49 protein-coding genes and 4 pseudogenes are annotated in these 52,688 nt (G+C 60.7%); 27 read left to right on the top strand and 26 right to left on the bottom strand.

Going from position 1 to position 52,688, the window contains the following annotated elements; translation table 11 throughout:
• Nucleotides 1-198 precede the first annotated feature (198 nt).
• Complete coding sequence (locus EOA13_RS28120; RefSeq protein ID WP_127296790.1) at nucleotides 199-513, bottom strand: YMGG-like glycine zipper-containing protein; 315 nt, start codon at nucleotides 511-513, stop codon at nucleotides 199-201.
• Between the two features lie 346 nt (nucleotides 514-859).
• Here EOA13_RS28120 and EOA13_RS38965 point away from each other — a divergent pair, with 346 nt between their 5' ends.
• From EOA13_RS38965 to EOA13_RS28105, 4 genes are all read left to right on the top strand, one after another.
• A complete protein-coding gene (locus EOA13_RS38965; protein WP_245486419.1) occupies nucleotides 860-1,018 on the top strand; it encodes a recombinase family protein in 159 nt (52 codons plus the stop codon).
• A gap of 386 nt (nucleotides 1,019-1,404) precedes the next feature.
• Entirely contained in the window at nucleotides 1,405-1,707 is a 303-nt protein-coding gene (locus EOA13_RS38960) for a recombinase family protein (RefSeq protein WP_348629767.1), read from the top strand.
• Nucleotides 1,708-2,619: 912 nt separating this feature from the next.
• Nucleotides 2,620-2,970 (top strand): antitoxin Xre/MbcA/ParS toxin-binding domain-containing protein, encoded by a 351-nt coding sequence (locus EOA13_RS28110; RefSeq protein WP_127296789.1) that lies wholly within the window; start codon nucleotides 2,620-2,622, stop codon nucleotides 2,968-2,970.
• Between the two features lie 8 nt (nucleotides 2,971-2,978).
• Nucleotides 2,979-3,476 (top strand): RES domain-containing protein, encoded by a 498-nt coding sequence (locus tag EOA13_RS28105; protein WP_127296788.1) that lies wholly within the window; start codon nucleotides 2,979-2,981, stop codon nucleotides 3,474-3,476.
• Nucleotides 3,477-3,778: 302 nt separating this feature from the next.
• On the opposite strand, the gene EOA13_RS28100 is transcribed toward EOA13_RS28105, so the two are convergent.
• Genes EOA13_RS28100 through EOA13_RS28090 form a run of 3 tightly spaced genes read right to left on the bottom strand, consistent with a single transcriptional unit; the run spans nucleotide 3,779 to nucleotide 8,076 of the window.
• Nucleotides 3,779-4,996, bottom strand: a complete 1,218-nt coding sequence (locus tag EOA13_RS28100; RefSeq protein ID WP_127296787.1) for an HlyD family efflux transporter periplasmic adaptor subunit — start codon at nucleotides 4,994-4,996, stop codon at nucleotides 3,779-3,781.
• Between the two features lie 3 nt (nucleotides 4,997-4,999).
• Nucleotides 5,000-7,363, bottom strand: a complete 2,364-nt coding sequence (locus tag EOA13_RS28095) for an ABC transporter permease (RefSeq protein WP_127296786.1) — start codon at nucleotides 7,361-7,363, stop codon at nucleotides 5,000-5,002.
• A 5-nt stretch (nucleotides 7,364-7,368) separates the two neighbouring features.
• Nucleotides 7,369-8,076, bottom strand: a complete 708-nt coding sequence (locus EOA13_RS28090; RefSeq protein ID WP_127296785.1) for an ABC transporter ATP-binding protein — start codon at nucleotides 8,074-8,076, stop codon at nucleotides 7,369-7,371.
• A 265-nt stretch (nucleotides 8,077-8,341) separates the two neighbouring features.
• Between EOA13_RS28090 and EOA13_RS28085 the strand changes: the two genes are divergently transcribed.
• The 3 genes from EOA13_RS28085 (at nucleotide 8,342) to EOA13_RS28075 (ending at nucleotide 10,860) form a co-directional block, all read left to right on the top strand.
• Complete coding sequence (locus EOA13_RS28085; protein WP_127296784.1) at nucleotides 8,342-8,986, top strand: CBS domain-containing protein; 645 nt, start codon at nucleotides 8,342-8,344, stop codon at nucleotides 8,984-8,986.
• A 57-nt stretch (nucleotides 8,987-9,043) separates the two neighbouring features.
• The gene (locus EOA13_RS28080; protein ID WP_164780374.1) at nucleotides 9,044-10,357 is read left to right on the top strand and encodes a glucoamylase family protein; all 1,314 of its coding nucleotides are present in this window, start codon (nucleotides 9,044-9,046) and stop codon (nucleotides 10,355-10,357) included.
• 158 nt (nucleotides 10,358-10,515) lie between these two features.
• Nucleotides 10,516-10,860 (top strand): SPW repeat protein, encoded by a 345-nt coding sequence (locus EOA13_RS28075; RefSeq protein ID WP_127296782.1) that lies wholly within the window; start codon nucleotides 10,516-10,518, stop codon nucleotides 10,858-10,860.
• A gap of 40 nt (nucleotides 10,861-10,900) precedes the next feature.
• Here the strand turns inward: EOA13_RS28075 and EOA13_RS28070 are convergent, their stop codons facing one another.
• From EOA13_RS28070 to EOA13_RS28020, 11 genes are all read right to left on the bottom strand, one after another.
• Nucleotides 10,901-11,812 carry a ribose-phosphate diphosphokinase gene (locus tag EOA13_RS28070; RefSeq protein WP_127296781.1) on the bottom strand — a complete coding sequence of 304 codons (912 nt, stop codon included), beginning with the start codon at nucleotides 11,810-11,812 and terminating at the stop codon, nucleotides 10,901-10,903.
• The gene (locus tag EOA13_RS28065) at nucleotides 11,809-13,320 is read right to left on the bottom strand and encodes a thymidine phosphorylase family protein (RefSeq protein ID WP_127296780.1); all 1,512 of its coding nucleotides are present in this window, start codon (nucleotides 13,318-13,320) and stop codon (nucleotides 11,809-11,811) included. Before EOA13_RS28065 ends, EOA13_RS28070 begins: the two co-directional genes overlap by 4 nt.
• On the bottom strand, nucleotides 13,317-14,543 hold the full coding sequence (locus EOA13_RS28060; RefSeq protein ID WP_281040877.1) for an MFS transporter: 1,227 nt from the start codon (nucleotides 14,541-14,543) through the stop codon (nucleotides 13,317-13,319). The genes EOA13_RS28065 and EOA13_RS28060 overlap by 4 nt, the downstream gene beginning before the upstream one ends.
• Before the next feature lie 8 nt (nucleotides 14,544-14,551).
• Nucleotides 14,552-16,984, bottom strand: coding sequence for a heavy metal translocating P-type ATPase (locus EOA13_RS28055; protein ID WP_127296778.1), 2,433 nt, complete (start codon nucleotides 16,982-16,984; stop codon nucleotides 14,552-14,554).
• Nucleotides 16,985-17,036: 52 nt separating this feature from the next.
• On the bottom strand, nucleotides 17,037-18,464 hold the full coding sequence (locus EOA13_RS28050) for a multicopper oxidase family protein (protein WP_127296777.1): 1,428 nt from the start codon (nucleotides 18,462-18,464) through the stop codon (nucleotides 17,037-17,039).
• A 49-nt stretch (nucleotides 18,465-18,513) separates the two neighbouring features.
• Nucleotides 18,514-19,182 (bottom strand): isoprenylcysteine carboxylmethyltransferase family protein, encoded by a 669-nt coding sequence (locus EOA13_RS28045; RefSeq protein ID WP_127296776.1) that lies wholly within the window; start codon nucleotides 19,180-19,182, stop codon nucleotides 18,514-18,516.
• 2 nt (nucleotides 19,183-19,184) lie between these two features.
• Nucleotides 19,185-19,508 (bottom strand): DUF2933 domain-containing protein, encoded by a 324-nt coding sequence (locus EOA13_RS28040; protein WP_127296775.1) that lies wholly within the window; start codon nucleotides 19,506-19,508, stop codon nucleotides 19,185-19,187.
• 29 nt (nucleotides 19,509-19,537) lie between these two features.
• Nucleotides 19,538-19,978: a hypothetical protein gene (locus EOA13_RS28035; protein WP_245490506.1), complete on the bottom strand. Its 441-nt coding sequence runs from the start codon at nucleotides 19,976-19,978 to the stop codon at nucleotides 19,538-19,540.
• 20 nt (nucleotides 19,979-19,998) lie between these two features.
• Entirely contained in the window at nucleotides 19,999-20,277 is a 279-nt protein-coding gene (locus EOA13_RS28030) for a DUF5676 family membrane protein (protein WP_127296774.1), read from the bottom strand.
• A gap of 12 nt (nucleotides 20,278-20,289) precedes the next feature.
• Nucleotides 20,290-20,910 carry a DUF305 domain-containing protein gene (locus EOA13_RS28025; protein WP_127296773.1) on the bottom strand — a complete coding sequence of 207 codons (621 nt, stop codon included), beginning with the start codon at nucleotides 20,908-20,910 and terminating at the stop codon, nucleotides 20,290-20,292.
• A 165-nt stretch (nucleotides 20,911-21,075) separates the two neighbouring features.
• Entirely contained in the window at nucleotides 21,076-21,519 is a 444-nt protein-coding gene (locus EOA13_RS28020; protein ID WP_127296772.1) for a hypothetical protein, read from the bottom strand.
• Nucleotides 21,520-21,643: 124 nt separating this feature from the next.
• Here EOA13_RS28020 and EOA13_RS28015 point away from each other — a divergent pair, with 124 nt between their 5' ends.
• Entirely contained in the window at nucleotides 21,644-22,909 is a 1,266-nt protein-coding gene (locus EOA13_RS28015) for a hypothetical protein (protein ID WP_127296771.1), read from the top strand.
• A 227-nt stretch (nucleotides 22,910-23,136) separates the two neighbouring features.
• On the opposite strand, the gene EOA13_RS28010 is transcribed toward EOA13_RS28015, so the two are convergent.
• On the bottom strand, nucleotides 23,137-23,757 hold the full coding sequence (locus EOA13_RS28010; protein ID WP_164780373.1) for a TetR/AcrR family transcriptional regulator: 621 nt from the start codon (nucleotides 23,755-23,757) through the stop codon (nucleotides 23,137-23,139).
• A gap of 145 nt (nucleotides 23,758-23,902) precedes the next feature.
• On the opposite strand from EOA13_RS28010, the gene EOA13_RS28005 reads away from it, so the two are divergent.
• Nucleotides 23,903-24,790: a class I SAM-dependent methyltransferase gene (locus tag EOA13_RS28005; protein ID WP_127296770.1), complete on the top strand. Its 888-nt coding sequence runs from the start codon at nucleotides 23,903-23,905 to the stop codon at nucleotides 24,788-24,790.
• Nucleotides 24,791-25,191: 401 nt separating this feature from the next.
• Here the strand turns inward: EOA13_RS28005 and EOA13_RS28000 are convergent.
• Both EOA13_RS28000 and EOA13_RS27995 read right to left on the bottom strand, forming a co-directional pair.
• Nucleotides 25,192-26,154, bottom strand: a pseudogene (locus EOA13_RS28000) (IS481 family transposase); the annotation flags it as partial.
• Between the two features lie 37 nt (nucleotides 26,155-26,191).
• Nucleotides 26,192-26,884: a GntR family transcriptional regulator gene (locus EOA13_RS27995; RefSeq protein ID WP_127296769.1), complete on the bottom strand. Its 693-nt coding sequence runs from the start codon at nucleotides 26,882-26,884 to the stop codon at nucleotides 26,192-26,194.
• A 145-nt stretch (nucleotides 26,885-27,029) separates the two neighbouring features.
• Between EOA13_RS27995 and EOA13_RS27990 the strand changes: the two genes are divergently transcribed.
• From EOA13_RS27990 to EOA13_RS27950, 8 genes and pseudogenes are all read left to right on the top strand, one after another.
• The gene (locus EOA13_RS27990; protein WP_127296768.1) at nucleotides 27,030-28,034 is read left to right on the top strand and encodes an ABC transporter substrate-binding protein; all 1,005 of its coding nucleotides are present in this window, start codon (nucleotides 27,030-27,032) and stop codon (nucleotides 28,032-28,034) included.
• 68 nt (nucleotides 28,035-28,102) lie between these two features.
• The gene (locus EOA13_RS27985; protein WP_127296767.1) at nucleotides 28,103-28,918 is read left to right on the top strand and encodes an ABC transporter ATP-binding protein; all 816 of its coding nucleotides are present in this window, start codon (nucleotides 28,103-28,105) and stop codon (nucleotides 28,916-28,918) included.
• A 3-nt stretch (nucleotides 28,919-28,921) separates the two neighbouring features.
• Nucleotides 28,922-29,782, top strand: coding sequence for an ABC transporter permease (locus EOA13_RS27980; RefSeq protein ID WP_127296766.1), 861 nt, complete (start codon nucleotides 28,922-28,924; stop codon nucleotides 29,780-29,782).
• A gap of 53 nt (nucleotides 29,783-29,835) precedes the next feature.
• Nucleotides 29,836-31,575, top strand: a complete 1,740-nt coding sequence (araD, locus tag EOA13_RS27975; RefSeq protein WP_127296765.1) for an L-arabinonate dehydratase — start codon at nucleotides 29,836-29,838, stop codon at nucleotides 31,573-31,575.
• Between the two features lie 17 nt (nucleotides 31,576-31,592).
• Nucleotides 31,593-32,318, top strand: a complete 726-nt coding sequence (locus EOA13_RS27970) for a ribonuclease activity regulator RraA (RefSeq protein WP_127296764.1) — start codon at nucleotides 31,593-31,595, stop codon at nucleotides 32,316-32,318.
• A gap of 54 nt (nucleotides 32,319-32,372) precedes the next feature.
• Nucleotides 32,373-32,819 carry an alpha/beta fold hydrolase gene (locus EOA13_RS27965; RefSeq protein ID WP_127296763.1) on the top strand — a complete coding sequence of 149 codons (447 nt, stop codon included), beginning with the start codon at nucleotides 32,373-32,375 and terminating at the stop codon, nucleotides 32,817-32,819.
• 256 nt (nucleotides 32,820-33,075) lie between these two features.
• Nucleotides 33,076-33,336 (top strand): YciI family protein, encoded by a 261-nt coding sequence (locus tag EOA13_RS27955; protein WP_127296762.1) that lies wholly within the window; start codon nucleotides 33,076-33,078, stop codon nucleotides 33,334-33,336.
• 137 nt (nucleotides 33,337-33,473) lie between these two features.
• Nucleotides 33,474-34,108, top strand: a pseudogene (locus tag EOA13_RS27950) (ABC transporter ATP-binding protein); the annotation flags it as partial.
• Nucleotides 34,109-34,299: 191 nt separating this feature from the next.
• On the opposite strand, the gene EOA13_RS27940 reads toward EOA13_RS27950, so the two are convergent.
• On the bottom strand, nucleotides 34,300-35,328 hold the full coding sequence (locus EOA13_RS27940; protein ID WP_127296761.1) for a LacI family DNA-binding transcriptional regulator: 1,029 nt from the start codon (nucleotides 35,326-35,328) through the stop codon (nucleotides 34,300-34,302).
• Nucleotides 35,329-35,663: 335 nt separating this feature from the next.
• Between EOA13_RS27940 and EOA13_RS27935 the strand changes: the two genes are divergently transcribed.
• The 10 genes and pseudogenes from EOA13_RS27935 to EOA13_RS27890 all read left to right on the top strand — a co-directional run bounded on the left by EOA13_RS27935 (nucleotide 35,664) and on the right by EOA13_RS27890 (nucleotide 45,566).
• Entirely contained in the window at nucleotides 35,664-36,629 is a 966-nt protein-coding gene (locus EOA13_RS27935; RefSeq protein WP_127296760.1) for a substrate-binding domain-containing protein, read from the top strand.
• Between the two features lie 98 nt (nucleotides 36,630-36,727).
• Nucleotides 36,728-37,783 (top strand): ABC transporter permease, encoded by a 1,056-nt coding sequence (locus EOA13_RS27930; protein ID WP_127296759.1) that lies wholly within the window; start codon nucleotides 36,728-36,730, stop codon nucleotides 37,781-37,783.
• Between the two features lie 11 nt (nucleotides 37,784-37,794).
• Entirely contained in the window at nucleotides 37,795-38,619 is an 825-nt protein-coding gene (locus EOA13_RS27925) for an ATP-binding cassette domain-containing protein (protein WP_127296758.1), read from the top strand.
• 89 nt (nucleotides 38,620-38,708) lie between these two features.
• Nucleotides 38,709-39,710: a Gfo/Idh/MocA family oxidoreductase gene (locus EOA13_RS27920; RefSeq protein ID WP_206535323.1), complete on the top strand. Its 1,002-nt coding sequence runs from the start codon at nucleotides 38,709-38,711 to the stop codon at nucleotides 39,708-39,710.
• On the top strand, nucleotides 39,707-40,666 hold the full coding sequence (locus EOA13_RS27915; RefSeq protein ID WP_127296756.1) for a sugar phosphate isomerase/epimerase: 960 nt from the start codon (nucleotides 39,707-39,709) through the stop codon (nucleotides 40,664-40,666). The genes EOA13_RS27920 and EOA13_RS27915 overlap by 4 nt, the downstream gene beginning before the upstream one ends.
• Nucleotide 40,667: 1 nt before the next feature.
• Complete coding sequence (locus EOA13_RS27910) at nucleotides 40,668-41,441, top strand: TIM barrel protein (RefSeq protein ID WP_127296755.1); 774 nt, start codon at nucleotides 40,668-40,670, stop codon at nucleotides 41,439-41,441.
• Between the two features lie 37 nt (nucleotides 41,442-41,478).
• A pseudogene (gene iolG, locus EOA13_RS27905) lies at nucleotides 41,479-42,479 on the top strand (inositol 2-dehydrogenase).
• A gap of 299 nt (nucleotides 42,480-42,778) precedes the next feature.
• Nucleotides 42,779-43,078: a MurR/RpiR family transcriptional regulator gene (locus EOA13_RS27900; RefSeq protein WP_127296754.1), complete on the top strand. Its 300-nt coding sequence runs from the start codon at nucleotides 42,779-42,781 to the stop codon at nucleotides 43,076-43,078.
• Nucleotides 43,079-43,463: 385 nt separating this feature from the next.
• Complete coding sequence (locus EOA13_RS27895; protein ID WP_031203396.1) at nucleotides 43,464-44,369, top strand: site-specific integrase; 906 nt, start codon at nucleotides 43,464-43,466, stop codon at nucleotides 44,367-44,369.
• 3 nt (nucleotides 44,370-44,372) lie between these two features.
• Nucleotides 44,373-45,566, top strand: coding sequence for an IS91 family transposase (locus EOA13_RS27890; RefSeq protein WP_127296753.1), 1,194 nt, complete (start codon nucleotides 44,373-44,375; stop codon nucleotides 45,564-45,566).
• A gap of 447 nt (nucleotides 45,567-46,013) precedes the next feature.
• Here EOA13_RS27890 and EOA13_RS27880 read toward each other — a convergent pair whose 3' ends face one another.
• From EOA13_RS27880 to EOA13_RS38060, 7 genes and pseudogenes are all read right to left on the bottom strand, one after another.
• On the bottom strand, nucleotides 46,014-47,897 hold the full coding sequence (locus tag EOA13_RS27880) for a sugar phosphate isomerase/epimerase and 4-hydroxyphenylpyruvate domain-containing protein (RefSeq protein WP_127296751.1): 1,884 nt from the start codon (nucleotides 47,895-47,897) through the stop codon (nucleotides 46,014-46,016).
• 82 nt (nucleotides 47,898-47,979) lie between these two features.
• The gene (locus tag EOA13_RS27875) at nucleotides 47,980-48,813 is read right to left on the bottom strand and encodes a cyclase family protein (protein ID WP_127296750.1); all 834 of its coding nucleotides are present in this window, start codon (nucleotides 48,811-48,813) and stop codon (nucleotides 47,980-47,982) included.
• A 71-nt stretch (nucleotides 48,814-48,884) separates the two neighbouring features.
• Nucleotides 48,885-49,319 (bottom strand): type II 3-dehydroquinate dehydratase, encoded by a 435-nt coding sequence (locus EOA13_RS27870; protein ID WP_127296749.1) that lies wholly within the window; start codon nucleotides 49,317-49,319, stop codon nucleotides 48,885-48,887.
• Nucleotides 49,320-49,339: 20 nt separating this feature from the next.
• A complete protein-coding gene (locus EOA13_RS27865) occupies nucleotides 49,340-50,641 on the bottom strand; it encodes a TRAP transporter large permease (protein ID WP_127296748.1) in 1,302 nt (433 codons plus the stop codon).
• Entirely contained in the window at nucleotides 50,638-51,156 is a 519-nt protein-coding gene (locus EOA13_RS27860) for a TRAP transporter small permease subunit (protein WP_245490505.1), read from the bottom strand. The genes EOA13_RS27865 and EOA13_RS27860 overlap by 4 nt, the downstream gene beginning before the upstream one ends.
• 76 nt (nucleotides 51,157-51,232) lie before the next feature.
• On the bottom strand, nucleotides 51,233-52,219 hold the full coding sequence (gene dctP, locus EOA13_RS27855) for a TRAP transporter substrate-binding protein DctP (RefSeq protein WP_127296746.1): 987 nt from the start codon (nucleotides 52,217-52,219) through the stop codon (nucleotides 51,233-51,235).
• A gap of 19 nt (nucleotides 52,220-52,238) precedes the next feature.
• A pseudogene (locus EOA13_RS38060) lies at nucleotides 52,239-52,688 on the bottom strand (shikimate dehydrogenase); the annotation flags it as partial.

Here is a 52,688-nt window from a genome sequence, read left to right as displayed (position 1 = left end):
AATCATAACCGATTAGCCGTTTTACGGCGCGTTTGCTTTGGCTTTTCAGGGCGGCAAGGCTTGTCGTCACATCGACCTCCTCCAAAACCCGCCGCGAGGAACAGTCTAGCCCAAAGAAGTGGGCAAAAAATGACATTCGATCTGCGCCGCTCCTCGAAGCGGCGCTGACTGAGTTAAGACGGGGCCGGCGATAACCGCTTAGTAATCGCCGTTGTAATAGCGGTCGTCGCAAGGGGCGGTGTAGATGCGGCCGCTGCGGTCCTGGTAGCGGCACATCTGTTCGCCGCGACGCTGTGGAGTGGTGGAGCTGCCGACAACCGCGCCCAGCAAGGCGCCTGCGCCCGCACCGATTAGCGTGCTTTCGGTGTTGCCGCCGATGGCCTGGCCGACGAGGGCACCGCCGGCGCCGCCGATCAGCGCCCCGGTTCCAGCCCGCTGCTGGCCTTCAGTCTGCGCGCAGCCTGCCAGTGCTGCGGTCATCAGCACGGCGGCGATGGCTTTATGAATGTTCATTTGAGGTCTCCCTTGAGGGCTGAAATCCCTATGGCTGGCCACGTGCGGTCGCATTGCGGCGGAACGGGGGCGGTAGGTCTCACGATGTAAGACATAGTTTCTCGCTCGTTGAACGATAAGGTTTTCAATCCGGAAATATGGCGGAGTCCCGGAGCAGCCATTCGACATAAACTGTCTGCAAATTGGTAACTAAACGGCAGGCAGTCGCAGTAAACTGTCGCAGAAACTTCGTGCCGGCGCGAAAACGATGGGCAAAGATCCAGGCGTTCCCAAGACTTCCTCGTTCAAGCCAAGAATCCGCGCGGCGCAGTATGTCCGGAGGTCGACAGACCTCCAGACTTATTCCATGGAGAACCAGAAGGACGCGATCAGCGACTACGCTGAACTTATGGGTTACGACATTGTCGCCACGTACGAAGACGCGGGCAAAAGCGGTCTAAAGATTGGTGGCCGCCCTGGGCTGCAACGCCTGCTGGCCGACATTGAAGCAAGAGGCGGGAATTGAAGCGAGACGCGGGAATTTTGAAACCGTCATTGTCTACGACGTGAGCCGATGGGGCCGGTTTCAGAACATCGATGAAAGTGCCTCCTACGAGTACCGATGCCAGATTGCAGGTGTACGAATCGAATATTGCGCCGAGCAATTCGTAAACGACGGCAGCATCGGGTCCGATGTGCTGAAGGCTATCAAGCGGAGCATGGCGGCAGATTATAGCAGGGTACTCTCACAGAAGGTTTTCGTTGGCCAATGCCGATTGGTGAGAATGGGTTTTTGGCAAGGGGCATTCCTGGCCTTGGCCTAAGGCGATTGCAGCTTGATAAGCGGGCCAACCAAAAGGCATTCTTGCTCGCTACGAATACAAAGACCTGCAGACGGATCGGATCGTCCTCGTGCCTGGACCGCCCGAGGAGATCGCCGTTGTAAGGTTGATATTCGATCAGTTCGTGAGAGCCCGCAAAACACAGCTCGAGATAGCAAGGCTCCTCAACAAGCGTGGAAATGTCACGGATCTCAACAGGGCCTGGACGCGGGAATCGGTGAATCACATCATCGGCTGCGAGAAATATATCGGCCACAATGTCTGGAACCGGCGGTCGGCAAAACTCAAGCTGAAATGGGTTTTCAATCCGCCGTCCCAATGGGTGCCGCAACGTATTTCCCGACCTCTTCTCAAGGGAAGAATGCCTTGCTAAGCGCCTGTTTTAACAGTGTAAGATGGCGCGCCGCGCCGGGTGATGATGAGAACTACGTCTACGCTATAGCGCTCCTTTAAGTCGGTTCAAATCCCGCTCCCTCCGCCATGCCATTTTTCGTCCCGCAATGATCAGCGATGTCAATGGCTTATAGCCGCTCCGCCAAAGCGCGGTCCCCCAGTCTGGTCCTCCAAGTTAGGCGCTAGGCGGAGCCATAGGACGCCACTGAGGGGCGGCCTGCACAGGCTGGGATTGGCTCCTCCATCATCCCCTTGTTACTGTATGGTCTTCCCAGAGTCACGCAGGCGGCATCGCGCCGCGTACCCTTTGGGCCGCCAGCCGGTGGCCAGCGCAGCGGACCCGCAACAAGCAACCGCCCGGAGGCGAACAGCTTGAGCTTGAATAACTGGTCGGGCTGGTCGCCCTCGATAGGCTCACAGGCTCGCCTTGACTCATAGCCGGCTGCTGAAGGCGCTAGGCTAGTGTACCTCTGCATCATGACGTAACCGGCGATCTTGGCCTGCTGGGTATCGGGGCTTTCACCGTTCGAAGCCTGCTCGATTGTCGACGCGAACGTATGCGAAACCCTCATTTGCCACCCCTTGGTAACATCGCTGTAGGACGGACGGCTACGGAGACGATCGCGCGCTGGCGCCGTCGTCTTGAGTGGGCCGTGCAAGTTGATCTAGCGCGTCGTTAACTCGTGAGCGCAGTAGTCGGCGCGCGTCACGTAGGTCCATCCGCACACGTGATACAGTTTCGTCCCAGAGGCAGGAGTGCGAGCTCGACGGCGGAATCGAGCATGCCAACAGGGTGACCACTATATCGTGCGGGGACGCCAGTTCTCCATTGAATGACGCCAGATTTGACGCTATATTGCGTCATAATGCGAGGCGGAAGAGGACATAGCTGATGGGTCTGGTTCAATATTCCGACAATGGGTTTTTCGCACCGCGCAAGATCGCGGAGGCCCTCCGCACGACCAGCGAGGAAGTTGCGAGGACCGCAGGCCTCGGCAAGGACGCCGTCCAGCGCAAGGACCGCGTTCGGTCGGACAAAACCCAGCGCCGGCTGCGCGAAATGGTGGAGATCGTCAATAAGGTCGAGCCGCGCCTCGGCTCAGCGCTAATGGCCTATGCATGGTATCGGTCCGAACCGTTGTCCGGCTTCTCCGGGCAGACGGCCATGCAACTGGTCCGTAGCGGTCGGGCTGACGATGTGCTCGACTATATCGACGCCGTCGATGCCGGCATCCACGCCTGACCTGGTAGATGCAGTATCGAGGCAAGCTCTATCGGGCGCTAAACCCCATTTACGCGCGCGCGCCGCTTTCGGGTCGCGGTGCTGAGCTTTACGGCGGACGATTCAACCCGAAGGGCACTCCCGCGCTCTATACCTCCCTTTCCGTGATCACTGCGCTGCGGGAAGCCAGCCAGATCGGCAATTTGCAGCCAACTACACTGGTCTCCTATGACGCTGAGATCGAGCAGACCTTCGACAGCCGGGACGAACAAGCGCTTCTGGCCGAAAGTGTTGATGCCGGCGTGCTTGCTGATAGCTCCTGGCGCGACCAGATGAAGACGACCGGTGAGGCAGTGACGCAGGCATTTGCCCGAAGACTGATCGGCCTCGGCTATCACGGATTGCTCGTCAGGAGTTTTGCGCTGGGCGCGACCGCGGACGATGTCAATCTCGTGCTCTGGACGTGGGGAGATGCCCCGCCCTCTCGCCTGACCCTTATCGACGATGAGGGTCGGCTGTCGCGGTGAGCTGGTACGGCGGCCCGGAAGATCGGTCTCCTCCGCGGCATTCTCAGCTATGCGGTCGAACTCGGCATTATCGAGCAGAACCCCGTGTATGGCGTTCGCAAGCCGAAGGACATGGTCAACCCCCGCCGTCTCTGAGAGCAGAAGTATCGCACGCTCGGCGATATTCTGCGGCAGACGGTCGAGGACGGACAAGGCTTGGCGGAAAGAACTCCTAACGTTGTCAGCAGAAGGATTAGTCTGAACGGCTTGCGAAATCTGGCCCAAGATGGGGCCTGAGAGTTACGCCAATGTTGGCGTTCAGCCTATTGTACACCGCGCTCCGCTACGGACACGCCGTCCATGACTCTGTCACTCGGGTGCAGCACCACGCGATCGCCTGCGGCAAGGCCTGATTGGACTTCCGCCGTCCGGTTGTTTCGCTGACCGATCTTGATGATAGTCGCCCGTGCACGGCCATCCCTGACCGCGAACACCGCCCAGTCGACCCCTTGTCGGAACAGAGCGCCCACCGGCACGGCCAGGATGTCATCGGCCTTCCAAATCGTGACATGCACGATCACCCGATAATCATGTCCTAGCGCCGACCATTTCGCGGGAGGATCGATGAAGTCGATGGTCGTGCGAACCCGTTGTTCCTCGATTCCAAGTGCGGAAACCTTGGTGAAACCGGCCGGATCGACTCGGGAGACGCGGCCCTGGAGGGGCGGTCCACCCCAGTTGTCAATCATGACGGGTGCGCCAGGCTTGATCCGGACAGCATCGGTCGACAGCAGATCCGCGACGATTTCGAGATCGAGTGGATCGCCGATTTCGATCAGCGGCGCACCAGCCTGGACGACTCCTTCGCTCTCCTGGATGATCTTCAGCACGCTGCCTGTCACGGGAGCGCGCAACTGGATGCAGCAGGCCGGATCTGACTCTGGCGCGGCACCCGACTGTTCACCAAGCCGGGCTGCAACGCTGTCACGCTCGTTTCGGCGGACCTCCAGCTGAGCCTTCGCACTGGCCAGCCCTGCTTCATTGGTTTCGACGTCGAACCTAGCTCCGTCGAGGGTTTTGAGAGAGATCGCCTCGGTGCGCGCGAGCGCTTCGGCCCGCCCAAGCTCCGTTCGCGAAAATGCAAGCGCAGCCTCGATCCGGCGTATTTCTGCTGCCGCAAGGTCTACCACCGCATCGGCCGCAGCCAGCGCCGCACGTAGCTCTTCGTGGGTGCGCGCATCGTGAAAGCTCGGTAACGTCGGTTGCATCACCGCCATGACCGCTTCGTCCTTGGTGACCTGATCCCCGATGTGGCGGGGAGGAGAGATCCGCAGGACCTTGCCGGCGATGGGGGCGGACACTGTGTAGACGTGACGCACGCGCGTCTTTGCCTCGTCGTCGATCGTGACTTCCATGGGACCTTTCGCCAGCGTTGCCAGATCCACTGCGATCGGCCGCAGCCATGCGAACCAGACGGCGCCGGCGCCCAAGATGGTCAAGGCTGCAATGCCCAACGTTCGCTTTATCCAGATCGTGCGCATGGTTCAATCCCGCGTCTTCAGAACAGTGACAAGGTCCAGCTCGCTGAGCCTTCGGCGAACGACGAGCGCGGAAAGAACGGCCGCGGCGATGACGATCGCGCTGGCGAAGACGTAGGTGGATTGCTCGACGATGAGGCGCACCCGCATCAATTCGCCGGCCAGGTTCTTCTGCATGATCCAGGCAAGGCCATAGCCAATGAGCCATCCAGGCGGCTGCGCGATCAATGTGAGCAGAGCGAGTTCGAGGAGGAGGATGCGCAACACTTCTCTCCGGGTGAAGCCGAGGACACGCAAGCTGGCCAGCTCCCGCGCGCGTTCGGAAAGCGAGATACGGGCGCTGTTGTAGACGACACCAAACGCGATGACGGCAGCCAGCCCGGTGTAGATGCTCGCCATCGTCGTGATCAGAAGGGCAACCAGCTTGCGGAAATTGGCAAGCGAGACGCGCTGCAGAGCCAGGCCGCTGACGATTGGCATGTCCTTGATGGTAGCATAGAACGAGTCCCGGCTGTTCTGATCTAGGCTGACGTTGATGCTGTTGACCGACGGCGCTTCGCGCATCAGGCGCGCTAGCGTCTCTGAATCCATCATCCCGCGGATGCCGAAATAATCTTCGACCAGCGCCGCCACAGGAACGACAACGGTCCGCCGCGCTCCTTCGAGCAAGTCGACCTCGACGGAATCGCCGACCCTCACTCCGAGAATCCGGGCAAGCATGCTCGAAATCGCCAGGCCCGCTTCCTGCAGGACGACCGGACGCAGGTCGACATCTATGATGCGGTTGAGATCGGCGTCTCGCGGCCTGCCGCTGATCATGATCCGGCGTTCGACGTTTCCGCTCCTTATGCGGACAGGCACCTCGCGGTAAGGCTCGGCGGCGAGAACGCCCGGAAGCCGTGCGATCTGTAGCACGACGTCCCGCGGGCGCTTTTCCACGAAACTCACGGTGGCGTCCTGTCGGTCGGCCAGGAAATAGGTCACGTCGATGAGCTGCTCCATCGCGTCGCCGGTGAAAAGTGAAACAATCAGGATGGCTGTCGCCAGTGCAATTCCAAGCGTCGTGAATAATGACCTGACTGGATGGCGAGTGATGTTGCGCAACATCATCGTGGTCGGTTGCGACATGAACCTGTCGACGCCGAAGCTCGCCGGCAGCAGTCGCCGATAGCGCGGAGGCGCCGGCGCCTGCATCGCGACGGCAGGCGCCAATCGCACGACCTCGCGAAGCGCGCGCACCGCCCCGATGATCGCCGCGACGAGGCTGAGCGCGGCGGCAATGACGTAGAGGTCCGGGCTCTTAGTGAAGACGAGGAACGGAAAATGGAAAAAGTCGCCGAACAGACTGGTGATGCGCATCCCCAGCCAAGTGCCCGCTGCACTGCCGATCACAATGCCGATCATCACGATAACGACGACGAATTTGAGGTAGTGCATGACGATGCTGGCATTGTTGTATCCCAGCGCCTTCATCAGCCCGATCTGCTCGCGCTCCAGCGCGACGAGCCGGCTAAGTGTGAGATTGACCAGAAATGCCGACACCAGAAGGAAAATCGGTGGCAGCGTCCGGCTCATGTTGTTGAGCATATCGAGTTCGTGGTTCAGCCAGGCGTGCGAAGTCTGGTCCTTCCGGCCATAGGCCGCTCGGCCGCCATAGCGCTCGAGCATCGTGTCGAGACGCATCATGACTTCACTCTCGGACGCGCCGCGCAGCAACTTCAACGAAACGGACGAGAACGCATCGTCGAGGTCGTAGGCGCTGGCGAGCGCTTTTTCCGACATCCAGATGAGGCCGAAGCGGCGGTCGTCCGGCATGATGTCGCCTGGTCCGACCGCGTAGATGAACTCAGGAGACAGCGCGATCCCAACAATCGTCAATTCCCGCTTTCGGCCGTTCAATATTGCCGAGAAGCGGGCCCCGGGCTGAAAGCCGTGGGACAAGGCAAAGCCTTCGTTCACGACGATCTCTTCGGCGCGACCAGGCTCCGGCATGCGGCCAACGCGCATGTAGAGCTGGTTGAGTGAAGCCTCCCCGATCTCGGGCAGGGAGATGATTTCGCCCGTGGCCGGCTCCAGATAGTCCGGTATGTCAAGCAGCACGAGTTTGGCTATTCGCGCGTCGACCGAAGCGACGCCAGGAACCTCGGCAATCTGGCCGACGAGCGTCCTCGGCGCACGGCTCACCGTCGCAAAGACGTCAGCAAACCGGTAGCGTTCGTAATATGCGGTGCGCGTCTCGTCGAGGGATCGGTAGGATCCGACCGCGAGGATGAGCGTCGCCACGCCTCCGGCAATGACGAGTGCAATCGCCAACGCCTGCGCCCAGAGCCGGCCGAAGTCGCGAAGAAGCTTGATATCCAGAGCGCGCATCCGGATCACCAGACAAGCTCGGCGGCAGTCCGGCGCACCTCGTTCCTGGCAGTTCTGGAGATTTGACCGTCGGCGAAAAACAGCACACGGTCGGCGACATCCTGGATGCTGGCGTTGTGCGTGATGATAAGCGTCGTGGTGCCAAGCTGCGCGTTGATGCCGAGCAACGCCTCGATCACCCTAATGCCTGTCTTGGAGTCGAGAGCGCCGGTTGGCTCGTCGCAGAGCAGCACATCCGGACGCTTGGCAATCGCGCGGGCAATGGCCACGCGCTGCTGCTCGCCACCGGAGAGCTGAGCCGGGAAATGGTGCATCCTCGGTTCAAGTCCAACCAGCGCCAAAGCCTCCTCCGGGCGCATCGGATGATCGGAAATCTCCGTAACCAGGGCAACGTTCTCATAAGCCGTCAGGCTGGGGATCAAGTTGTAGAACTGAAAGACAAATCCAACGTGCTGCCGTCGATAGGCGGTCAGCCCGCGATCGTCGAGATTGGTCAGTTCCTGATCCCTGAAGAACAACTGGCCGCTCGTGGCATGGTCAAGCCCGCCCATGATGTTGAGCAGGGTCGACTTCCCGCTGCCCGATGGGCCAAGCAGAACGACCATCTCTCCCGCCGAAATCTCAAGGTCCAGGTTGCGCAACGCAAGCACCTGCGTCTCACCCGAGGTGTAGGTTTTGGTCAGCGCTTTTGCAGTGAAGACCGTGTCAGCCATGGCCGTAAGGGATTTTGAGGCACCTGTCGCATCGCTTGCCACAGTGTCCCGTCGAGGCGAGCGCGACATTGATGCAAGTCAAAACAGGGATCCGAGGCCGTCCCCGCCATCAACGAGTGGTGGTAGTGACCTTCAAAGTTCCCGGACCGGCTGGTTCCGAGCCGGTATTGATTTGCCTCAAAGGAGGTCGGCGGCATCTACGCTACGATGCCGCCGATTGGTGCTCGGGCGCCCGTTCACTTGAACTGAGCTAGGGATGAGGTGGATGAAAGCAAAGGATGTAATGACGGCAAAGGTTGTTACCGTGTCGCCTGACCACAGCGTAAGACACGCAGCGCGGATCATGCTGGATCATCGCATCAGCGGCATGCCTGTCATCGCTGACAACGGCCGTCTGGCTGGAATTGTGAGCGAAGGTGATTTCCTGCGCAGGTCGGAACTCGGCGCCTCACCGTTTCCGGCAGGTGAGGCTCGTGGCTATGTGAGGGGCCACAGCTGGAAAGTGGCGGATCTGATGACTTCGGACGTTATCGTGGCGGACGAGGAAACCCCGATAACCCGAATTGTTGCGCTGATGCAGGAGCTCGGCATCAAGCGCATTCCGGTGATGAGAGGACAGCGTCTTGTCGGCGTCGTCAGCCGCGCCGATCTTTTGCGTGTTGTCGTTGCGACGAAGTTCGACGACGCGACGGCGGCAGGTGACGATGCGATCCGGCGCAGCATTCTTACCCGACTGCGAGACGACGCAGGGGTCGAAGGGGACGCGTTGACGCTTACGGTGAGCGATGGTCTGGTGCATTTTTCGGGTGCTGTCAGATCGCAGAGTGAACGGGATGCCGTCCGCGTGGTTGCCGAGGGCGTCAGGGGCGTCAAAGGTGTGTTCGACCACCTCTACCTGGCCCATCCGTGAACTGCAGCGATGCTGTCGCACCCTCGCGAGACAGATCATCCGGTGAACACCTCTGCCATGCAAGACGATCTGGCGATATTGCAGCGGGAGACATTTGACTACTTCATTCATGAAGCGAACCCCGACAACGGTCTCATTCTGGACAAGACTGAAGCGAATTCGCCCGCCAGCATAGCGGCCACCGGCCTGGCGCTGGCTTGCTATCCGGTGGGAGTCGAGCGCGGATTCATGACGCGAAGCGCGGCCGCAGAACGCACCTTGGCAACGCTGCACTTCTTCTGGAACAGTCCGCAGGGGTCGCAGCCGGACGCCACGGGATATCGCGGCTTCTACTATCACTTCCTGGACATGCAGACTGGCCGGCGAGCCTGGCAATGCGAGTTGTCTACGATCGACAGCACGTTCCTGCTGGCGGGCGCGCTGGCCGCAGGACTGTATTTCGATGCCGACACCGCGGCGGAAGCCGAAATCCGCACCTTGGCGGAGGCGCTCTATCATAGAGCCGATTGGTGCTGGGCGCAGGACGGAGGAGAGACCGTCACTCATGGCTGGACACCCGAGCATGGGTTTCTGAAGTATCGCTGGGAAGGCTATGACGAAGCGCTCTTGCTCTATGTTCTGGGACTCGGTTCACCGACCCACCCCCTGCCCAAGAGCAGCTACACGGCGTGGACCGCGACCTTCCGATGGGAGCACAGTTACGGCTATGACTACCTCTATGCGGGACCGCTGTTCATCCACCAGCTCTCGCACGTGTGGATCGATTTTCGCGGCGTGCAGGATGCCTTCATGCGCAGCAAGGCAAGCGACTATTTCGAGAACAGCCGACGCGCCACCTTCGTCCATCAACGTTACGCAGTCGAAAATCCGCGTGGATTCGAGGGTTATGGCGAACACTGCTGGGGCATCACCGCAAGCGAGGGTCCAGGCCCTTCCACGCTCAAGTTGAACGGCATCGAACGCCGGTTCGAGGGCTATGTGGCGCGCGGTGTGCCCTATGGTCCCGACGATGGCACGCTCGCTCCTTGGTCCGTCGCTGCCTCCTTGCCGTTTGCTCCCGAAATCGTCCGGCCAGCGATCAGCTTCTGCATCCACCAGGCCAAGCTCAAGGCCGCCAATGCCTATGGCTTCAAGGCGGCCTTTAATCCCACGCATCCGGGGACATCCGGCAACGCCTTTGGATGGTGGGTTTCGCCCTGGCACTTCGGCCTCAACGAAGGTCCCGTAGTGCTGATGATCGAGAACGACCGCAGCAGCCTTTTGTGGCGCTTGATGCGCTCCTGCAGCTATATCCGTAGCGGCTTGCAGCGGGCGGGATTTGAAGGCGGCTGGTTGAGAGAGTTCGATCAGGAACCGACGCCGGCTGCTTGATCGACTTGCCGAAGAAGAGCGTATTCGGCAAGCTCGCATCATCGCAATTGGGCGGCGCCAATTTGATTGGCGCATCAAATCAAATCCCGATTTGATTTCCATCAAAGAAGTAACTTGGTGAAGGAGCAAAGTCCCTGCCGAGGGCAAGGGAGACTGATGTGGACAAGCAGTTCTCTTGGAAAGGCTTTCTCCGGGCGATGATTGCGCTTTGGACCCTGATATCACCTTGGGTTCTTGTCCACATATCCATGGCGCCACCATCACAGGTTCAGATCAGCGCCGGAGCCGCGTGGAACTTCCTTGTCGTCGGCTTGGTGATGATGGTGATTTCTATTGTGCCGCAAGCAAGCTCGACAGTTTGGGAGGGGCGCATCAACGCCGCCATGGGCGTATGGCTTATTGCTTCCCCTTGGGTCCTCGGGTTTCGCAGCGACCTGGTTTTAACGTGGAACGCCGTCCTGATCGGCATTCTCACCCTGGCTGTCACGGGCTTGCGAGGCTGATTGTTCTTCCGGAGCCATGTGAAATAGCCAAAGTCGGGGTTTACCATCTTTCTCGGAGCGCAGAGTTCCCGAACAATTCGGCGCTAGCCGCAGCCAGCAAGCCGGCGAGGGAAATCGCATTCGACGGATGCGGAATGGAGTCCGTGCTCACGACCCTTTCAGCGCCGGCCGCCAACAGTTGTGCGTAGGCGTTTTGAGCGAACACGGGATGAATGACGATGCAGACTGCCGGAGGCAGACCAAGCTGCCTCAAATGATTCAGCGTTTCGATCATGGTCCTCCCCGACGAAGCGATGTCATCCACGATGATCGGGGTTCGGCTGCGAGCCGCATCGATCGACGGGAGACTCACGTCGACGTCACGGTCACTTCGTCGGATTTTCGTCAGGATCTGATAGGCAACGCCGGCGCGGTCGGCGATGTCGGATACCCATTGGCTGCTTTCACTATCTGGTCCTATCAGGAGGGCACTCGGGACGTTATTTCTGATCCAGTCAGCGATGAGAGGAGCCGTGGCCACCGCATGGGCTGGGATGCAAAATAGCTCGGAAAGCCTGGGAATCCTGTGCAGGTGAGGATCTGCCGTCACCAGCCAATCGAAACTGTCCGCCAGGAAACGTGCGAACATTGGCGCACTTACGGCTTCGCCGGGATTAAACCGCCTATCCTGGCGCATGTAGGCCAGATACGGCGCAATAAGTCCAATGGAGCGTGCTCCGAATTCGCGCGCTGTCGCGGCCGCGAACCGCAATGGCAGAGCGAGTTCATCAGGGTTGCGGAGGCTGGCGACAAGGGCGACGTCGACGCCGTCCAGATCCCGTTCGATCGTGACCAGGGATTCGCCATCGGGAAAGTGGCGCCAGTCCAGCCGGCCGGTTCGGGCGCCCAGCAAAGGGCCTATTACGTCAGCCATAGTTCGCTGCAACGGGAAAGGAAGCAGCACGCGGGTCATTGTCCGGTTCCGATTTGGAATATGTCCGGATGAGCCGAGGCATAGTCCAATGCGTAGTCCAGTTCTCCCGGTGACCGGGCATGGACGTAAAACAGCGGCTCACCGGCCTGGACACTGTCGCCGATCCGAACTCGGGAATCGGTTCCAGCCAGAGGGCTGCCTGGGGCACCGGCGAGCTTGGCGATTCTTGCAAGCCGACGATTGTCGACCGCCCGGATCTGGCCGTTGCGGATGGCAAGAACTGGACTGATGTGTGGGGCCACTCCCGGCTCGGTAAAGCCGCCCTGTGCCTGGCAGATCGCCATAAACTTGCGGAGAGCCGCGCCACTGTCGAGCAGCGTGGACGCCACGGCGCGGCCTTTTCCTAGCACCGCCCCGGGTGCGGAATCGAGCAAGACGCCAGCAATGTCGAGCGCACGGCTGCGGAGATCGCGGGGCCCTGCCGCGTCGTTGCGCAGGACGCTAAGCACGTCCCGCGCCTCAAGGGCCGGACCGATGCCGTAGCCAACGGGCTGGAGGCCATCGGTGCGGAGGACAGAGAGGTTAAGTCCAAGAGCTTGCGCTGCGGCAATGAGCCTTGCCTCGAGGAAAGCGGCGGCTGAGAAAGAACGCACCTTGGCGGTCGGTCCGATGGGAATGTCAATGACCACATGGGTAGCGCCGGCCGCGGCCTTCTTGGAAAGCACACTTGCGACCAGTTGGCCGTCGCTGTCGAAGTCGAGCGGGCGCTCGATGCGGATCAGAATGTCGTCGGCGGGGCTGAGACGGACATTTCCGCCCCAGACGATGCAGCCTCCTTCGCGCTCGACTACGCTTCGCATGGCCTCGAGATCCAGCGCCACCGGCGCCATGACCTCCATCGCGTCGGCCGTGCCGGCAGGAGAGGTTATGGCGCGCGAGGACGTCTTTGGGATTCGGTGACCGGCAGCAGCAACAATCGCAACGACAATGGGCGTGGTGCGGTTTCCGGGAAGGCCGCCGACGCAATGCTTGTCCAACACCGCGCCGCCGCCCCAATCTATGCGCTCTCCGACCGCCAACATTGCCTTGGTCAGAGCAATCGTCTCTTCATTGTCGAGCCGGTCGCCGGCGCAGGCCGTGACAAATGCCGCCAGTTCCATGTCTGAGAGGCGGTTGCTGACGGTGTCGTGCATTAGGGCAAGGAAATCCGACTCGCCGAGCCGCTGGCCGAAGACCTTCGCCCTTAACGCCGGTGCCGAGACGGGCGGCTCCGGATGGCTGAATACGGCGACTGCATCGGCGCCCGGTTGGAGGATCGCCCAAGCCGCCTCCGACAGCGCGGCGACATCCAGTTCGAGATGATCATCGACAACCACGTTAAGCGTGGCGACGACCTCGCGGTCGCCGCTACGAGCCAGAACCCGGGTCAAAGCGGTGAAACCTTCCGACCGGCAGACGTGACAATCGCGATGCATATAGACGACCGGTTGCTGATAGGTGTCGATACCCGCTCGGAGGAGGCGTAACGGTCTATGGGCGTCACTCATGCCGGCTGCTCCAGGGGCGGTGGTTGCGGCAGTCTCAGGCTTGCGATTGCGGCGAGAGCCATGGCCGCGGCTGCGACCAGGAAGGCGGCGCCCTCCAGACGGTGGGAACCGAACAGCAGGCCGGCGGCCGCGGAACCCACTGACAGCCCGAGACTGACCGCTGCCGACTGGATGCCGAGTTCCATGCCTTGGCTTCGTACGCTGATGCGCAACACCCAGTAAGCGAGCAGCGGGCTGATCACGCCGGCCGAAGCCGAAACAGCAGAAACCGCAAACAGCATTTCCCTGAACGCGGCAAGTTTCGGCATAGCCGCCAGACCGACCGCCATCACTAGGAAGGCAGGAGCCACCAGCAGTGTCGTCGCTGCCGGTTTGACGAGCGGCGAAAAGACGAGGCCCTGGACCGCAAACATCACGACACTGCATGTCGCGAACATGAGGCCGAGCGCGGCGGGACCCATTGTGAGTTCAACGTTTCGCAGGGTGAGCCCGACCTCGAATGCGCCAAGCCCTGCCGCGGCCACAGCGGCAAGAGCGAGCAGCCGTATCTCTCCAGATACGAACATTGAGGATCCGGGTTTGCTCGACTCAACACGGGGGCCGGGCAGCATGTGTCCAGGCAGCACAGACCACACGCCAAGAGCTGCCGCCACAGCGAGGCCGGACGCAAGGAGGAAGGGAATGGTCTGTGGCGGGACAGCCGCCACGCCCAAGTCAAGTTTCAGTTCTGCCACGAGCCCGCCGAGCGTCGGCCCGACCAGAAAGCCCGCGATCGATGCCATGCTCATCCAGCCGAATATTCTTGTGCGGCGATCATCCTCACCTTCGGTGTCGGCAATGAACGCAAGAGCCGTTGGCCCCACGGCTGCCGCGAAGCCACCATTCAGGATCCGCCCGATATAAAGAACGGGCAAGCTCGGTGCCAGCGCCGATGCCGCCAAGGTCACGGCAAAGCCGATCAGGTCGATGACAAGGACAGGTCTGCGACCGATCAAATCCGACCACTTCCCCCATAGGAAAGCGGCGACCACCGGCGCCGAGACATAGGCAGCGGTCAAAAGGCCAATCTGCCGCGCTTTGAATGCCGGGTCGGTGGACCCGGCAAGCCGCTCGACCATCATCGGCAGGACCGGCAAGACAATTCCGTAGCCGAGCGCAACGACAAAGGCCGAGGCCAGGACCGCGCCCAGGCTCCATCGAGACGTGGGCAGGCGAGCTTGCATCGACACGTTCATGCCAGCGAGCCGCGCGGGTGCCGATGAGCGACGCCTTCGATCGTCGATGCGGCGGCAGGTCGAATGCCTTCTAGCCTGGTTCGCTTGAGCAGCAGGGCGTTGATGGCCACGAGAGCCGAACTGCCCGACATTGCCAGCGCCGCTAGCTCGGGGCTCAGCAGGAACGGGTAGAACACGCCCGCCGCGATCGGGAAGGCGATGAGATTGTATCCGACCGCCCACCACAGGTTCTGGTGCATCTTGCGCAGCGTGGCGCGCGAGAGCGTCATCGCCCCGACGACATCGTAGGGATCGCTCCTCATCAGCACGATGTCGGCACTCTCGATAGCGACATCGGTGCCCGCACCGATGGCGAAGCCGACATCGGCTTGCGTCAGAGCCGGCGCGTCGTTGACGCCGTCTCCGACCATGCCGACCTTCAGGCCCTGGCCTTGCAGTTCCTTGATCTTTTCCGCCTTCTGCCCTGGCAGCACGTCCGCGAGCACGATGTCGATGCCGAGTGCGTCGGCGATGCGTTTCGCGGTGCCGGCGTTGTCGCCGGTGAGCATGGCCACGCGCACGCCCTGCTCGTGTAGTTTGGCAATCGTTGCAATGGCCGTCGGGCGCGGCGTATCGGCGATCGCGATCAGCCCGAGCAGTTTGCCGGACCGTGCAACATGGATGACGGTGCGGCCTTCGCCCTTTAGCGCTTCGGCTGTTTCGCCCAACGCCAGAAGATCAATCTTCTGCTCGTCCATGAGGCGCCGGTTGCCGAGCAAAGCCTGGTCTCCACCAATCGTGGCACTGGTGCCCTTGCCTTCGATATTCAGGAAGCCCGACACTTTGGGAAGCTTCATAGCCGTGGCTCGCTGGACGATGGCGACGGCGAGCGGGTGATCCGACCCTTGATCCACCGCAGCTGCGACCTGCAGAACCTCGTCGGGCGAAACGCCGGCAGCCGAGACCATTTCGACGACCTTGGGCTGCCCCATGGTGAGCGTGCCGGTCTTGTCGAAGACGATTACGTTGAGCTTGGTCGCCTCCTCGAGAGCGGCTGCGTTCTTGAACAGAATCCCGTTTGCGGCACCGAGGCCGGTGCCGACCATGACGGCCATGGGTGTAGCGAGGCCGAGCGCATCGGGACAAGCGATGACGAAGACGGTTATGGTCAAGGTCATTGCGAACAGCAGAGGCTGGCCGAGCCACCAGAACCAGACGGCGAAAGTCGCAAGCCCGATGAGAATCGCGGCAAGCACAAGCCATTGCGAAGCGCGATCGGCGAGCAGTTGGGCCGGCGCCTTCGAGTTCTGGGCCTCCTGGACCAGCTTGACGATCTGGGCAAGCGCAGTGTCGGCACCCACCTTGGTAGAGCGGTAGCGCAGCGTGCCGCTCTTGTTGATCGTCGCCCCGATGACCTTGTCCCCGACCTTCTTGGTCACCGGCATCGATTCGCCGGTCAGCATCGATTCATCGATAGTCGATGCGCCCTCGATCACGTCGCCGTCGACGGGAAGCTTGTTGCCGGGTCGCAAGACCACGATGTCGCCGAGGACGATGTCCGAGGTCGCAACCTCGACCTCCTTGCCATCGCGTAACACGGAGGCTCTGGGCGGAGCGAGATCGAGAAGCACTCTGATCGCGGCCGACGCCCCGGCACGGGCGCGCATCTCCAGCCAATGGCCGAGCAGAATGAACACGAGCAGCACGCTCGCCGCCTCGTAGAATTGCTGCCCCTCGAAGAAGAAGGTCGCGCCGACACTGAACAGGTAGCCAGTGCCGACGCTCAGCACCACCAGCACGGCCATGTTGAGGACGCCATTGCGCAAGGCCCGCCAGGCGGCGAGCAGGAAAGGCCAGACCGGATAAAGGATCGCGGCACTGGCGAGGAAAAACATCGCGAGGTCTTCGCTCAGCCCGAAAGGCGGGCGCAACCAGGGCTCGCCCAGGCCCATCGGCTCCATGGCAAATATCGGCAGAGTGAAGACCAGGCTGACAAAAAACCGGTTGCGCATGTCCTTGACCATGCCCTGCATGTCCATGCCGGCACCGTGTCCCATCTCATGAGCCATGGCGTCGTGCGGTGCTTTGTCTGCAACCGTCCTCTCGCCCGCCGGAGCCGACTCGATCATGTCGGCGTGGCTCCCATGATCGTGCTCGGCGTGATCGTGCCCGGAGGTCGCTTGCGGATGCCCCGGCGGAACCGTCGTGCCGTCTGGGACGCACAGATGCCGGGGCACGCTCTCGCGTCGGCAATGGAAGCCGCAGGCCTCGATTTCCCTGGCAAGGGCCTCCGGGCTCGTCTGCCCCTCGTCAAATTCGATGCTCGCGGTTGTCGATCCCGCGTTCATCGCGACACCGGCGACGCCCGGCAGAGCCGGCAGACGTTTTTCGACCGCTGCGAAATCCATCATGCCGACAAGGTCGCGCACTTCCAGATTGACCTTTTTCATCATCGTTCTCCGTGCCGCCGTTCGTGCCGGCATTCGCGCCGGCTGCGGTGTCTCAGGTTCGATAGGCAAAGGTCGACATCATGCCGCTCGCCATGTGGTAGAGATGGTGACAATGGAATGCCCATTTGCCGGGATTGCCGGCGTCCACGGCAATGGTGACCGAGCGCATCGGCGGCACCAGCACGGTGTCGCGAACGGCACCCCGAAAGCGCTGCCCGTCAATCGCGACCACTTGGAAACGATGGCCGTGTAGATGCATCGGGTGGGCCATCATGGTGTCGTTGCGCAGCGTGGCCTCGACGCGATCGCCCTTGTCCACAAGGATGGGAGCACTGGTTTCGAGTCCCCAGCGATAGGCAGCCATATCGCCGGTCAGCGCCATTTCGAACGTCTTTTCGGCAGGGCGCGATGCAAGCGGCGCCATTGCCCGAAGCTGCGCCTCGAGTGCCAGGTCAAGAACCGGAGCATCGACATCAGCCGCCGTCCTGAGCTTGGCCACCGCCGCTCCCGCCGGACGCAGGATAATTCCCGTCTGCTCCTTGCTTCCCTCGCGTAGCGCCAGGATCGGGTAGGAGTTGAGTTCGCGCGGCAACCGCAGGCGCACGTCGATGCGCTGTCCCATCGTCAGCGGAAACCGCCGGCCCCTGACCGGCTCGACAGGCTGACCGTCGACCGCGATCAGTTCGCCTTCAAGCTCGCCGAGGTCCATCGTGAAAGCGGTCGCCGTGGCGCCATTGATGATCCGCACCCGCACGCGTCCGCCTCGTTCGACCGGCACGATCTCGGGATCGTTCAGCGACCGGTCATTGGCCAGATAGGCGTCATATTCGATGTCGTTGATGTCGGTCGCCATGCCGCCATCGTTCATCCCTGCCATGGTGTTGCCGTCGCTACCCGACATGTCCATGCCGCCCATCGCCATGGATCCGTCGCTATTCTTACCCTGCAGCCCAGCCAGCAGTTCCTCCGGCGATGAGAACGAGAAATCGTGGAGCAGGATGACAACCTCCTGCTCGTCTCTTGCGTCATCGGCGGGATCGGCGACGATAAGCGGCGCAGCGAGCAGCAATTGTTCCTGCAGGGTATGAGCGTGCATCCAGAAGGTGCCGGGCTCGCCGACCGGAAAATCGAAACTGCGATCGGCTCGAGCGCCGATGAGCGGCAGTGGCGCGTCGGCGACGCCGTCGCTCGGCCACGGCGCCGTCAGTCCGTGCCAATGGATGATGGTCGGTTCGGCAGTCTCGTTTCGAAGCAGGACATTGAAGGCATCGCCCGCCCGCAAGCGCAGGCCGGGCGCGCCGTCGGCGCTTTGCAGGCCGAAGACGCTTGCAGCTTTGCCGTTCACCTCGATCGTGCGGCGCGAGATGCCGAGCGGCTGGCCGCCCAACTGACTGGCGGAAGCTGCCGAGAGCAAGCTCGATGGGATTGCAAAAGCTGCGGCGCCTGCCACCGCGCCCTTCAGGATATCTCGACGTTTCATAATGGTTCCTTCTCTTCGATTGGGAACTTCGTTGTTTCGTTCAGCACACTCAGGGCGCGCGGCGCTCGCGGCTGGAACCGAACAGGCTGGCCAAATGCGGGAAAAAGGCTGGCACACGGGCCGCATAACGGTCGTATGCGTCGCCGAATTCCTTTCTCGCTTCACGCTCTTCGATGAAGGAGAGTCGCACATACATGCCGACCAGAATGGGGAACATCGCCAGCGTCAGCAGCGTCGGCCACTGCACGAGGAACCCCGCCATGACGAGGACGAAGCCGACATATTGCGGGTGCCGGATGGAGGCATATGGCCCACCCGTTGCGAGCCGATTGTGACGCTGCGCTTCGTAAAGCACCCGCCAAGCAGTTGAGATCAGCATGAAACCGGCCCCGATCAGGAAGAAGCTGAGAACGTGAAACGGGCCGAAATGCGGATTGAGACGCCAGCCGAACATCATCTCCGAGAGGTGACCGGCATCATGCGAGAACCAGTCGATGCCGGGGTATCGCGACTGCAGCCACCCCGAGAACAGGTAAATCGTCAGGGGAAAACCATACATCTCGGCAAACAGCGCCACCAGGAAGGCGCTGAAGGCACCGAAGGAGCGCCAGTCGCGGCCGGTTCGCGGCTTGAAGAAGCTGAATGCGAACAGGATGAAAACCGCCGAATTGATTATGACCAGTCCCCAGAGGCCGTAGGCAGGAGATTGCTCGACCATTGTCATGCTCCTTCGTGGTGGGTGGTGCCGTCATGCGCGCCCGGCTCGGGCTCCTTGTGCCAGGCGTGGCCGCCGGGACCGCCATGCCCGCGGTGGCCACGATGCATGAACATGTGAAGCAGAGGACAGGCGAGCAGCAGCAGATAGGGAAGAACACCGAGGGCATGGGCCCAGTGCTCCGTGAGCAGGAAAAACGCGGCGATCAGCAGGAAAGCGATCGTAACCAGGCCGGTTCTCGAAGTCCAAAATCCGCCTGCCTCGGCCTCCGGTTCTGGTTGGGACCCGGTCGGGGGACCCGACATGCGGTGGACGTTGTTGGTATTCATAGGATGGGTTCCTTATTTGTCAGCGGTTGTCATTGCGGGAGCTTTCGAGCCCATAGGCGATGAGGCTTACGGCCCAGACCAGCGCAGGCGAACAGTGGCCACCTGAAGTCGGAGCCGATGGTGAAGTTGACCACCGACATCAAGCCGATGGACGACGCTCCTCCGATCAGAGCACCGGCCGCCACCGCGACCGGATGGCACGCGCGGAACGCGGTGATTGCCAGCGCAACCAGGAGAACGCCGGTAGCGAAGGCGTAGCCGCCAAGGACCCTGAAAACCTGGGTGAGCCACATCGCAAGCCGTGGACCAATGGCTTCGAGTTCGGCCGCCGAGAGGTGCATGTAGCGGATATCCTCGGGCAGTAGTGGTGGCCTGAGGGCGATGAAATCGAGTTCGATCCCGGCGATGATCATCCCCGCCAGAGCAAGAGTGACCGACGACGTCGTCCATGGATTGACTGTGGCTATCATGGGCTGAACCTTGACTTGCATTACCGGCGCCCCGTGGCGACTACATTGTAGATCGAGGCATAAACGGCACCCGCCAGCAGCCCGGCGATGCCAAGCCCGAGAACGCCGTAGAGAACACGGACGGGGCTTATCGGTGCCGTAGACCTGACCGCGCTGAGGTCGAGCCCGTGCATGATGGCGCCGAAGAAATCGAGTGTTGCCCCTGGCCAGATAGCGACGGCCAAAGCGCAGAGCATGCTCATCAGGGCCGACGTCATGCCCAGCGCAATGCCGACGGACAGGACGCTGAGTTTATCCATGTCTTCCTCCTGTCACTTCGCGTGTTGCTTAAGCCATTCCTGCATGGCGGCGATCTCGGCCTGCTGAGCAGTGATGATCTGATTGGCCCAAACCTTGACCTGATCATCCTTGCCGAATTGCAAAACCGCCCGGGCCATGTCGATCGCCCCTTGGTGGTGCGGAATCATCGCTTGGACGAAGGCGACATCGGGATCGCCGGTCTGGATGCCCTGCATCATCGGCGCGTCCATTCGCTTCATCGCCTCCACATATTTTTTGGAGGCCTCGGACATGTTGGCGGTGTCCATCGGCATGTTCATCATGCCGCCGCCCCGCGCCATGCCGCCCTGACCCTGCATCATGCCGCCTTGCCCACCCTGCATCATGCCGCCCTGCATCATCTGCTGCATCATCGGCATCATTTGTTGCATCATGGGAGCCATCTTCTCCATCATGGGCATCATCTTCTGCATCGTGGACATCATCGCCGTGCACTGCTCGGGCAACCCGTCCGGCATCGCCTGTGCGGCCGGAGCAGCTGTAGTGGGTTGCGGCGCATCGGCCGCCGGATGGTGCGGATCGGTCTGGGCAAATGCTGGGCTTGAAAGAGTTGTGAATGCTGCAAACGCGATCAATCGAAGGTGAGTTTTCATGACAGTTTCCTTGTCGTTGGAGTGAAGCGACAGGCGAACCTTGATATGGGCGCGGAGGGCCGCCCAGATCGCCGCTGCCGGTTATGGTTTCGCGGATCGTTCGCGCTGTGGGGCCTTGACGGGCACTGCTGGATTCACAGTCCCAAGTACCGCGACGGAGCGATATCAGGCGAAGGTCTGGGGAGGTTGCAGGAGCGCCTCGGGGTCGATGCCCGTTGGCAGGAATGCCTTGCCCACCATGAACCGGACGGCAACCGGCGCATCATGAAGAACGTCGCATTCGCTGGCGGAAATGCCAGCAGCACAACAGCCGGAGCCGGTCGGGTGCACGCAATTCAGACAGTCACCACAAGGGGCGCGATGGTTGTCCTGGTCTGTGGACGCAACATGATCCATCACGTTGTGCAAAGCGCTGGTCGACGTCGCGGGGTCAGTGGTAACGCCCACGCCCATACCAGAAGCCTGTCCAGTAACACCAGCAATGGCACCGCCCGTGATCAGGAGGATCACGGCTAGCAGCAAACAAAGCTGGGCCAAGGCGATTTTCATGGATTCAGTGTAGTCCAACCGAATGTCGCCACTTTGATGCAAATCAATGCTCGTGAGCATTGAGATTTCTTAATTGGCAGTCTCATGCGACGCAGATCAGACGCCATTTCGGGCTGTTCGGCTTGGCAACTCTAAGACGCTTCGCGCAGTTAAGAACAGCGGCCGGCAATGAGGAGATATCGACATGCTCACAGCCAGCACGTCCCTGTCGGAGCGGCTCAACCGCAAATGCTTCTGCATCACGCTCGACTGGACGGAACTTTCCGCGGCGCTGGACTACGAAGCCGGCGATCCTGGTTTCTGCAAAACCTTCATGACATCGCGGCCGCATCTGTTTTCCAATGTCCCAGTCTTCCTCGCCGCGTCCGCGCTCGACGAGATGCAGAGAATCGTCGTCGCCATCGAGGCGACAGCAAAGTTGCCGGCTTACCGCGCAGCGGTCCTCTCCTGGGCTCCCGAAATCGCGCAACGGGATTTTGGACCCGTTGGCGCTCTGATGGGCTACGATTTCCATATCGACGTTGACGGTCCCAAGCTAATCGAGGTGAACACCAACGCCGGCGGGGCTTTCCTCAACGCACTGCAGGCCAGAGCTCAGAGGGCTTGCTGCTCCGATGTCGACCGTGCGCTGATCGGCGCAAGAGACGATCGCTTCGAAACCAGCGTCATCGCGATGTTCACGGCCGAATGGCGCCGCCAGCGAGGGGCCGGTTCGCCGCGAAGGATCGCGATCGTCGATGATCGGGCCGAGGAGCAGTATCTCTATCCTGAATTTGTGCTTGCCAGACAGTTGCTGCTGAAACATGGCGTCGAAGCGGTGATCGGAGACGCGAGCGAGCTGAAATATGATGGCGACAGGCTTCGCCTCGACGGCGACGAGATCGATCTGGTCTACAATCGCCTAGTCGATTTTGCGCTTGATGAGCCGGAACATGCCGCACTCAGAGCGGCTTACCAGGACGGCGCGGTGGTGCTCACCCCCAATCCGCACAACCACGCGCTCTTTGCAAGCAAGCGCAATCTGACATTGCTGTCCGATCCGGCGGCGCTGGAAGCATTCGGCCTTCCCCCGGAGATGCGCTCGCGGCTCGCCGGCGTTCCGCGGACAACACTGGTCACGCCCGACAATTCGGATGCCGCCTGGCAATCCCGCAAGAACATGTTCTTCAAGCCGCTCTCCGGCCATGGCAGCAAGGCGGTCTACCGCGGCGACAAGGTGACGAAGGGGGTGTGGGCCGAGATCGCTCGTGGGGGCTATGTGGCCCAGTTATTTGCCTCACCCGGGCAGCGTATCATCGAAATCGATGGTACGCCAACGTCGCGCAAGACGGATGTGCGGCTTTATACATATGATGGCCAGGTGCTGCTCGCGGCCGCCCGCCTCTATCAGGGTCAGACGACCAATTTCCGCACACCCGGCGGCGGTTTTGCTCCCGTCTTGGTCATCTGACCGTACAACATGGTATCAGGAGGAGCGCCCATGACACCCATCTGCGGAACTGGTCCGACGGGACGAAGGCCGTGCGCAGTGCGGCCAAGATGAATCATGCGACGAGGAAGAAACTGTCGGCTGGATGAGCATGAAACGATCTCCTCGATTGTGTCGAACCTGCCGGCCCCGCGTTCAGCCGGCCATCAGGTCGCGCTGGCGGCAGCATATGCTGGGCTTATAGCTGGTCAGGCGCCGCGTCCGTCGCTCCAAGGCATATCCCAGGCGCTGATGCCTTTTCCCGCCATCCTCTGGAACAGCTCGTCTGCCTGCGCCGGTGAAAGGTCCATGTCAGTGACGACCCACCAGGTGAGGACCGCAAGAAATGCGCCGGCGATGAACTGAATGACGAATTCAGCGGGCATGCCGCGATCGCCGATCCCTTTCTCGACAAGTTCTTCCCGGACGGCTCGCCGGATACGCTCACGCAACTCGTCGTGGATCGTATCGCCGCTGCTTGCAAGCAATGCGTGGTGAAGCGGTCGGAATGCATGGGCATGCTCGAACATGGGCAGGCTGAACTCGAACAGGCGGCTACCTGTTTCTTGACTTGCCGCCTCGCGCCTGCGGCCGATCGACCGCAGATGCGCCTCGATGGTCGCACTGCGCAGAGCATCCTTGTCGGCATAGTGGGTATAGAAGGTCGACCTGCCGACATTGGCCCTCTGGCAAATGTCGTCGACCGTGATGGCTGCATATCCGCGCTCCGGAATCAGGGCAATGAGCGCGTCCTGCAGCAGGCCGCGCGTCCGCGCGATGCGGCGGTCGATCGTGTTCCTGTCGCCCGCCCGTTCGATTTTCATGGTCATGGCCCTCTGCATGTGGCCGGTTCCGGACATTCGGCGGTCCGATGTCCGACAACAGCATTTCCAGACATTGTGTCCATTATGATACGCCAAGTCCAGGAGCTCAAATCGGTTGGGCACGCCGCAATGAAGCAGAAGGTCGCCAGCCATGCACTCATCTGATCATCACGCCGGTAACGAATCGCATTCGCGCAAGAAGGTGATTGCGTTGGCCCTGCTTGCCAAACTGTCGCTGGTCGCCTGCTTCCTCGTTCTGGCCAAATTGGGGATGGGTTATATTCAGGCTGGCGCGTGGACTGCGGCATTCCACGGCCTCGTCCTTACGGCGGTCGCGGTATTGGCGCTGTGGGGCGGCCTTCGTTGCAAAAGCCTCGGCGGAAAAGGCGCGCATGGCGCGAGCGACAGCGGTATCGGCATCGTCCTGCATAGGGCGGCGGCCTATGACTTGCTCGCACGCGTCCTGACCTTTGGCCGCGAGGGCCGGTTTCGCGAACTCATGCTTCGCCTGGCAAAGATACAGCCCGGCGAAGCGCTGCTCGATGTCGCCTGTGGAACGGGAACCCTTGCGATTGCCGCGAAGCGGCAAACCGGTTCGGATGGAAGCGTCACCGGCGTCGATGCGTCGGCCGAAATGGTCGAGAGGGCGCGCGCCAAGGCCGAACGGTCCGGTCTCGATCTGACTTTCGTCAAGGGGACGGCGCAGGAGCTTCCCTTCAAGGACGCGCAATTCGACATCGTCGTCGGCACGCTGATGCTGCATCACCTGTCGAAGCCGGTTCGATCGGCCTTCATCCGCGAGGCGGCGCGCGTCTTGAGGCCAGCAGGCCGGCGGTTGCTCATCGATTTCGGCAGGCCGGTGCGCAAGTCCAGATTGCCCAGGCTCCACAAGCATGGCCATGTCGACATGCATTCGGTCGCCTCGCTGTTGGCCGAGAGCGGATTCCAGATCAGCGATATCGGCGCCGTCGGAACCACGAACCTGAACTATGTTCGCGCGACGGCGGAGTCCAGCCGGCATGACCAAGCGAAGACCTGAAGCTGTGATCGTCTCCAGCCTCGCTCGCAGCTCGGCGCCTTTATCGTTTACCAGGTCTACCGCTACTCATACATGCAAGCATTCGGACTTTGGTCCTCGCCGTCTCAAACGCGGTCGTCATGGTGCTGATCTGGCAGGAGCGGACGCCATGCGCCGCCACCGGGCAGCCTGACAGCGTGAGGCAAGCCGTCCTATTCGACCTTCTGCCGGAACTTCGAATGGCAGCTCGAGCAATCCAGCAGGATGAGATACATCCTGAAACGCGTGGATAGCTCGCTGATCGATATGGCGAACCAAGTGGGCGACCATATCGCTGCACTGATGCGTGGCGAGGCACCATCCGCACAAGTGATACAGTTTCGTCCCAGAGGCAGGAGCGCCAACTCAAAGGCGGAAGCGAGAGTGTGTGGTCCCGGAATGAGATGATGCGGATCGATCTTAAGATTGATGGGTCCTTCGCCCAGGCCTCGCAGATAACCTGGTAGGGCGTTCGCCACCGTAGAGCCTTGAGGTGTTTGGCGAAGTTGTAGGCGGTGATGAAGGCCAGGACATGGGCCTTCAGGCTTTCGAGGTTTTCGTAGTGGTAGACCTTGACCGTGGCGTCCTTGATCGTGCGGTTCATCCGCTCGGCATGGCCGTTGGTCCATGGGTGATAGGGCCAGCCGGTGCTCGATGCCATTTTGCTATGCAGACGCGGTCGAAGATGTGCGGACCCAGGAAACGGCGGCTGGGGCCGTCGCGATTCTTGGGCAGGTCGGCGAAGGCCATGCCATTGTCGGTGAGCACGATGTGGATCTTGTAGGGGAAGACCTCCACCACGTTTTTGAGGAAGGCTGAGCCTTCCATCTTCCCGGCGCTATCGAGGAACTCGACGTAGGTGAACTTCGAGACCCGGTCGATGGCCAGGAACATGACGAGCTTGCCGTCGGCGTGGCGCAGCTCGCAGCTATCGATGTGGACGTAGCCGATCTCGTAGGTCTTAAACCGCTTGCGCTGCTCCTTGGTCTCCTCGACCGGCAGCCGGGAGACGCCGTGACGCTGGAGGCAGCGATGCAGGGCGCTGCGGCTGAGGTTGGTGTCTCTCAGGCAGCCCAGCACGTCGTCCAGTGGCAGCAGCGTCTTCTGCCGGAACGCCACCACGATAGTTTCCTCGGTCGGCGTCAGCACCGTGCTCTTCGGCGTCCTGGGCCCATCGGCGCATCGGCCGTCATGGTCCGGCTGCGCCATTTCTTCACCGTCTTCGGGTTCAGCCTGTGACGGGCGGCAAGGGACCGGGTGCTCTCTTGCGACGCTTGGAACTCGGCTCGAAGACACGGCGTCGTGCGGGCGCTGCCGAGAAGAACACTGCATCCTCCTCCTCTCAGGGTCGATGATAAACCATCAGAGTCCGGGACTGCACACCTAGCGCTTAATGTAGTCGGGGAACTGTTGGCTTATAAGGCCGATGATAGAAAGAGTGCCGGACAGGTGTTTGCGGAGTGCGGTGGTGGCAGCAAGCGGATCGCCGGAGCGGATAGAATCCACGATGTTGTGGTGGTCTTCCACCACTGTCTGCATTTTGCCGGGCATCGGCAGATTGAGGCGACGCAAACGGTCGATGTGCACGCTCTGTCGGCGAACCGTGAACCACAACTCCATTATCTCCGCGCGCTCATAGAGTGTCCGGTGGAAGTCTCGGTCCAACGAATCGAACAAGTCGTAAGTTTGGGGAGAGGTGACCCGTTCTTGGCGCGCAAGGACATTCAACAGCGCGTCGGCTGTCTCGACGGGACTTTCCAACGTCAGCCGTCGCACCGCCTCTAGTTCGATGGACAGTCGCATAAATTGCGCTTGCCTTGCATTTGCTATGTCGATGCGGGCAACCACCGTCGCATATTGTGGATAGACCTCGATAAGGCCCTCTTCCTGAAGACGCATCAGTGCATCGCGCACGGGCGTCTGGCTGACCCCGAATTCGAGCTGCAGCGACGCGCGCGATAGCACAGTGCCGGGCACCAACTCCAGAGAAAGAATGCGCCTTCTCAGAATTTCATGGATCTGGAGCGCCACCTGTCGTGACCTGTCCAGGACGCTTTCCTTTAATCTGCCGCTCATGCCCGTTGCCTCGATTCCGATATCGACATCGCTTAAAGCATAGATTTCGGCTTGATGCACTGATGCATTAGTGCTTTAAGCACAGCTGCCGCGTTTTTTTCGGCCGCGCAGTCCTTGCGCTTCGACGTTTATTCGGGAGGATTTCATGCAATCGCTCATACGCGGCATCACCGCGCTCAGTATCATCCTCGGCATCGGCTCGTCGGCGCTTGCGCAGGAGAAGACCGACATCTCAATCACCCGCCAGCCCGGCATCCTCTATCTCGCCAGCCACGTCATGGAGACGCAGCAGTTGATCGAGAAGCGTGCCGCCGAAGGCGGCCTCAAGGGCGTAAAGGTCGCCTGGCGGACATTCAGCGGCGGCGGCGCGCAGACCGATGCGCTCCTCTCCGGCAACGTCGATATCGTCAACACTGGCACCGGCAACCTGCTGCTTCTCTGGGACCGCACGAGGGGCCGCGTGAAAGGCATCTGCACCAACTCGGCGCAGCCGGTCATCTTGGTTTCGCGCGATCCGCGCATCAAGTCGCTGCAGGACATTGGCCCGAACGACAAGATCGCCGTTCCGACCGTCGGTGTCTCGACACAGGCGATCTTGCTTCAGATGGCCGCCTCCAAGATGTACGGCGACAAGGACATCCATCACTTCGACGCCAACACCGTGCAACTGGGCCACCCCGATGCGATGGCAGCGCTGGCTAACAGCCAGCACGAGGTGAAGAGCCACTTCTCCGCTCCGCCCTATCAGTATCTCGAGCTGAAGATGCCTGGCGTCCATGAAGTGACCAGCTCGCGCGACATCATCGGCGGTGACCTGAGCCAGGGCACGTTCTTCACGACGACCGAATTCGCCAAGGCCAATCCGACAATCGTCAAGGCGATCCGTCAGGCGACCGCAGACGCTATCGCCTATATCAAGAAGGACCCGAAGGGGGCGCTGGAGGATTACAAGACGATTTCCGGCGACAAGACCGGCATCGACGACCTGATGGCGATCCTCAAGGAACCGCACATGATGGACTATCGGATGGACCCTCAGGGTACGATGAAGTTTGCCAAGCATCTCTACGAGGTCGGGACGTTGAAGACTATGCCCACGGCCTGGACCGACTACTATCTGCCGGAAGCCGCCGATCTGAATGGTAACTGACGGTCCTAACCGAGGCAGCCGCCAGAACGGGTGCGCCACTTGAAGAACCTAGCCACGGAGGAGTGGGCATGCTCCAGACCACCAACCCCATTGCTTCGTCACGTACTCAAGCGGCTGCCGGCACTCCACTGCTCAATGTCGATAAGGTAACGCTGCGCTACAAGACGCCGAACCTCCTGATCACGGCAACTGAGCATGTCTCGTTTGTTGTCGAGCGGTCGGACCGTTTTGTCCTGCTCGGCCCGTCCGGTTGTGGTAAGTCCACGCTCTTGAAGGCGATCGGCGGCTATATGACGCCCGTCAGCGGCACCATCTCGATCAAGGGCCGACAGGTGATGAAGCCGGGCGCCGACCGGATGATGGTCTTCCAAGAATTCGACCAGCTCCTGCCGTGGAAGACGGTCTTGGAAAACGTCATGTTCCCGCTGCTTGTGGCACGCAAGCTTCCGCGCGCGGAAGCCGAGGCAGTTGCCCGCGAATATATCGACAAGGTCAAGCTAATGCGCGCCGTCGATACCTATCCGCACATGCTGTCAGGCGGCATGAAGCAGCGCGTGGCGATCGCCCGTGGCATGGCGATGCAGCCCGACATCCTGCTGATGGACGAGCCGTTCGCCGCCCTCGACGCCCTGACCCGCCGCCAGATGCAGGATGAATTGTTGCAACTGTGGGAAGACACGCGCTTCACCGTGATCTTCGTCACCCACTCGATCGCCGAGGCGATCAAGATCTCCAATCGCATCCTGCTCCTGTCGCCCCATCCCGGTCGCGTGCGCGCCGAAATCCGCGACGTCGAGAGCGTACGCGACGATCCGCTTGCCGCCGCCGAACTCGAACAGCAGATTCACTCCATGCTCTTTTCCGAGCCGGGACATCGGGAGTAAATCATGGCCCCGCAGATCATCGTCGCCGCCGACCTTCCCCCGCGCAGCGGAAGTGTCCATGCCATCGAGCAGAAGCTCGGAGTGTTCGAACTGTTCTGGCAGTCCGGCGTCTTCCGCAAGACCCTTCTCATCGTCGTGCTTGCCGTCATTTGGGAGGTGTATGCGCGCCAGCTCGACAACCCGCTGCTCTTCCCAACGCTCACCGACACCTTCAAGTCGCTCTACTCGAACTTTGCCGACGGCGTGCTTCCGACGCGCATCTGGACGACGCTGAAGATCCTGGTCACAGGCTACGTTCTCGGCGCAGTGCTCGCGTTTCTCCTGACAATCCTCGCCATCAACACTCGCATCGGCACCGACTTCCTCGAAACGATGACGGCGATGTTCAATCCGCTGCCGGCGATCTCGCTGCTGCCGCTGGCGCTGATCTGGTTTGGCCTCGGCCCGTCGAGCCTCGTCTTCGTGCTGCTGCACTCGGTTCTGTGGGCCGTTGCGCTCAACACGCATTCCGGCTTCCTCGGCGTCTCGCGCACTTTGAGGATGGTCGGCGCCAACTACGGGCTGACCGGCCTCCGGTACGTGATACGCATCCTCATGCCGGCCGCCTTCCCGTCGATCCTGACGGGCCTCAAGATCGGCTGGGCTTTCGCTTGGCGCACGCTGATTGCAGCCGAACTGGTCTTCGGCGTCTCTTCGGGACAGGGCGGCCTCGGCTGGTTCATCTTCGAAAACCGCAACCTGCTCGACATACCAGCCGTCTTCGCCGGCCTGCTGACGATCGTCATCATCGGCCTCGTCGTCGAAAACCTGATCTTCCAGACGATCGAGCGCAAGACGCTGCAAAAGTGGGGCATGAAGGAATAGTCGGGCCGAACGCTGGGAATCTGTTTTCCAACCGAATTTTGATCGAGTTTCACATGACGACAAGGAAGAAGACGCCGGAACAATTGAGGAGCGCGCGCTGGTTCGCGCCCGACGATCTCAGGAGTTCCGGACACCGCTCCCGCACGATGCAGATGGGCTACGCGCCGGAGGAATGGGCCGGCAAGCCGGTGGTCGCCATCCTCAATACCTGGTCGGACGCCCAGCCCTGCCACGCGCACTTCAAGACCCGCGTCGAGGACGTCAAGCGCGGCATCCTGCAGGCTGGTGGCTTTCCGATCGAACTTCCTGCGCTGTCGCTGTCGGAAAGCTACGTCAAGCCGACGACGATGCTTTACCGCAACATGCTGGCGATGGAAGTAGAGGAACTGCTGCGCTGCCATCCCGTCGACGGCGCCGTGCTGATGGGCGGCTGCGACAAGACCACGCCGGGCCTCGTCATGGGCGCGCTGTCGATGGGCCTGCCGATGATCTTCCTGCCTGCCGGCCCAATGCTGCGCGGCAATTATCGCGGCAAATATCTCGGCTCAGGCTCCGACGCCTGGAAGTTCTGGGACGAGCGCCGCGCCGGCACCATATCAGACGACGAATGGGTCGATGTCGAAGCCGGGATCGCGCGATCCTATGGCCACTGCATGACCATGGGTACGGCCAGCACGATGACGGCGATCGCGGAGGCGATGGGACTGACCCTGCCCGGGGCAAGCTCAATCCCGGCTGCCGATTCCAATCATATCCGAATGTCGTCGGCGGTTGGCCGCAGGATCGTCGCCATGGTCTGGGAGGATCTCGTTCCGTCCAAGATCCTCAACAAAGCGGCCGTTTTCAATGCCGTCGTGGTAGCAATGGCAACGGGCTGTTCCACCAACGCCGTCGTTCATCTGCTGGCCATGGCGCGACGGGCCGGAGTCGCCCTGACGATGGAGGATTTGGATGCGGCGGGGCGCAACACGCCGGTGCTAGCCAATGTAAGGCCGACGGGCTCGACCTATCTTATGGAGGATTTCTACTACGCCGGCGGTCTCCGGGCGCTGATGTCCAAGCTGTCATCAAAGCTCGATCTTTCGGTCATGACGGCCTCTGGCCGCACCCTCGGCGAAACGCTGGAGGGTGCCAAGTGCTACAATGACGACGTTATCCGCTCGCTCCAAGACCCCGTCTATCACGAAGGCTCGTTGGCAGTGCTGAAAGGCAATCTCGCACCAACCGGTGCCGTCATAAAACCCGCCGCCTGCGATCCGCGTTTTCACCAGCATCAGGGCCCGGCCCTGGTTTTCGATAACTATCCCGAGATGAAAGCAGCCGTCGACGACGAAAATCTCGACATCACTCCCGCTCACGTCATGGTGCTGCGGGGTGCCGGACCGCAAGGCGGCCCGGGCATGCCGGAATGGGGAATGCTGCCGATGCCGAAGGCGCTGCTGAAACAGGGCCATCGCGATATGCTACGCCTGTCCGACGCCCGAATGAGTGGTACCAGTTATGGCGCCTGCGTCCTGCACGTCTCGCCGGAATCCCATGTTGGAGGCCCGCTGGCTCTGCTGAAGACCGGGGACATCATCAAGCTGGATCTGGCTGCACGTCGCATCGATATGCTCGTCGACGACGCCGAGCTCGCCCGCCGCCGGACCGAGTGGCAGAAGCCTGCGGAAAAGATCGGCCGGGGCTACGGGTGGATGTTTGGCCGTCACATTCAGCAGGCCGATACAGGCGCCGACTTCGACTTTCTGGAAACCAGCTTCGGCCCCCCAGCGCCCGAGCCCGACATCTATTGACCGTCAAGGACTGGATTATGACCAACTACACCCTGAGCAAGGAAACTCGAGATAAATACATGGCCGTCGCGACGCCGACCATAGCCACGGCCTTGTTCAAGCGCGGCTTGCGCAACCAATTTATCCAAGATGTGCGGCCGCTGTCTTCCAAGAAGGCAAACATGGTCGGCCAGGCGTTCACCCTGCGATATATTCCAGCGCGCGAGGATCTCAACCAGATCGAGGTTTTCAAGAACCCCTCGCATCCGCAACGCGCCGCTGTCGAGCAGTGCCCGCCCGGATGCGTTCTCGTCATGGATAGCCGCAAGGATGCCCGCGCAGCATCGGCCGGCTCAATCCTGATTTCGCGACTGCAGGTACGCGGGGTCGTTGGCGTGGTTACTGACGGCGGATTTCGCGACAGCCCCGAAATCGCCGAACTCGAAATCCGCGCCTATCACAACCGCCCATCGGCTCCGACGAACCTGACACTGAATCAAGCACTTGATATCAATGTGCCGATTGGTTGCGGTGATGTGGCGGTCTGGCCGGGCGACGTCCTGGTCGGCGACAATGAAGGGGTCATGGTCATTCCGGCGCATCTAGCCGAGGAAATTGCCGATGAAACAGTGGAGATGACCGCCTATGAGGACTTTGTTCTTGAGAAAGTTCAGAACGGCGCAACCATCATCGGGCTCTACCCGGCAACCAGCGATGCTCCCCGGATCGAATTTGCGGAGTGGCGGAAGAAAAATGGCCGCTGATCGCAACGCAATTGGCGGCTAAACAGGCAAACGTGCGATAAAACTGAAAAGTTTATGCTCGACGTACAACTGCGCAAGGTCGATGTTCTGGGATGGTCGATGGGCGGGATGACCGCCCAGATCGTCGCGATCAAGCACCCCGACGTCGTGCGGAAGCTCGTGCTCATCGGCGCATCGGCGCCCGCCGGCTCACCCGAGGTGATAACCTCGCCGGGCGACTGGTCGAAGGTGGCCGCAAAGCCTGCCTACACCGACGCCGACCTCCTCTATCTCTTCTTTTCGCCCAGCCCCGAAGGCGCGGCAGCCGGCCGTGCATCGCTGGCGAGGACCTCCTTTCGTCGTCCAGCGTCGCTGGTGAAGACGACGCCGCAGGCGACGGGCGCACAGTATCAGGCGATCACGGGCTTCTTCGGGAACTCGGACGGCTGGTACCAGCGTCTGAAGCAGATCAAGGCTCACACCCTGTCGCGAACGGGGATCGCGACGGCTCCTTTCCGGTAATCGACTCCGTGGTGCTGGCGCGCGAGATCCCTGACGCTCGCCTCGCGGTCTATCCGGACTCGGGCCACGGTTTCCACTTTCAATACCCGGAGCCCTTCGCCGCGGACCTGGTCGAGTTTCTCGGCAAGTAAGGAGATGGGCCGGGACCGCAACCCGGGCGGCGATACGAATGAATTAGCACAGCAACGCGGATGCGCAAACTCAACGAACTTGCAGCGGGCCGCATCCGGCCCCTGAACACACGACGGAAAGGACTATGAATATGGATTTCTTGATCACCGCGGGCGCTATGAAGAAAAAGGGCTTCGAAGCCTACCGCGCCGGGGAAGACCAAGTGGTCGCCGAGTTGCGCGCTGAAGGCGTTCTGTCGGCGGCCTACCGAAGGCTCGACGGCGGCGGCGTGTTTGGAGTTTTGCACTGTACCGATCTGGCTGAGGCGAAGGCGCAAGTGGCGCGGCTACCGTTCGTCGCGCACGGGTTCCTGGAGTTCGAGTTCGCCGAGATCGTGTCGCTGTAAGCCGGCGCCCGCACGAGCCGTCCCGGGCCGCGAGGCGTTGGTTGACCATAGTGAGGATGACGAATGACAATCGTGCTGGTGCACGGCGTTCCCGAAACCTCGGCGGTATGGGACCTGTTGGTCGACGAACTCGTCGCGGTATCGTCGGCGAATCCGGTTGCGGCAAATCCACCGTGCTGCGCTCGCTGGCAGGCATCGAGAGGGCTGGACGGGCTCGGTCGAGTTCATTGGAAAGCCGATCGGAAAGCTGCGCTCGCACGACGAACTGAAGCTATCGCAGATGGTATTTCAGGATCCCTACGGATCGCTTCATCCGCGCCATCGGAGCGGCACGGCGCTGGCTGAACCGATCCGCTCCATGGGGCTTGGCGACGGCTGGTCGAAGGTGCCGCAAGCCCTGAAGCAGGTCGGATTGCCGGAGGATTTCGCCAATCGTTTCCCGCACGAACTATCCGGTGGTCAACGACAGCGCGTCGCCATCGCCCGCGCGCTGATCCTGTCGCCACCCATTCTTCTTCTCGATGAGCCAACGTCCGCGCTCGATGTTTCGATCCAGGCGGAAATTCTCAACCTGCTCGACGACCAGCGCGACGAACGCGGTCTGACCTTTGTCCTCGTCAGCCATGATCGGTCGGTCATCGCCCATATGTGCGACCGTGTTCTGGTGATGCAAAATGGGGTTTTTCTCGATGAGATGACGAAAGCGGATCTGCGTGCGGGAACAACCCATGCCGCCTATTCGCAAGAGTTGTTCGAAGCCAATTTTCTGTGATCGGTCGGGACCCGGAAAGAAGAAGGAACGCCGGCTGAGCGTCGCCGAGATCAAAAGGCTGGGCGAGGTGATGCGCGTCGCCGAAAGGAATGACGAGCACCCAGTCGCGCTGGCCGGAGTGCGACTGATGCTACTGACGGGAGGTAGCGCACCCCAGCTGCCATTTGATGGCTAACTTAAGAGCGTCGTCATCAAACGCTCTCCGGGCTGTACATATCGAATGGAAACGTGATCCTAAATACGCCGTTATCACGACCTGCGTTCTTCGCCTTCACCAGAGTTGCAATAGTCTCTGATGCAAAACGCTCTATGGGGTGGGACAGGATCAGCGAAATCGTACCGTCTATCAAAGCAGCCCGTGTATCTTCAAACAGTTCATAGCCTACGGTAACGAAGTTTTCCCGTTTTGGAGTAGCCCTGAGTGCGGCTATCGCACCTGTAACACCACCCCCTGAGATGAATAGTCCGCACATATCCGGATGGTCTGTCAGCAACTTTTCGACATGTTCACGGGCAACCACGGCTGACTCGTAAGTTGGCAACGGTTCGAGCAGCGTGAATCCCGAATTATGTTCACGGAAGTAAGAACGAAACCCGCTTTCGTTCATTTCCTGGTTTCGCAATCGGTGGCTGCCCACAAGAATGCCTATTTTCCCCGGCTGTCTCACCATGCGGTCAAACGCCCAGGCAGCGGTGCGTCCTACTTTCCAATTATCGAGCCCCACAAAGCTGATGCCTCCTTTGGCCGTGAGGGGGCCGATAAGTGAAACGACCGGCACGCCGCTTTCAAGAACTGCGTCAATCGCGTCAGCAACGGCAGGATGCTGCGGCGCTACAATCGCAAGTGCTTCGCACCGCCCGCCGAGCGACTGAATATGTGCCGCGACTTTCTCCGGCGTGAGGTCTTCCATATACTCGACAGTTAGATCGACCTTACAGGCAGGACAAGCTTCCGCAGCTTGCGCAATTGAATCGCCGAGTAGGCGATAGAAGCGTCTCTCCCGTCGCTGCAGCAAAACCCCGACACGGTGGATCACCTCTTGTGCCTTCGCCGCCTGCTTGATGGTGCCAAGTCCGTAGAAGCCGATTTCCTCAGCGGCTGCCAAAACGCGTGTGCGCGTATTGCTCCGGACCGATTCAGGCTCGGACAGTACTCGATTGACCGTTGACACGGACACACCTGCAGCTTTTGCCAAGTCTGGAATGGTTGGTCTCTTCATGTCAAAAATTCATCTACTCTGGTTTCGGCATCTCAAAAAATATCATCCGTGCAAATTTTCGAAATGATTTGAGACGAAGTTCTGAAGCGATAGTAATCCAGATTGACCTGAACGATGTCAACGTAGCATTCATTACGCGTTGACGGTACTCAGCGATCTAGGAGCCGTCAGCGCTTTGGGGGAGGCCCAGCGCACAATTTGGACGAGGAGCCTCAACGTCGTTGTTGAGATCGCGGACGTGCGCGTGCCTACCGGGATCGGCCGCACGGCCAAAAAAGGCAAAAAAAGTATGTCGAGCCGCAGCCACGCGGCTTTAACCTGAGGAGGAATTTGACATGTCGTTCACCAAGAAAATCGCCACCGCAGCCATGGCATTCATGCTGGCATCCAGCGCTCATGCGGGTGACACGGATATCGCCGTCATCGTGGGTTCGGCCCAAGATGGCTTCTGGAACATGGTCAAGAAGGGCGTCGATGATGCTTCGCTGATGGTCAAGGCAAATGGCGGCTCCGTCAATTTCATGCAGACCCAAAACTATGACAACTTCGGCCCGGACCTCGCTTCGCTAATCGAACAGGCTGTAGCCCAGGGTGCTAAAGGTATTGCTATCCCGAACTGGCTGCCAGAATCCGAGACGCCTGCCCTCAAGGCTGCGCGGGACAAGGGCGTGGTGATCATCTCCTTCAACGCTGGCCAGAGTGAGATGGATAATTACGGCTCGCTAAACTATTTCGGGTCGGACGAATATCTGGCAGGTGTTGAGGGTGGCAAGTATCTCGCTTCTCATGGTGCAAAGAAAATCCTCTGCCACATCCAGAACCCAGGTGCCGTAAATCTCGAGACCCGCTGCAAGGGCGTTCAAGACGGTGCGAAGAAGGCTGGCGCAGACACCTTCATCCTCCGTGTTCCTGCTAACCTTGACCAGGACATGAATGGCACCTCTGAAGCAATCAAATCCGAGCTGATCGCCGATCCGTCCATTGACGCCGTCATCACGCTCGCTGCATGGGCTGCAGACGCTGCGGCTAGCTCCATCGAACAGCAGAGCAAGACCGGCAAGATTGAGCTTGGCACCTTCGATATGTCCGCCTCGGTTCTGGATCGCATTTCGAAGGGCACCCAGACCTTCGCAATCGACCAGCAGCCTTATCTGCAGGGGTTCCTCGCAACCTCCATGCTGTTTGCAAACCTGAAGTTCGGCACTGCGATTGCAACGAAGCCGGTTCTGACTGGCCCGGCGATTGTCGACAAGACCAATGTTGCTTCGGCAATCGAAGGCGTCAAACTCGGCGCACGTTGAGGCTGGCCCGAGGCTGAGACCTGGCCGCTAACCGGGCCGGGTCTCATCTATGCTCCCTCTATGTAGCTTCGTCTGCGCTAACTGAGGATTTTGCTTCCATGACCGCCACAAACCTAAGAACCAGCACCGTTGAAACGCCCGCCGTCGAGAGTGAATCGGCCATTTCATCCATTAAGGCCTTTTTTCGCACCCCTGCCGCCGGTGCTTTCATGGGTTTCGTGGCTGTATTCATCCTTTTTGCGATGTTCGGATATAGCCGCAACTTTTTGTCCATAGCTGGTGTAACGACGTGGGTGAACTTCGCCTCACTCATAGGAATGATTGCAATTCCGGTCGGGTTCCTGATGATTGCCGGGGAACTCGATATTTCAACCGGTGCTGTAGTTCCCGCGTCCACGATGACAGTTGCGATTGTCTGCGAGCACTATCAGATGCCTGTGCTTGCCGGTGTAGCTGCAGCGCTTGCCATCGGTGCACTGATCGGCTTCATCAATGGATACATCGTAACTCACACGCGCGTGCCGTCGTTCATCGTGACATTGGCGACGCTCTTTGCAGTGGCAGGTATCACGCTCTACCTGTCGATCTTCTTCATCAACAACACCAATTCCTTCTATCACGCGCCAGATTGGGCAAAATCGCTCTTCGGCGGGAAGGTGTATGGCTTCAATTCGTCCGTCTTCTGGTGGGGCGGGCTTATCGCAGCATTCGTCTTCTTTCTGCATTACTCTCCCAAGGGAAGCTGGGTCTTCGCTCTTGGTGGAGACCAAGAAAGCGCGAGAAACGCAGGTATTCCTGTAACCAGGATGAAGATTGCACTCTTCATGTTGTGTTCGATATCGGCGGCCTTTGCTGGTGTCCTTCAGGTGATGACATTCAGCTCCGCAACGTCTCAGGCCAATTTTGGCCTAATCTTCAACACCATTATCGCCGTGGTCGTAGGTGGCGTTCTCCTCACGGGTGGTTTTGGTACTGTAATGGGCATTGTCTTCGGGGTGCTCACCCTTTCGATTGTTACCCAAGCTATTGGTTTCACGGAGATCGACAGAAACCTGTCCTTCCTAATCATCGGTGTCATGCTTTTGATCGCTGTCCTGCTCAACGACACGTTTCGTCATTTGGCCACCAGCTGGTCGACGTCCAGGAAGAAATAGGGAGAGCGACAATGTCCGATAAGAAACCCGTTCTCGAATTTCGAAACGTCGACAAATCGTTTGGCCATATTGATGTTCTGAACGATATCAGCCTCAAGGTGGGTGAAGGCGAAGTGCTCTGCCTGCTTGGCGACAACGGCGCGGGTAAGTCGACGCTCATCAAAACGCTGTCTGGCGTCTATCAGCCGACGCGTGGCGAAATTCTGATGGATGGTCAGCCCGCACTTTTCTCCAGTCCCCGTGAGGCTCAGGAACGCGGGATAGCTACGGTTCACCAATTCGGTGGAACATATCCATTGATGTCCATAGGACGCAACTTTTTCATGGGTTCGGAGCTGACAAAGGGTTGGGGACCGTTCAAGTATTTCGACCGTAAAACTGCCAACCGAGTGGCAGTTGCAGAGGTTCAGAAAATGGGGATCACACGCATCACCGACGGGGATCGTTTGGTCGGTGGCCTTTCCGGAGGAGAGCGCCAGTCGCTCGCGATCGCCCGTGCTGTCTATTTCGGAGCCCGTGTTCTCATTCTCGACGAGCCGACGGCAGCCCTCGGCGTCAAGCAGGCTGCTCACGTACTGCGTATCGTCAATGAGGCCAAGCGTCGTGGCCTCGCGGTCATTTTCATCACCCATCAGGTGATGCATGCCATGGCAGTGGGCGATCACTTCGCAGTGCTCATTCGTGGTGCAATTGCGGCTGACTTCCGCAAGGGGGAAAAGACACGCGAGCAGATCGCTGATCTGATGGCCGGTGGTGAATCCATGGCCAGTCTCGAAGCCTCAATTGAAGGGTATATGGAGACCCATGACGGTCTTCCGCCACCGCCCGCTCACTGACTGAATATTGGTATAGCCGCCAAGTAGCGGAATTTGTTGAATGGAAGCGGTTGAGCTCTTGTGCCAACCGAATGGAAGGAGTTTGTCCAATGGTGCGTGTAGCAGTCATTGGTGCAGGGCTGATGGGCGCTGACCACGCCAAGATCGTCGTGGAGGAAATGCCGGGCGCGAGCCTTCAGGTGGTCTGCGACATGGATGAAGTCCGCGCTCGCAAGGTGGCCGATGCCCACGGTGCAGCAGACGTTGCAACCAATCCGGAAGCCGTGATAGCCCGTGCCGATGTGGATGCGGTGATCGTCGCGAGCCCGGACTTCACTCATGCGCCGCTGTCACTCGCCTGTATCAACGCGGGCAAGAAGGTGCTCTGCGAAAAGCCCCTATCGCAGTCCTCGGCCGAATGCCTCTCGATCATGCTGGCCGAACAGGAAGTTGGTCAAAAGTTCGTCCAGCTCGGCTTCATGCGGCGCTACGACCAGTCCTATGTCGAGATGAAAGAGGCAATTGAAAATGGCACGCTTGGCCGAGCCCTGATGATGCACAACTTCCACCGCAATGTGGAAACGCCAGCCTCCGACTTCACCGGTGCCATGGCAATCACCAATTCTGCCCCGCATGAGTTCGACGTCGTGCGCCATGTACTTGGCACCGAATATGCCAGGATCTCTGCCTTCCAGCCGAAGCGCTCTGATCGACGCGTCGCGCCCGTCTTCATGGTCCTCGAAACCGTCGATGGCCAGCTCGTCAACATCGAGATCAACAACAACGCTGCGTACGGCTACGACGTTCGTGCCGAACTCGTGGGCGAGCAGGCGAGCATTTCCATGAGCCATGTCGCTTATACCCATCTCGAACGCTCGCTTGGCGTCCACACCGGCTACGATGCCGATTGGCGGACCCGCTATTTCGATGCCTATCGCCGCCAGAACCGCGCCTTCCTACGCTTCGTCGACACAGACGTGTTTCCCGAGATCGCATCAAGCTGCTGGGATGGCTATGCCGCAGCAGTTGCCGCCGAGGCAGGCGTAACGGCACTCGCTTCCGGGCAGAAGCAGCTCGTCACTATGATTTCCAAGCCGGAGTTCTACGCATGAAACTGGGTTTTGTATCTGACAGCCTCGGCCGCATGCCGCTCAATGTCCTTCTCGACAATGCTGCCCGCATGGGCGTCTCCGGTATTGAGGTCAACACCTGCGGCTGGTCGACCGCACCGCATTTCGATCTCAAATCCATGCTGGGTAACACGGTCGCGCAGAAGGACTTCCTCAAGGGCTTTTCAGATCGTGGGCTTGATGTGATCAGCCTCAATGCCAATGGCAATCCGCTTCACCCGACCGATCCGGCTCAGGGCGAAGGTCTGAAGAACACCATCCGGGTCGCAGGCGAGTTGGGCATCAAGACGGTCTGCACCATGTCTGGCCTGCCTGCGGGCAATCCGTCCGATACCATGCCAAACTGGGTCGTCTCTTCCTGGCCGCCGGAAACGCAGGCGATCCTCAAATACCAGTGGGAAGAAAAACTCTTCCCGTTCTGGACTGAGATCGTGGCGCTGGCAAATGAATGCGGTGTGGAAAGGATTGCGCTCGAACTGCATGGCAACCAGTGCGTCTACAACGTGCCGTCGCTCCTGAAACTCCGTCAAGAAGTCGGCCCTATCGTTGGCGCGAACCTCGATCCCTCGCACCTCTTCTGGATGGGGGCCGATCCGCTGATAGCAGCCGAGGCATTGGGGGAGGCCGTCTATCACGTCCATGCCAAGGACACATTCCTGAACGCGCCCAAACAGGCAGTGACCAGCCTCCTCGAAAACGGCAACCTGACCGACATTCCAGCCCGCTCTTGGTCATACATCACACTCGGCTTCGGCCACAGTGAGGAGTGGTGGCGACAGTTTTGCTATCGCTTGAAGATGGCTGGCTACGACGGCTGGCTTTCAATCGAGCATGAGGACGTGCTTCTCAACTCACTTGAGGGTCTCGAAAAATCCGTGGCCCTTCTCAAGGGTGTCATGCCGGTTGCACCGGCCGATTTCAAACTTCAGGAAATATAAGATGAGCTTCCAACTTGCCGCTTGCGCCGAAATGCTCTGGCGCGACAAACCAATCGAATGGCGGGCAAGCCGCCTGAAGGAAATGGGCTTCGGCGTCGGCCTTTGGAACTGGCCCGCCTGGAATCTTGATGCGCTTGAAAAAACCGGTGCCACCTTCACTATCATGAATGGCTATCTCGAAGGTCGGCTCGCCGATGCAGAAGGTTGTGAGATGCTTCTGGCGTCTGCCACGGAAACGGCGAAGGTCGGCAAGCGGCTCGGTGTCCACCGCCTCAATCTGCATGGCACAGGGCTTGGCGACATGGGCATTCCGATCCCGAAGATCGGTGCCTTCGCGCCGGGCAAGGAACAGCGGGCTCGCGATACACTCAACCGCATCTGCGATCTGGCAGAAGCCGAGGGTCAGGTCTTCACGTTGGAAAACCTCAACCCAATCGATCATCCCGGCTGCCCCTTCGGCTCGACGGCAGACGTGCTTGCGCTCGTTGCAGCCGTCAACCGCCCGCAACTGCGAATTAACCTCGATCTCTACCATACCCAGATCGGTGAAGGTGATCTTATCCGCTGGTGTGAGGCCTGCCTGCCCTGGATCGGGGAAGTTCAGGTGGCTGATAATCCCGGCCGTTGCGAGCCGGGCACGGGCGAAGTGAACTGGCATGGCGTCGCAAAAGCCCTGAAATCCATGGACTATGCGGGGCCGGTCGGTATGGAGGCCTTTGCCTCCGGTGATCCGGAAGCTGCACTCGAAGCCTTCCGCACCGCTTTCACTATTTGATGTTGTTTTCCTAAGAGGATCATCCGTGTCATCCACCATCCTGAACGTCGGCCTTTTGGGCGCAGGCCGTATTGCTGGCGTCCATGCCACCGCCATTTCCACCAATCCCGGCAGCCGCCTTGCGGCTGTCTCCGACATCAATCAGGCCGCCGCTGAGAAGATCGCCGCTCAGTATGGCGCCGAAGCCCGCTCGACCGATGCGATCCTCAATGATCCCGCCATCAATGCCGTGCTGATTGCCACCTCCACCAATACCCATTCCGACTTGATCGAGCGGGCGACGGCAGCGGGCAAGGCCGTGCTTTGTGAAAAACCTGTCGACCTCAGCCTTGCAAGGGCACAGGCTTGTCAGAAGGTGGCCGCCGCTACCGGCAAGCCGGTGATGATCGGCTTCAACCGCCGTTTCGATCCCAACTTTGCGGCTCTCAAGGCAGCAGCCGACCATGGTGAAATCGGCAAGACGGAACTGCTCTCGATCACCTCTTTCGACCCCGCGCCGCCGCCGATCGCCTATATCAAGGTTTCGGGTGGTCTTTTCCGCGACATGATGATTCATGATTTCGACATGGCTAATTTCATTATGGGGACAGCGCCGGTTTCCGTCTCGGCGGTGGGTACATCGATTGTCGATCCGGAAATTGGCGCGGCAGGCGACGTCGATACCGCCGTCGTGACCCTTGCCTATGCGGATGGCCGGATCGCCGTGATCAAGAACAGCCGCCGAGCCGTCTATGGTTATGACCAGCGGCTGGAGCTTCTCGGCTCCGAAGGGCTGCTGCAGGCGCAGAACATGTTGGAAAACACCTTGGTCAAGTCCACGATTTCCGGTGTCACGGGCGCAAAGCCCACCTATTTCTTCCTCGAACGCTACATGCCCGCCTATGCGGCGGAATGGGCAGCATTTGTCACGCCGTGAAGACAGGCTCGGCTCTGCCGGTCAACCTTGATGATGGTGTCGCAGCACTCGCCATGGCGGAAGCTGCAACCCAGTCTGCAAAGAACGGATCCCCCGTGAAATTGGCAGAGGTTCTTGGCTGACCGTTCGGAGAAGCAAAATCCTCCTCCTGTCCGATCTAGCGGCGCCCCGAACTTCGGATCGAGCCGCCGCATACTACTGATTTACCGGAGGATGGTGCACGCGAAGGAGTTGATCAACGAGCTGCTGCAACTACAGGTACCGGCCGCAGGATATCAGCTTCAACGATGTTGCGGACGCCTCCGAGAGAGTACATGGCGCAGGCCTGTGGTTCCATCCAGGCAAAGTTCAGGGGTTAGATGTCAACCTCCGACGGCCCTTCCCAATAAGTCATAGCCGAACATGCACCGGAAGCACGATCATGAGCACGGAAAAACCCATTCGAAACCCGACGACCATCCCCGAGCTAAAGGATATGATTGTAGCAACCAAGCTTAGCCTCCCAAAGCAACAGGAGCGCGTCGCACGCACGGCTCTCGCCCATCCGGAAATTGTAGCATTCGGCACCGCGCAATCGCTTGCGGACCGATGCGGAGTGTCGCCCTCAACCGCGGTCAGAGTGGCCACTGCTCTCGGGTTCGATAACTTCAGGGAGTTCCGACAGGTTTTCCGTCAGCACATCCGGGAGATTTCGATACGAGCCGCGGACACCCTATGCTGACAGGAAAGCCGCAATAACCGCTACAAATGAAATGGGTTCCATAAATCACCGTTATCCAACGTGAACCTAACCGATGATCGGTCCTTGGTTCGACCCCTTTCAAGGCGGGCATCGCTCACTTTCGCAGTGGTACCCAATCGGAAATAGAAGATTAGCTCGCTGAACGTCGGCTTTGCGCCTCAATCTCAGTCATAGAGGCAACCTTTGCCATAGCCCATAAGCGGACATCGCGGTTGACAATGCTGGAGGTCATGTTCGCGCCTCATGCACGAACCCGCTCCGCGGGAGGGGCGCCTCGTTCTGCGATGGCGCGATATTCATAGACCTTGAGCGGGTAGAGGCGTCGATCTGACCATGGAGTTCCCTTCAACGAGAGGAACTCGCCATGGCTACTCTGTCGACCGATGCACCAATCTCTCCGCTTCGCCAGCGCATGCAGCACGACATGCTCATGCGTGGCCTGGGCTCCCATACCCAGCAGGACTATGTTCGTCACGTCCGGCGCTTCGCTGTGTTCCTTGGCCGCTCGCCCCACACTGCGACGGCTGAGGACATCCGTCGATTCCAGCTGCATCAGCATGAGAGCGGCGTCGGCCCTGCGACGATCAATGGCGCGGTCTCAGCCTTGCGGTTCCTGTTCCTCGTGACGCTGAAGCGGCGAGATCTGGCGCGTGCGCTGGTGATCATGAGGTATCAGCGCAAGCTCCCCGACGTGCTGAGCGTGGAGGAAGCGGCGCGCCTGCTCGAAGCCGCACCAGGCATCAAGTACAAGGCCGCACTCGGCGTCGCCTATGGCGCGGGCCTGCGCGTGTCCGAGGTCGCACACCTCAAGGTCGACGATGTCGATAGCACGCGCATGCTGATCCGCGTCGAGCAGGGCAAGGGCCGCAGGGACCGTAATGCGATGCTCTCACCGCAACTGCTTGAACTGCTGCGGCTATGGTGGCGCGAAGGCAGGCGGCGCGGGGTGATGCTCCCGCATGGCTGGCTGTTTCCGGGGCGCAGCTGCACGGCGCCGATCTCGTCGCGGCAATTGCACCGGGCGGTCCAGGAGGCAGCCGAAGTCGCGGGCATCCGCAAACGCGTCAGCCCGCACACGCTGCGCCACAGCTTCGCCACCCACCTGCTCGAACAGGATGTCGACATCCGCGTCATCCAGGTGCTGCTTGGCCACAGCAAGCTCGATACGACTGCGCTTTACACCAAGGTCTCGACGCGGACGATCCATGCGGTCGCAGGGCCGCTCGACCGGCTGATGGCGCTGATGGAAGGCAAGACGCCGCCCGGCTGAGCCGTGCGCACCTCTGTCGAGGTCGCCGACATCTTCCGTGCTGCCGGCCCCGCCTATCGGGCCGCCCATGCAGGTCACCTGAGCCTCATCCAGTTCAAGGTGATGTCGGCGATCGAGCATTGCCGCACCGCAGCGCTCGGCGGTCACGCCGAGGCCTGCGAGGACTGCGGCCAATGGCGGATCGCCTATAACTCCTGCCGCAACCGGCACTGCCCGAAGTGCCAGGGCGCGGCCGCGCGGACATGGCTGGCTGAGCGCGAGGCCGACCTGCTACCGGTCGGCTACTTTCACGTCGTGTTCACGCTGCCCGCCGAGATCGCCGACATTGCCTTCCACAACAAGGCGCTGGTCTACGACCTGCTGTTCAAGGCGGCATCGGAGACGATGCTGACGATCGCCGCCGATCCCAAGCATCTCGGCGCACGCATCGGCATCACCGCCGTGCTCCACACATGGGGCTCGGCAATGACCCACCATCCGCACGTACACATGATCGTGCCGGGCGGCGGCATCGCACCGGACGGGAAACGCTGGGTCTCGTCGCGCCCGGCGTTCCTGCTCCCGGTGCGAGTGCTTGGGGCGCTGTTCCGCCGACTGTTCCTGACCCGGCTGGTCGCGCTGCACGACGCCGGCTGTCTCACCTTTTTCGGGTCGATGGCGCACTTCACCGAGCGACGCGCCTTCCTGCGCCAGCTTGCTGCCGTCCGGAAGAAGCGCTGGGTTGTCTACGCCAAGGCGCCGTTTGCCGGGCCGGATGCGGTGCTCGCCTACCTGTCGCGCTACACGCATCGGGTCGCGATCTCGAACCGCCGGCTGATCGCCTTCGACGAGAGCGGCGTCACCTTCCGCTACAGGGACTACCGTCGCGACGGCGCCGATCGGCAGAAGGTCATGACGCTCGCGACCGACGAGTTCATCCGCCGCTTCCTGCTCCATGTCCTTCCGCGCGGCTTCCATCGCATCCGGCACTACGGCCTGCTCGCGGGCTCCGCCCGCAAGGCTAGCCTCGCACGTGCCCGCGAACTGCTGAGTGTCGCTGCGCCGCCCGATGAGAACACCCCGAACGAACCGGACGACTTCCGCCCGGCGTGCCCGTGCTGCGGCGGACGCATGATCATCATCGAAGTGTTCGAACGCCGGAAGCCGCCGCGCGGACCGCCGGACACTTCGGCACCGAACTGGGAGACTTCCCCATGACCCGGCATGGCATGGTCCAGACTTCAGTCGCAGGCCCTCAGCCTTCGGCGACGGACCCACGCGCGTCCATGGTGATCATCGACGCCGAAGGGGACACGTCCAGTCGCGCGCCGGGTCGACAACACTCCGCGAAAACGCGACGAAGCGACCTGGCAGCATCCATAGCGGCGCTTCCCTCCGGCGGTCCCGACATCGCCGACATCAGCCGTAAATCGAAATCCCCATAGCCACCCTCGTGGCCCGCGGGTTCCTGCATGAGAGGCTTTCGTACGCCTGCCGGCACCCGAAACCCTTCACCATGTCGGTCGTTGAGCAGACCTAGCAGCATCCCAAAAGCAGACATCCGAGCGCACAGGGCGAGGCGGCACGTATGCACCAGTAGCGAAAGAGGAGCCAAGTCAGCTTGTGCCCAGAGTAAACATTTCGCTTTTCGGTGATGTCGAACGGTTAGATCCTTGGCATGCCTATGGGCCGCAGTGTTCGCTTCTGGGCGGCAATGCGGAACGGAGCATTGGCTGCCCCGTAGCCTCGATAGCCGTGGCGCTCGACGATCTCGAAGAAGAAACCTTCGCCGTAGGTCTGGCTGTAGAGCTGGAAATAGTCACCGCCCTCATCCCGATCGAAGAGGATGTTTCGGGCCCGCAACCGGTTCGTGAATTCCGGTTCGAGCCCGAGACGTGCTTCGAGATCATCGTAGTAGTTCGGTGAAATCTCCAACGCATTGAAGCCGAGCTCGGTCAGGCGGTCGGCGGTCTGGACGATATCGCGGCAGGAGAAGGCCAGATGCTGCACGCCCGAGCCAAAGCTCTCAGCGATAAAATGGCCGGCCAGCGTCCTGCGGTTTTCCGCACCGTTCAAAGTAAGCCGAAGCCCGCCATCATCGCTCTCCACGACCTGGCTGCGTACGACACCGGCCGGATCGATAACATCCACCATGGGCAATTTTGTCGTCCTGAAGATCGATGTGTAAAAAAGCAGCCAGGTCAGCATCTCCTCATAGTTCATTGATTGAGCGAGGTGGTCGATTGCCATCAGCCCGGCATCGTCGCCTGCGTCGTTGACCGGTTCGAATTCAATCTCCCAGACTTTTGCCAACTCGCTCCTGCCGTCGATGAAGTAGATCACGCCGCCTCCGACCCCCCGTATCGCCGGTATCGCCAGCTCATCGGGACCATGGCGTTGTTCAAAAGGCTCGGCGCCCAATGCACGAGCGCGGGCCACGGTTGCGGCCGCATCGTCGACCTTCAGTCCGAACGCATAGGCGGAAGCGCCGTGAACGAGGTACGAGGAGTGCGCCAACCCTTCTTTTTCGGTGTTGACGACAATGTTGATGGCGCCTTGGCGAAGCAACACCACATCCTTGTTCTTGTGGCGGCCGACCAGCGAGAAGCCCATGGCACGCAGCAGCAGCACCAACTCTTCAGCCTCGGTCTCGTTGGCGGCGAACTCGACGAACTCGATGCCGCTGACCGCGACCCGTTCCGGCAAGGCCGGCACGTCGATCGCGATGTCCGGCTCGGCGCGCGCAACCTGGTCCATGAGGTAGACCAGGGACCTGTGGCCATCGACCGCGATAGACCTGGGCGATCCACCGCGGAACTGGTCGTTGAATATTTCGAGCGACAACGGCCCATCGTAACCGGTTGCCGCGACCGCTCGCATGAAGTCGACCACCGGCAGGTCACCTTCGCCCGGCATGTTGCGGAAATGGCGGCTCCAGTACAGCAGGTCCATGTCGATCAGCGGAGCATCGGCAAGCTGGACGATGAAGATGCGATCGCCGGGGATGGCGCGGATCGTCTCCAACTCCACCCGTCGGGCCAAGGTGTGGAAGGAGTCGAGGATCAGTCCGATGTTGGGATGGTTGGCCCGCCTGACAATCTCCCATGCGTCGCGATGGTCGCTGGTATGCCTCCCCCAGGCCAGCGCCTCGTAGCCGACGCGAAGGGCGCGCCGTCCTGCCCGTTCGCCGAGTTCGCGGAAATCGTCGGCGGCACGGTCGATGCCGCCCAGCGCCAGAGGCGAGACGTTGGAACACACGAGCATCAGGTCCGTACCGAGTTCCTGCATCAGGTCGAACTTGCGCTCCGCCCGGTCGAAGGCGCGCGAACGTTGCGGTTCGGGCATTCCCTCGAAATCGCGGAAAGGCTGGAAAAGTGTGATCTCCAGGCCATGATCCCTGATCATCCGCCCGACTTCGGCGGGGCTGCCGTCGAAGGCAAGAAAGTCATTCTCGAATATCTCCACGCCGTCGAAGCCGGCCGCGGCGATGGCCGCAAGCTTCTCGCGGAGGTCACCGCTGATCGATACGGTGGCGATCGAGGTTTTCATCGCTGAGGTCCAAGCCATGCCCCTTGGACTTGGCCAAGTCCAAGGGGCAGACAGCATCTGTGAACGGGCGTACCTGGTTGCATCAAAGAAGCGCGATGACGCGGGTGGGCCCGCCGGTCGCGCCTTTCACCTTGGGAATCCCGAGGAAGAGACGCGCTCCGGATTCGGGGATTGCGTCGAGGTTCGCCAGGCATTCCACGCCCCAACGCCCGCTGCCCAACCATTCGTAGTGGACGGGAAACGCCCCGCCCGAACTAAGCCCTGTGTCCAGTGAAAGCGTGTCGACGCCGATCCCTTTCACCTTTCGCTCGCCAATCAGAAACTGCGCGGTCTCGACATGAAAACCGGGGGTGTGATTTCTCTTCTCATTGTCGTTGCCGGTGAACTTCGGGTCGCCGACCAGCTTGTGCCATCCGGAGTTCATCACCACGCAACAGCCTTCCGGGAGTGGCCCGTTCTTTGACTCCCACGCCTTGATGTCATCGGGCGTGAGCGATGTGTCCGCGTTCTCGGCGGCGCGCGCCGCAATGTTGATGACGGCGACAGGGACGATCAGATCCGAGATCGGGATCATGTCGGCCGTCAAACCGTCGGCGGAGAAGTGGATAGGCGCGTCCATGTGAGTGCCGCTGTGCTCGACGATCGTCCAACGATTGAGGTTCACCTTGTCCTTGGCGAAGGTGACGAGATGCTCGACGGTGAACCATTTCTCGCCGCTGAAGGTCGGAAACCCTTCATAGAGCGCGTGAGAGAGGTCGACCGTGTCGGTAAAACTCGTCGCCGCCGCCTGGGCTCGCGGCACGGTTGGAAGCGTGGCTGCCGCTGCCGCGCCAAGGCCAAGCGTAAATCCGGCTTTCAGCAGTCCTCTGCGGGTGGCGTTTTCGCAGATCGAATGAAGGCATCCTGGAGGACACATGTGGCTTTCCCTTCCCTGTTAACTCCTGTCAAAACTAGAAGCGACGTGCCTGGCGAGATCGCCGACCGTCATTATTCGTCGGCCAACTCCCTCAACGATTTGACGGCTGTGGCGTATCCCCGAGGCCCGAGGCCGGCGATGACCGCGGTCGCGATCTTCGACACAAGCGATCGGTGGTAAATCTCCTCGCGCTTGTGAATGTTCGAGATGTGGAGTTCGACGATCGGACCGGGAAACATTTTAAGGGCGTCGAGGATCGCAACCGACGTGAAGGAGAAGCCCGCCGGGTTGATGACGATCCCGGCTCCCTCGTCGATCGCTTCGTGGATCCAGTCGATGATCTGGCCTTCGCTGTTCGACTGGTGGAAACGGACGGGCGTGTCGCCGGCCGCATCGCGGCAGATGGCCTCGATCTCGGCCAGCGTCGTCATGCCGTAGATTTCCGGCTCGCGCTTGCCGAGCCGGTTCAGGTTCGGGCCGTTGATCACGTAGATTGGCTTCACCATGACGGCTCCTTTGTCTTCGATCAGCCTTGGTAACCCAACAGCCGGGGCAGCCAGAGCACGAGTTCCGGGAAAAAAGTGATGAGAGCCAGCGAAGCGATCATCGCCCACAGGAACGGAAGCACGTCGCGGACGATATCCTTCAGCGGCACTTCGGCGATCCTCGTCATGATGAACAGCAGCAGACCGTATGGCGGCGTCACCAGGCCGAGCATGATGTTGACCACCACCATCACGCCGAAATGCACCATGTCGATGCCGAGTGCCCGCGCCGTCGGGATGAGGACGGGCACGATCACGAGAAGAATCGTGGTGCCTTCAAGCACGCAGCCGAGCAGCAGCAGCAGGATATTGACGAGGATCAGGAAGCCGGTGGGCGACAGGTCCCAGCTTGTGAGAATGGCCTTGATCGATTCCGGGATGTTCTCGACGGTGACCACATAATTGAAGACCAGCGCGCCGGCGATCAGCATGCCGATCGAGGCCGAGGTGCGCGCGCTGGCCAGCACGGACTGGTAGAAGTCGGCGAAGCTGACACTGCGGTAGAGCACGACAGAGATGACCAGGGCATAGGCCGCGGCCACGGCCGCCGCTTCGGTCGGCGTGGTGACGCCGGAGTAGATGCCTCCGAGCAGGACGACCGGCATCATGAGCGAGGGGAAGGCACGCCAGGTAATGCCCGGCAGTTCGCGCAGCGGTGTCGGCGCCTCGACCGGAAAGTTGTTGCGCCGCGCCTGATAGGCCACGATCCCCATCTGCGCAGCCGCCATCAGCAGGCCGGGGATAACGCCGCCGAGGAACAGGTAACCGATCGAGGCATCGGAGACGAGCGCATAGATGACCATGGGGATCGACGGCGGGATGATCGGGCCGATGACCGCGGTCGCGGCCGTCAGCGCCGCGGCGTAGCTTGGCGTGTACTTGCCGTCCTTGGTCATCATCATCTGCATCATCTTGCCGGTGCCGGCAGCATCGGCGATGGCCGACCCCGACATGCCCGCAAAGATGATGCTCTGGACGACGTTGACATAGGCAAGGCCGCCCCGGAACCGGCCGACCACGGCATCGCAGAAGCGCAGCAGGCGCTCGGTCATCGAGCCGATGTTCATCAGTTCCGCGGCCAGGATGAACAGCGGCACGGCGAGGATGATGTAGTTGTTGTACATCGCGTTCAGGAGCTGCTCGGCCGCCGTTCCCATATCCAGCCCTGCCAGCAGCAGATAGAGGATCGAGCCGGCGATCATCGAGTGCCCTATCGGCAGCCCGAGGAAGGCAAGCGCGGTGATCGCGACGACCGAGATCGAGAATGGACTGGCGAGATTCATACGCCCGACCCCGCCTTGGTAGGATCGAACTCCTTCGGCGCCTTGCCGAACACGGCCTGCCAGGACAGCCAGAGGTAGCGGAGAATGATTGCCACGACGAATATGATGTAGATCGAGAACAGCCAGTCGAAACGGATCTTCAGATAGGCGGTCTTTTCGACCTTCATGAACGTCACGTAGTCGAGCACGGCAGGAAACGAAATCGTGTAGAGCCCGATCAGCGATGCGGCCGCGATGAGGAACATGATGCGGCGAACGCGCGGTGGGGCCGAGGCGTAGAAGAGGTCGAAGCGGATCTCCTCCTCCTCGCGGACAACGAAGGCCGCACCCCACAGCACCAGCCAGATCCACAGGATCACGCTGATCTCGTTGGTCCAGCCGATCGGCATGTTGAGCAGGTAGCGGAAGACGATCTGCAGCAGGAAGGCCGCGAACATTGCCGCCAGCATGACGGCGAGGACGTTCTCGGCGCGCCGGTATAGCCAGCGGCCAAGGTTTCGGAGCGAAGGTGTCACGCGGGTTTCTCCGCCTATGAAAGCCATTTCTGGAGTGAGGAGGCGCGGCCCAAGCAATGCCCGCCGCGCCTCCAGCTTAGAGCGCGTTGATCTTGTCGACCATGCCGACCGGCCAGTCCTTGGCGAGGTCCGACGACAGGTATTTCTCCTGAGCGTATTTGCGGAACGCAGCGATATCGGGCTCGTAGAGCTTGAGGCCCTTACCCTTGAACAGCTCGACCAGCTCCTTCTCGCGCGCAAGGTGCTTTTGCGTGCTGAATTCGATGGCGCCGTCAGCGGCGGCCTGGAACTTCGCCTGCTTGTCGGCGCCCATGTCATCCCACACCTTCTTCGACACGGTCAGCAGATCGAAGCCGACCAGGTGCGAGGTCAGCACGATCTGCGACATGACCTCGTAGAACTTCATGTTCTCAACGTTCGGTAGCGGATTGTCCTGGCCATCGATCGCTCCGGTTTGCAGCCCGGTATAGACCTCGGCGTAGGCCATCGCGACGGGATTGGCGCCGAGCGCAGAGCCAAGGAACTGCCAGGCATCGCCACCCGGCATCCGCAGCTTGATGCCCGCCATGTCGGCCGGCGTGGTGATCTTCTTGTCCGGCTTGAGGCCGATCTGCCGGGCGCCGAAATAGGTCGGCCCCAGCACGCGCACGCCAAGCTGGTCCTCGGTCATCTTCTTCATCTCTGCGCCGAGATCGCCGGCGAAGAAGGTTTTCAGATGCGCGGCGTCGCGAAACAAATAGGCGGCGGTGACGATCGACCATGCCGGGATCTGCTTGGAGATATCCTGCGGTGCGATGTTGCCCATCTCGAGATTGCCGCGCTGCAGGGCGACGAGCTCAGTGCCCTGCTTGAACAGATTGCCACCGTAGTAGCCCTCGAAGACGAAGTCGTCCTTGATCGAGTCGGCGAACATTTTCATCATGTCGGCGCGGATGTCCTGTTCGGAGAATACGGCCGAGAAGCGCAGTTTCGGCTTGTCCTGGGCGAGTGCCGGAAAGGCTGCCGTCGTGGCGAGCACGCCCGCCCCGACCAGGATTTCCCGGCGTGTGGCATTGAAAGTCATGTTCTTTCCTCCCTATTGGCTATTGTCCAAGTCCTTTGTCGGCTGGGTCACGGACGCTCCCAAAGGCGGCAAACGCCGCCTTCATCCGTTCAACATCGGGCGCAAGCCCGGTGAAAAGTTCAAAGGCCCGCACGGCTTGGAAAACGGCCATTCCCTCGCCACTGAGCGTGCGGCAACCCCGTTGCCGTGCCTCCCTGAGCAGTTCCGTTTCGAGCGGGAGGTAGACGATGTCGGCGACCCAGCACTCACGTCGCAACAGATCGGCGGCGATCGGCATGCCGGGCAACTTTGCCATCCCGACCGGCGTCGCGTTGACGATGCCGTCTGCGCGAGCCGAGGCCGCAGCGAGGTCCGAGACGACCTCCACCTTTTGCGTGCCGCCGGCCGACCTGAGCCGCGACGCCAGCGCTTCGGCCCGATCGGCCTGCAAGTCGGTTACCAGCAGCGTCTCGACGCCGCTTTCCAACAA

The sequence above is a fragment of the Mesorhizobium sp. M7A.F.Ca.US.011.01.1.1 genome (assembly GCF_003998295.1).
In the GTDB taxonomy this organism is placed as follows: domain Bacteria; phylum Pseudomonadota; class Alphaproteobacteria; order Rhizobiales; family Rhizobiaceae; genus Mesorhizobium.
Note: the sequence above shows the minus strand (reverse complement) of the source record. Positions and strands in the feature narration are given on the sequence as shown.

Bases quoted from the DNA above. Each gene is read 5' to 3' on its own strand.
- EOA13_RS28110 (WP_127296789.1), top strand. From the start codon at position 2,620: ATGGGTCTGGTTCAATATTCCGACAATGGGTTTTTCGCACCGCGCAAG.
- EOA13_RS28055 (WP_127296778.1), bottom strand. From the start codon at position 16,984: ATGAAAAAGGTCAATCTGGAAGTGCGCGACCTTGTCGGCATGATGGAT.
- EOA13_RS27980 (WP_127296766.1), top strand. From the start codon at position 28,922: ATGGCCCCGCAGATCATCGTCGCCGCCGACCTTCCCCCGCGCAGCGGA.
- EOA13_RS28080 (WP_164780374.1), top strand. From the start codon at position 9,044: ATGCAAGACGATCTGGCGATATTGCAGCGGGAGACATTTGACTACTTC.
- EOA13_RS27955 (WP_127296762.1), top strand. From the start codon at position 33,076: ATGAATATGGATTTCTTGATCACCGCGGGCGCTATGAAGAAAAAGGGC.
- EOA13_RS28095 (WP_127296786.1), bottom strand. From the start codon at position 7,363: ATGCGCGCTCTGGATATCAAGCTTCTTCGCGACTTCGGCCGGCTCTGG.
- dctP (WP_127296746.1), bottom strand. From the start codon at position 52,219: ATGACTTTCAATGCCACACGCCGGGAAATCCTGGTCGGGGCGGGCGTG.
- EOA13_RS27900 (WP_127296754.1), top strand. From the start codon at position 42,779: ATGAGCACGGAAAAACCCATTCGAAACCCGACGACCATCCCCGAGCTA.
- EOA13_RS28070 (WP_127296781.1), bottom strand. From the start codon at position 11,812: ATGACCCGCGTGCTGCTTCCTTTCCCGTTGCAGCGAACTATGGCTGAC.
- EOA13_RS27935 (WP_127296760.1), top strand. From the start codon at position 35,664: ATGTCGTTCACCAAGAAAATCGCCACCGCAGCCATGGCATTCATGCTG.
- EOA13_RS28090 (WP_127296785.1), bottom strand. From the start codon at position 8,076: ATGGCTGACACGGTCTTCACTGCAAAAGCGCTGACCAAAACCTACACC.
- EOA13_RS28025 (WP_127296773.1), bottom strand. From the start codon at position 20,910: ATGAAAACTCACCTTCGATTGATCGCGTTTGCAGCATTCACAACTCTT.
- EOA13_RS28035 (WP_245490506.1), bottom strand. From the start codon at position 19,978: ATGATAGCCACAGTCAATCCATGGACGACGTCGTCGGTCACTCTTGCT.
- EOA13_RS27910 (WP_127296755.1), top strand. From the start codon at position 40,668: ATGAGCTTCCAACTTGCCGCTTGCGCCGAAATGCTCTGGCGCGACAAA.
- EOA13_RS28050 (WP_127296777.1), bottom strand. From the start codon at position 18,464: ATGAAACGTCGAGATATCCTGAAGGGCGCGGTGGCAGGCGCCGCAGCT.
- EOA13_RS27940 (WP_127296761.1), bottom strand. From the start codon at position 35,328: ATGAAGAGACCAACCATTCCAGACTTGGCAAAAGCTGCAGGTGTGTCC.
- EOA13_RS27925 (WP_127296758.1), top strand. From the start codon at position 37,795: ATGTCCGATAAGAAACCCGTTCTCGAATTTCGAAACGTCGACAAATCG.
- EOA13_RS27985 (WP_127296767.1), top strand. From the start codon at position 28,103: ATGCTCCAGACCACCAACCCCATTGCTTCGTCACGTACTCAAGCGGCT.
- EOA13_RS27870 (WP_127296749.1), bottom strand. From the start codon at position 49,319: ATGGTGAAGCCAATCTACGTGATCAACGGCCCGAACCTGAACCGGCTC.
- EOA13_RS28085 (WP_127296784.1), top strand. From the start codon at position 8,342: ATGAAAGCAAAGGATGTAATGACGGCAAAGGTTGTTACCGTGTCGCCT.
- EOA13_RS28100 (WP_127296787.1), bottom strand. From the start codon at position 4,996: ATGCGCACGATCTGGATAAAGCGAACGTTGGGCATTGCAGCCTTGACC.
- EOA13_RS27970 (WP_127296764.1), top strand. From the start codon at position 31,593: ATGACCAACTACACCCTGAGCAAGGAAACTCGAGATAAATACATGGCC.
- EOA13_RS28060 (WP_281040877.1), bottom strand. From the start codon at position 14,543: ATGCAAGCTCGCCTGCCCACGTCTCGATGGAGCCTGGGCGCGGTCCTG.
- EOA13_RS38965 (WP_245486419.1), top strand. From the start codon at position 860: ATGGAGAACCAGAAGGACGCGATCAGCGACTACGCTGAACTTATGGGT.
- EOA13_RS27865 (WP_127296748.1), bottom strand. From the start codon at position 50,641: ATGAATCTCGCCAGTCCATTCTCGATCTCGGTCGTCGCGATCACCGCG.
- EOA13_RS27930 (WP_127296759.1), top strand. From the start codon at position 36,728: ATGACCGCCACAAACCTAAGAACCAGCACCGTTGAAACGCCCGCCGTC.
- EOA13_RS27895 (WP_031203396.1), top strand. From the start codon at position 43,464: ATGGCTACTCTGTCGACCGATGCACCAATCTCTCCGCTTCGCCAGCGC.
- EOA13_RS28030 (WP_127296774.1), bottom strand. From the start codon at position 20,277: ATGGATAAACTCAGCGTCCTGTCCGTCGGCATTGCGCTGGGCATGACG.
- EOA13_RS27875 (WP_127296750.1), bottom strand. From the start codon at position 48,813: ATGTGTCCTCCAGGATGCCTTCATTCGATCTGCGAAAACGCCACCCGC.
- EOA13_RS28105 (WP_127296788.1), top strand. From the start codon at position 2,979: ATGCAGTATCGAGGCAAGCTCTATCGGGCGCTAAACCCCATTTACGCG.
- EOA13_RS27995 (WP_127296769.1), bottom strand. From the start codon at position 26,884: ATGAGCGGCAGATTAAAGGAAAGCGTCCTGGACAGGTCACGACAGGTG.
- EOA13_RS28120 (WP_127296790.1), bottom strand. From the start codon at position 513: ATGAACATTCATAAAGCCATCGCCGCCGTGCTGATGACCGCAGCACTG.
- EOA13_RS27965 (WP_127296763.1), top strand. From the start codon at position 32,373: ATGCTCGACGTACAACTGCGCAAGGTCGATGTTCTGGGATGGTCGATG.
- EOA13_RS28015 (WP_127296771.1), top strand. From the start codon at position 21,644: ATGCTCACAGCCAGCACGTCCCTGTCGGAGCGGCTCAACCGCAAATGC.
- EOA13_RS27920 (WP_206535323.1), top strand. From the start codon at position 38,709: ATGGTGCGTGTAGCAGTCATTGGTGCAGGGCTGATGGGCGCTGACCAC.
- EOA13_RS27915 (WP_127296756.1), top strand. From the start codon at position 39,707: ATGAAACTGGGTTTTGTATCTGACAGCCTCGGCCGCATGCCGCTCAAT.
- araD (WP_127296765.1), top strand. From the start codon at position 29,836: ATGACGACAAGGAAGAAGACGCCGGAACAATTGAGGAGCGCGCGCTGG.
- EOA13_RS28040 (WP_127296775.1), bottom strand. From the start codon at position 19,508: ATGAATACCAACAACGTCCACCGCATGTCGGGTCCCCCGACCGGGTCC.
- EOA13_RS28045 (WP_127296776.1), bottom strand. From the start codon at position 19,182: ATGGTCGAGCAATCTCCTGCCTACGGCCTCTGGGGACTGGTCATAATC.
- EOA13_RS27990 (WP_127296768.1), top strand. From the start codon at position 27,030: ATGCAATCGCTCATACGCGGCATCACCGCGCTCAGTATCATCCTCGGC.
- EOA13_RS27880 (WP_127296751.1), bottom strand. From the start codon at position 47,897: ATGAAAACCTCGATCGCCACCGTATCGATCAGCGGTGACCTCCGCGAG.
- EOA13_RS28010 (WP_164780373.1), bottom strand. From the start codon at position 23,757: ATGACCATGAAAATCGAACGGGCGGGCGACAGGAACACGATCGACCGC.
- EOA13_RS28005 (WP_127296770.1), top strand. From the start codon at position 23,903: ATGCACTCATCTGATCATCACGCCGGTAACGAATCGCATTCGCGCAAG.
- EOA13_RS28065 (WP_127296780.1), bottom strand. From the start codon at position 13,320: ATGAGTGACGCCCATAGACCGTTACGCCTCCTCCGAGCGGGTATCGAC.
- EOA13_RS28020 (WP_127296772.1), bottom strand. From the start codon at position 21,519: ATGCTCACGAGCATTGATTTGCATCAAAGTGGCGACATTCGGTTGGAC.